Consider the following 45321-nt stretch of genomic DNA (forward strand, 5'->3'; position numbering starts at 1 on the left):
AACGGCGCTCCCGGACGACCTATCGTCCGACCGTGACCCCGGAGGGGAGCACCCATGTCGATACGTTCACGGGTACCACCTCCTCGTTCTCTCGCCTCGGGGCACCATGGAGCAGCCTCGGCGCTAAACCGCAGCACATCCGAACGGAGACCGGTGCTGAGAGCCGCCCTCATCGGACCGGGATCAACGTCGCCGGCCCCCCGGGGCTGCATGGTCGGCCCTCGTTCGGCCGACAGCGCGAGCGGCGCCTCGCTCGTTGTGCGGGCGTGGAGGACGAGCGGATGGTTGTGGGCCATGGTGGCCAGGCGGCGCGCCCGGTGCGTGCAGTCGGCTGGCCGTACGGGGAGGGGCAGCTGCGCCGCGCGCTGAGGTTCCGCGTCGAGACCGCTTTGGCCTGGCGCCTGGGAGTGATGCCCAGGACGTCAGCGTGGCCCGAACGGGAGAGCCCCGGCGGGACCAGGCGATGCGACGGCTGGTGTCGGCTCGTAGGCTGCGGCCATGACCGAGATCCAGACCCCGACGCCCCGCGACGCCTTCGAGCTGCTGCTGGCCGGTAACCAGCGCTTCGTCACGGGCACCCCCGAACACCCGAACCAGGACGCCACCCGCCGCGCCGAGATCGCCCCGGCCCAGCAGCCCTTCGCCGTGCTGTTCGGGTGTTCCGACTCCCGGCTGGCCGCCGAGATCATCTTCGACCGCGGCCTGGGCGACCTGTTCGTGGTGCGCACCGCAGGCCACGTCATGGGTGCGGAAGTGCTGGGCAGTGTCGAGTACGGCGTGGACGTGCTGGGCTGTCCTCTGGTGGTGGTGCTCGGTCACGACTCGTGCGGCGCGGTCGGCGCGGCGTGTGCCGCGCTGGAGGACGGCATGGCGCCGGCCGGGTATGTCCGGGACGTCGTCGAGCGGGTGACGCCCAGCGTGCTGGCGGCGCGGGCCGCCGGACGGGTTGAGCCGGAGGAGATCCTCGCCGAGCACATACGGCACACCGTCGACCTGCTGTTGGACCGCTCCCGGGTGCTCGCCGAGAAGGTTGCCGCCGGCCAGGCCGCCGTGGTGGGCCTGTGCTACCGCCTGGCCGACGGTAGTGCGCAGCTCGTCGCGGCCCGCGGCCTTGATGCGGCAGTCCCCACCGCATCCTGACCGCCCCGGCCGTAGCTGCGCATCATGATGTGCCGCAGCCAGAGGACACCCTTGTACGTGGAGAGCACCCCTAGATGGCTCACGGGGCCGACCGCGCGCCCAGCATCGTTCCCCGCGCCGACTTGGCGCGGGCCGCGGGCTGTGAGGTGTGCCGGGGATGGGGAACGGTCGTTACCGACGACTGGCGGCACGAGCTGTGCCCGGCCTGCCAGACCGGTGAGCGCCCGGCCGAATCCGCCCGGCATCCGCGTCCGGGAGCCGTGAGGGCACGCCAACTATCCCTGGGGGGCCTGGTCAGGATGGTTGCTTCCAGGGGAGGCACGACCTTGCGCGGGGTCGGACGCGCATCCGGTGGGCGCTTTGGCAGGAACATCGAACGGCGCCGATGCCGGTCACTCAAGAGGGCCGAGGCCCTGCGGCGCGGCGGAGCCGGTTGGCGATCGTGAGTCCCAGCCCCTCCTCCCTCGGCAAGGACGCGACGATGAGGTCGCACCCGTGCTGGTCGAGCTCGCGCAGGAACCCGTACAGCCCGCGCGCGTAGGCGGCCATCGAACCGGGGACCGCCACCACGGCGTGCGCCTTCACCGGAGCGTCGGCGAAGGAGGGGGGAAGAAAGACACCCACCTGGTGCCCCCGTTCCTGCGCGAGCTCCGCTTCGGCGACGACCTTCTCGGGCTCGACGAGGACGACCCGCGCCCGCGGCGCGTAGTGGGACGGATGCTGGCCCGGCACCCGGACAGGACTCGTCGAGTGCACCGCGAGCGAGCTGCCCAGCACCGCTTCGAGGTCCTCGCGCGTCACCCCGCCGGGCCGAAGGACGCTCGGGATCTTGCCCGTGGCGTCGACGATGGTCGACTCGACGCCGACCTGGCAGGGGCCGCCGTCCAGCACGAAGTCCACGGCATCACCCAGCTCCGCTCGGACGTGGTCGGCCGTTGTGGGGCTGACCGAGCCGAAGCGGTTGGCGGACGGGGCCGCCACACCGCCGCCGAAGGCCGAGAGCAGCGCGAGTGCCACGGGGTGGTCGGGCACCCGCACGGCCACCGTCTCCAGTCCACCCGTCGCCTCCAGGGGGACCCGGCGACCGCGCCGCAGGACCAGCGTCAGCGGCCCCGGCCAGAAGCGTTCGGCCAACAGACGGGCCTCTGCGGGCACGTCCTTCACCCAGTCGCCCAGGTGCTCCGCGCCGCCGATGTGGACGATCAGCGGATGGGAGGGCGGGCGCCCCTTGACCTGATAGATGCGCCCGACGGCAGCGGGATCCTCGGCGTTGGCGCCCAGACCGTAGACGGTTTCGGTCGGGAAGGCCACCAGACCCCCGGCGCGCAGCACACCGGCCGCCTTCTCGATGTCACTGGTTCTTGCCGTCACGTCTGGCATTCCTCTCGCTGTGCGGCGTCAGCGTCCGTGTCCTGGAGCTCTTGGCGGGCAATGAGCTCCAGGAGGGCACCGATGGACAGGCTGGCCTCCGCCGGATGCCGGAACAGCCCATCGCGGTTGACGAGGTACCGGGTGCGCCGGCCGACCCGTTGTCTGCGCAGATAACCGGCCTCTTCGAGATCGGTCACGATGCGCTGAGCGGAGCGCTCGGTGATCTGGCAGGCGGTAGCGACCTGGGTCAACCGTGCGTGGGGATCCCGGGCGATCGCGGCAAGCACCTGCGCATGGTTGGTCAGGAACGTCCACCGGCGGTCCTGTTGATCTGTGGCGTCAGCAGCCATCCCCGCCCCGTTCCCCGCTTAATGGGCGATGAAGAATACCGGAAATCATCGTCACCTATTTTGGCAGAGACAAGCGTGATCGGAGTGTCCTCCGGGCTGGATGTGTGTCCTTGCCGGGTGTACGTGTCGTAGACCTGGTGCGGCACAACGTTGTGCACCTGTTTCGGCGGCTCCGCGTCTTGCTCTCCCGAGCGGTCCTGGGCTGCATCCTCTCCGGTGAACCGGCCGGCTGGGGCGGCTCCGGGCATCAGGTACCGACATGCCCGGAGCCTGTCTCGGTCCACAACCGCGAGCAGCTCACCCACCTCGTGGCGCAGTCCCAGCGGGATCGGCCTGATCAGCGAGACGGACTCGGAACTGCTGAGGCGTTCACTGGCCGAGCCCGAGACCTCGGTACGGGTACTGCAGCTCCCGGCTGCCGAGATCACCTCGGTCGACGGCGGCGCAGATGCTGACGAGATCCTGTGACTGGGTGCCGACAGCGACCGCACACGGCTCCTGGTCCGCGAGCACAGTACCGTCCTCAGCTCGGTCCACGCCCGTGACGCCCTGGTGGCACGCGCCCAGCGACGGACCACCAGCGCCCGCTCCCTGGCCCGCCCGGTGCCCGAACTGACCGAGGACACCACGGTCGCCGACGCCATCGACCTGCTGTGTCGGCGCCGCGCCTCGCTCGCCGTGGTCCGCGACGGCTCGGGCCGCCTCACCGGCATGGTGAGCCAGGACGAGCTGCTGGCCCGCGCTACCTGCAACCGCAGGCGGTATAACTGCCCTGGAGTCGAGGGCCCCGGCTTGCCCGGGGCTCTCGCGCACGTCAGGGAGTCGCATGCCGTCTGCTCACTGCCGCGCGTACAGCGTCAGTGAGCACCGCTGACGACCGATCCTGGTCTTCGTCAGACCTCCACAAGCCCCAGTTGCCGCAGCAAGCCGAGGTCGTCCCAGTTCCACCAGCTCTCGGCGATCTTGCCGCTCTGGCAGCGGAACGTGGCGTGCCTGGTTCCGGCGACATCCCGGTTGGTGGGCTCTGTCCCCTGGTAGATGCCGGTGTGTCGGCCCTGGAAGGTGATCCGGCAGGTCACTAGGTCGCCCTCGGCGATCACGCTCTCCAGAGTGAGCCGGGGGTTGAAGGCGTCCAGGATCTCGCCGTTCTCCCGCTTGGCCTGGGCGAGGTCCACGTCGTAGGAGGAGAGGGAGGGGTCGTGCTCCCGGTAGTTGTCGGTGCACAGCTCGTCGGCCAGGTCGAGATTCTTGGCGTTGATGACCTCGTCGAAGAAGCGGCGGACGATCATCTTGTTGAGCTGTTCGTCCCGTACGACGTCGAGGTCCGTAAAGGAAGGCGTCTCGTCGCAGGCGGCGACCAGTTCTTCGAAGATGCGGTTGGTTTCGGGGAGGTTGGAGTTCTTCATGGCCTCTTCGTAGGACGGGAACTCCACGATCTCGACGACATGGGTGGAGTCCGAGCGGTCCCGCCCGACGATCGAGTGCGTGGCGGTCCGCTTGCCCTGGGTCGCCTCGACCCAGTTGTCCATCAGCCGGTTGAGTTGGTCGATGTTGCTGGTCTTGCAGTCGATGAGCTGGACGAAGGTCATGAGCCCCTCCCGTGCGATGAGCGACGGGCATGAATGAATTGGGCGATTTCAGGCTATATCGGGGCTTCTGTCCTTGCTCCTTCTGTCGCTCCAGCTGCTGAGTCATCGGGGCAGGTGCTCGATGTGGTGGACCGCCTGGTCGAGGAGTTGGGCGACGTGGTCGTCGAACAGGCGGTAGATGATCCGGCGGCCGTCCCGTTGCCCGGTGACCAGCCCCAATGCGCGCAGCAGCCGCAGCTGGTGGGAGACGGAGGACTGCTCCATGCCGACGGTGGCGGCGAGTTCGGTCACCGAGTACGGGGTTCGTCGCAGCGTGGTGAGGATCAGCAGGCGTGAGGGCGTGGTGAGAGCCTGGAGCGTGGCGGCGACGGAGGCCGTGGTGGCCGCGTCGAGGCGGGCGGACGAGCTGCAGCTTCAGCGCGGCCGGCGGCGCTGTACGACGTCGCCGAAGTACGGATTGAGCGTGCGGTTGGGTGCGTCGTGGGAACACGCATCGCCGCAGCGGTAGCGGCAAGTCAGCGCCGAACAGGCGGTGTTGGGATGAGGGCTGGGGAGGACGGGCAGGTCGGCGGTCCGGGTGATGCTGTCGCTGGTCTGTTCGGGCACGGCTGCCTCCATGCAATCAGGGAATCGGGGCCCAGGTCGCCCGGATATACCCGTACTTCGCAGGTCACCGATTCGGATGATCTGGTCGCCGCCCCACAGCAGATAGTCCGGAGGGCATCTCCTGCGGGCTCCTGGCAGAGGATCAGATGGCCAGCGCCACCACCCCCACCACCGCGAACGCGACACCGGCTAGCAGCACAGAGCCCGTCAGCAGAATGAGTACCGCACCGAGAACGAGCCATCCCGTCGTACGGCGACCGACCATGGCGGTATCGGGGTCCACGGGGTCGTACGTGATCTCGGCCCGCTCGGCTCCCCCGTCCGAGCTCTTGCATTCACGCCGTACGCCGTGACCGTCGACGTACGCGTAGTAGTGCTGCTTGCCACCCTCGTGCCAGTGGGTCCCCTGTAGCTCTCCCTCCACGGTGATCCCCCGGGTACGCAGCACCCAGGGTTCCTGGAACACCTGCCACCCGGCTTGCACGCCCCCTATCCCGCCGGCGATCAGGAGGGGGGCCACCGCCCAGAAGACCACCGGGACCATCCCGGGAAAAGCGCCCTTCACCAGCAGCAGGACGAGCACCAGCACGTATCCGCCTCCGAGGCCCCACCAGAGCAGACGGAGTCGATTCGGTGCCACCCGCTCCATCGGCTTCTCGGTCACCAGCGCCGCCCCGTTGGGCCGCGGCTCGTCGGCGTCCCGTACGGGCAGTGCACGGCGGACGGCCTGCGCGAACTCGTGCACGGCGGGGGCACTGCGGCACCTGAGGTGGTAGGCCACGGGCTTGTCGCCCGTCAGTACGACGGTCAGCTGTCGGCCCTTGGCACAGTGAACGTCGACTCGTTCTATCGCCGTCACCGGTATCCGGCGCCGCACGCCGTCCGTCTCCAGCAGCACCGCCCCGTCCTTCAGCCGGGCGGAGGCACGGCGTCTGCCGTGCAGCACCAGCGAGGACGTCTCTGTCGAGGTCATGCGGGCACATTAAGCGAGCTTGGGACCGGAGGGGACGGTACGGCCGTATGACCAAGCAGGGGTGTCTGGGCCGCTGCTTCGAAGATCGCCGATTCAGGGCTGTGACTGGCGCGGGTTCGGGTGACTTCGATGCCGAGGAGTTCAAGGAGGTGGAGCTGGACGCCCCGGGTGATCTGCACCATCGGCGGGTCGGTGACCGTGCCGATGCGCAAGGTGAGTTCACCGAGGTGGTAAAGGATCATCCGGCTGGTGGGGCGGACGCGGCGGTTGTCCGGGTAGAGGCCGGCCATGGTCTGCTGGGGGCCGAGAGCCTGCCTGACCTGGCGCTCGATCAGGCTGAACACGAGCAGGGCCAGGCAGATCACCTGGATCAGGGCTGCGACGCGGTGGTTGTGCTGGACGAACACCGGGGTGACCGCGAGCGGGCCCTTGAAGTCGTGGTAGCGCCGTTCGACCGTGCCGTGGCCTTTGTAGTGGATCAGGACCTGCGCGGGACCGGCCGTGGTGCGGGGGATGCCGGCCAGCAGCGCGTACCAGCCGTCGGCCGCGGCCTCGGTCTCCAGCGCCTCCTGGTCGAAGTGCCAGTGCAGGCGGGGGCCGTCGGCCTCGGTGATGTGCCAGCGCAGGCAGGAGACCACGCGGCGCCTGGCGGCGATCACCCCGACCCGGGCAGCGATCTTCTCGCGGGTCTTGTAGTGCCGCCCGCCCGCCGCAGCGACGAGCTTGTCCAGCTCCGCGCTCGCCTTGGCCAGCCGGTTGGCCCGGGCTGCCTGCTGGCCCTTGGCATGGGCCGCGGAATGCACCAAGACCCGCCGCACCCTCAGCACCGGGTCGCGCTTGCGCGGCCCGGCCAGGGTGTGGACGTCCTCCAGCACCCGGTAGACCTCCCGCTGGCCGGCCGGCTTGCCGGCGTCCCCGTCAGGCACCCAGTCCACCACCTGGGCCCGGGCGAGATCGAGCGCGGCGTAGACCTCGTCCTTGACCTGCGCGGCCGGGACCGGCGCAATGAACTCCACCCCGGCCTCAGCAGCGCGGCGACGTTCCGGTAGGACACCAGCTTGGAGTCCGCGACCATCAAGAACTTCTGCTCACCTGCCAGCTGGGACAGATCCCGCATCACCCCGACGACCTGACTGACCTCGGCCGCGCCGCCACCGAAGACACGGGCACGGACGGGGACGCCGCCGTCGGCCGACACCGCGATCCCGGCCTGGACCTGCTTGAGGCCCACCCGCCGGTCCTTGGGATGCCCGTAGCCGATGAGCGGGTACTGCTCGTCCTGGTCCTGCTCGGGGTAGGCGCCGTGGACAGACATACTGGTCATGTCCCAGTGCAGCCGCGCGGTGTCGATACCGAACTCGGCGATCGCCCGCGCGCCGACGGTACCCGCGAGCTTCTCCAGATGCGGGGCGATCGCGTCCAGGGCCCGGGCCAGACGGTCGTCGTTGAGCAGACCGCCTCGATCCCAAAGACCTCCTCCACCGCCCAGGTGCGCGCCCAGTCGCCGACCCGCACCAGCGGCGCGGGCGAAGTCAGCCGGTTCGCCACCATTGCCGCGATCACCTGCCCATGCGTCAGGTGCGCACTCGCACCGCCCGGGCAGATCTCGTCGACGATCCCCGCCACATCCAGCCGGCCCAGAAACTCGGCAGCGACAGGCAGAGCGCCCAGACGCTTCTCCACCACGGACGTCACCGCGCACTCGAAGCGCTGACGCTGGGACCGTGGCCGCGGGGACCGGGAAGTCATCGACACACCCGGACCAACGCCACACCACCAGCCCCGGACACCATCCAGACAACAGGATCATCCGAATCAACGACCTGCGAAGTACGGGGATATAGGCGGTCGTCGATGCGTGACGCCAGGCGCAGCACACCACGAGGGATGTGGCTGAGCGGTGAACTCCGGCCGAAGACTGCCATCGTGGGGCGTCCAACGCGATCCGGCCACCCCGTTGGCGCCGACTGGCGCACACGCCCCACCTATGCACGCCCTGTTCACATTTCACCGCGTGGCACGGACGAACTCATTCTGGACTCGGTTGGGTCACGACCCCCTTTCATCTCATAGAACCAAGATCGATCTATATAGATGAACGGCTATGGTTCATCGTTCGTCGGCCATCTGTACGCCGGAAGTTCACATAGACTGGATTCGATCCAAGTGTCCCCACGGCGCGCGCTGCGCACCTCATCCACACGGCCGGGAAGCCCCGGCGGACACGAGGATCGAGAGTCACGTGAACATTCCCTTTACCTTGCGCCGGGCCAAGGCCCCCTTGGCCCTGACGGCGGCTGTGATGCTGGCTGTGAGCGCGTGCGGTGGTTCCGACGCGGGCTCGGGCGGTGATGGTGGTGGCGGCGAGCAGTTGTCGGGTTCGGTCAAGGTGGACGGCTCCAGCACCGTGGCGCCGCTGACCACTGCCGCGGCCGAGATCTTCGCCGAGGAGCAGCCCAAGGTCCGGGTCACGGTGGGTACTTCGGGCACCGGCGGCGGCTTCGAGAAGTTCTGCAACGGCGAGACCGATATCTCCGACGCCTCCCGTCCGATCAAGGACGAGGAGAAGGCGGCCTGCGAGAAGAAGGGCATCACCTACGAGGAGTTCCAGGTCGCCAATGACGCCCTGACCGTCGTGGTGAACAAGGACGCCGACTGGGTCGACTGCCTGACCACCGAGCAGTTGAAGAAGATCTGGGAACCCGGTTCCAAGGTGAACAACTGGAACCAGGTCGACTCGAAGTTCCCGGACGAGCCGCTGAAGCTGTTCGGCGCGGGCACCGACTCCGGCACCTTCGACTACTTCACCGACGCGATCAACGGCGAGGAGGGCGCCTCGCGCACCGACTACTCGCCGACCGAGGACGACAACGTCACCGTGCAGGGCGTCGCGGGTTCCAAGGGCGGGCTGGGCTACTTCGGTTACTCGTACTTCGAGGAGAACACCGACAAGCTGAAGGCGCTGCAGATCGACGGCGGCGAGGGGTGCGTGGCGCCGGGCGTCGAGACCGCGCAGACCGGCGAGTACACACCGCTGTCGCGACCGCTGTTCATCTACCCCAGCGCCAAGGCGCTCCAGCGGGACGAGGTGCTCGCGTTCGTCGAGTTCTACGTCGAGAACCACAAGGCCATCGCCGAGGACGCGAAGTTCATTCCGCTCAACTCCGAGCAGGAGACCGAGCTCAAGGCCGCTCTCGACAAGCTGAAGGAATCGGCGCAGTGACCTCGCCGACTCATCTGGCCCCCGCAGGGACCGGGCCACGGTCCCTGCGGCGGGCCCGCCCGCGTTATGGCGAACGGGCCATCCAGGGGCTGCTGCTGACGGCCGCCCTGGTGTCCGTCGCCACGACGGTCGGCATCGTGGTCTCGCTGATCCCGCCCACCGTCGAGTTCTTCGAGCGGGTGAGCTTTGCCGACTTCCTCGGCACCGAGTGGACGGCGCTGTTCAGCTCGCCCCAGTACGGCGTCCTGCCACTGCTGAGCGCCACCATGCTGATCACCGTGATCGCGCTGGTCGTGGCCGTCCCGGTCGGCCTCGGGGCCGCGATCTATCTGAGCGAGTACGCGAACCGGCGCGTCCGAGCGGCACTGAAACCCGCGCTGGAGGTACTGGCGGGTGTGCCGACGGTCGTCTACGGCTTCTTCGCGCTCAGCTTCGTCACTCCGCGGCTGCGGGAGTGGTGGCCGGGCGGGACGGGCCCGGACTTCCAGAACGCGCTGGCGGCGGGCCTGGTCATGGGCGTCATGATCATCCCGACGATCGCCTCGCTGTCGGAGGACGCGATGTCCGCCGTACCGGACGCGCTGCGGGATGGGGCGTACGCACTCGGCTCGGGCCGACGCACCGTGTCGGTCCGCGTCGTCGTCCCCGCCGCCTTGTCCGGCATCGTCGCCGCCTGCGTGCTGGGCATCTCCCGGGCCGTCGGCGAGACGATGATCGTGGCGATCGCGTCCGGCAACCAGGCCGTGCTCAGCTGGAATCCGCTGGCGGCGATGCAGACCATGACGGGCTTCATCGCCCAGGCCGGGTCGGGCGACGTCCCGGTGGCGTCCTTCGAGTACAAGACCATCTTCGCCGTCGGCGCCCTGCTGTTCGTCATCACCTTCGTGATGAACGTGATCAGTATCCGTCTGGTGCGCAAGTACCGGGAGGTGTACGAATGACCGTCATCCGGGTCACCGAACCACCCGCCCCGGCAGCGCCCCGCAAGCTCGCCGGACCGCGCTTCCGGCCGGGGGAGACCGCCTTCCGTGCCCTGCTGTTGTGCTGCCTGGGTGTCGGGATCGTCTTCCTCGGCGTGCTCATCACCTACGTACTCGTCGAGGCGTGGCCGCGGCTGGACTCCCGCCTGTGGCAGAACTTCCCCTCCATCCGCCGCCCCGAGAACGCAGGCGCCCAGTCCGCGATCTTCGGCACGATCTGGGTGATCTCCTTCACCGCGCTGTTCTGCCTGCCCACCGGCATCATGGCGGCGATCTACCTGGAGGAGTACGCGGATCCGAACCGCTGGTACAACCGGCTGATCGAGCTGAACATCCAGAACCTGGCCGCGGTGCCCTCGATCATCTACGGCATCCTCGGCCTCGGCCTCCTCGCACGCCAACTCGCCCTCGGCACCACAGTGCTGACGGCCTCACTGACACTGTCGCTGCTCGTCCTGCCGGTCGTCATCATCGCCTCGCGCGAGGCGATCCGGGCCGTACCGCAGTCGATCCGGCAGGCGTCGCTGGCACTCGGCGCGACCCGGTGGCAGACCGTCTGGCGGCAGGTCCTGCCCGCGGCCATCCCCGGCATCGCCACCGGCTCGATCCTCGCCCTGTCCCGGGCGATCGGCGAGGCCGCGCCGCTGCTGCTGCTCGGTGCCGTGACGTACGTGGCGTTCAACCCGGAGGGTCTGCAGAGCGCGTACACCGTACTGCCCATCCAGATCTTCGGCTGGATCAGCCAGTCCCGCGAGGAGTTCCACCACCTCGCCGCGGCCGGGATCGTCATCCTCCTGGCCATTCTCCTGATCATGAACGCGGCCGCGATCTGGCTGCGCAACCGCTTCAGCAAGCGTTGGTGACCGCCATGACTGACAACCCCACTCCCGAGCAGCCGGCCAAGATCCGCGACTCCGTACAGGACCAGGAGCCGGAGGGGCACGCGCTGTCCCTCGCGATCGGCGACCGCCGCCGCGGACACCGCGAACCCTCCCTGGACGACCCGGTGTTCCACATCTCCGACCTGGACGTCTGGTACGGCGACCACCAGGCCGTACGGGATGTGACGATGACCATCGGGCGCCGGCAGATCACCGCGATGATCGGCCCGTCCGGGTGTGGCAAGTCCACCGTGATCCGCTGCTTCAACCGCATGAACGACCTGATCCCCGGAGCTCGCGTCACCGGCAAGGTCGCCTACCACGGGGAGAACCTCTACGACCCCGAGGTCGACCCCATCGAGGTGCGCCGCCGTATCGGGATGGTCTTCCAGAAGCCGAACCCGTTCCCCAAGTCGATCTACGACAACATTGCCTACGGGCCGCGGGTGAACGGGATGAAGGGCAACATGGACGACCTCGTCGAGGAGGCGCTGACCGGTGCCGCGCTGTGGGACGAGGTGAAGGACAAGCTCAAGTCCAGTGCGCTGGCGCTCTCCGGCGGGCAGCAGCAGCGGCTGTGCATCGCCCGCGCGATCGCGGTGCGGCCCGAGGTGATCCTGATGGACGAGCCGTGCTCGGCGCTCGACCCGATCGCCACCGCTCGCATCGAGGACCTGATGGCCGAACTGGCGTACGACTTCACCATCGTCATCGTCACGCACAACATGCAGCAGGCCGCCCGTATCTCCGACTACACCGCGTTCTTCACGGCGGACGTCGACGACAAGGGCGTACGGCACGGGCGTCTCGTCGAGTACGACACCACCGAGAAGATCTTCGAGAACCCCGCGGACCAGCGCACCGAGGACTACATCACCGGCCGCTTCGGCTGACCGATGCCGTATCCGATGTCCGCCCCCTTTGCGCGCTACACGTAAAGGAGTACTACGGGTGACACCCGACGCACACCGGCAACCGGAGACCGCGACCGACAGCGGTCCCGGCGGCCCCCACGACGGCAAAGCCCCCGACCTGCTACTGGCCGAGGCCGACCCGCAGATCGCAAACAGAGCCCTGGCCCGCTTCACGGCGTCAGGCATACGGACCCTGATCTGCCACGACGGTGCCGAGGCCCTGCTCCAGGTCGGCGCCCGCGGCCCCAAGGCGGTCCTGCTCGGCGCCCCGCTTCCAGTGGTGGGGGCCGTGCAGGTCACCGAGCTGATCGCGAAGCTCCACCCGGTTCCGGTCATCGTCGGCGCCGGACCAGAAGGCGCGGCGGAGGCGACTGCGGCCCTGGAGGCCGGTGCCGTGGCCTTCGTGGCCCGCCCCTACCGCGCCGAAGAGATCGTCCCGCTGCTCAAGGGCAGCTGTCCTACGGCCGATGCGGCGCAGACACTCGTGGTCGGCGACATCGAGCTCGACATCCCCGGCTTCCACGTCCACGTACGGGGCCGGTCGCTCCAGCTGCCGGTCCGTGAATTCCTGCTGCTGCGCTACCTCATGGAGCGCCCCAACAGGGTCATCAGCCGCCGGGAGTTGACCCAGGCCCTGTGGGGCACGGACGCGCTGGACAGCAACACGCTGACTGTGCACGTCCGGCGGGTCCGCAACAAGCTGCGCGACGAGGTGGGCAGCTGCTGCACCATCGACGCCATCCGCGGCATGGGCTACCGGCTGGAGTGTGGGCCCGGAGACTGCGCCGGAACATCGGTGGTGACGGCCCGGCAGGCGCCGACGACGTAGCGATCGACGACGAAGAGACCGGGGAGACCGTCCCGTGTCGGACATGCCGGAGGACGAGTCCTACATCGACGTGCCCGTCCGGCCGGTCTTCGGCCTGCGCTGGGCCTCCGTCCGCGGACGGCATCACATCCCCACGATCGGCACGCTGGTCCACCGCAAGAGGTGGTACTCGTCGAAGATCCAGGTCCGGTTCTTGCCCACCGGGCAGACGGACTGGCTCGTCTTCACCACCGACTGGACGACCATGGTGGAGATCATCAACGCGGCCACCCTGGCCGAAGCGCGGACTCTCGTCTCGTTCTGCCTGCCGGACGCGGACAAGTAGCGGACAGGTGATCGCCAGGCGGCTGCGCCGTCACTGCTCAGTGGCGGAGGCCGATGGACGGGCACCCATCAGTTCGCGCACCAGCTGCCCGATGCGAGCGTCAAGCGCGTCGCGTACGGAACGGGCGCTCTCAAGGTCCAGGCCGGACAGCTCGGGCAGATCCCAGTCGAGATAGCGGCGGCCGGGCAGCACCGGGCAGGCATCCCCGCAGCCGAGCGTCACCACCACATCGGCCGCATCCACCACCTCGGCGGTCAGCGGCTTGGGGAACTCCTCACCGAGGTCCAGACCCTGCTCGGTCAGCAACCCCCTGACGACTGGGGCGATCTGGTGGCCGGGATCGGATCCTGCGGTCATCACTTCGACCGCGGTGCCTGCCCGGCGGCGCATCAGGGCGGCGGCCAGCTGCGAGCGTCCCGCGTTCTCGGTGCACACGAACAGCACATGCGGGACGGGATGCGGGCACATGCCCGACGCCTTGGCCAGCGCGCGCAGGCGCTGGTCCGCGAAATGCTCCACAAGCACCGGTAGATAGAGGGTGGTGTGGGCCTGCCGGCCCAGCAGCTCCGCGGACTTCTCGACGTACGCCGTGATGGTCTCGCGGGAGAACGAGCGGCCATGGCGCGTGGCCAGCCGCCGCACGATGCGCTCCAGGACCGCGCCGTTGTCCCGCAGGGGCGGAGTGGCAGGACCGAACCGGCTTTGCTCGTCCATGGAGGCCACCTCTTCCTGTTCGCGGCGGAGAACCCTCCCGTCCCCGAATCATAGGCGCCTGTCTATGCCTTGAACAGCGAGACGCGAAAGTGAACCCTGAGTGAACAAGTCGCTGGTGGGGGCATCGATCGCCGGGGGAACGTGTGAGCGATGCTTAGGATTCATAGATGGCTATCTCTACGTATGGCGAAGGGTCGGAGGCGGTGGCTGACGAAGCGGGGAGCTGCACCCCATCCCTGGCCTGTCTGCTGATCGACCGCGACGAGGCCGAGCGGCTCGCCGTCATGCTCAAAGCCATCGCCGACCCCACCCGCCTGCAGCTGTTCCGCCTCATAGAGCGCGCCCCGAGCGGGGAAGCCTGCGTATGTGACCTGACCGAGTGCCTCGGTCTGCGCCAGCCCACCGTGAGCCACCACCTGAAGGTCATGACCGAAGCCGGACTGCTGGACCGCGAGCGCCGGGGGACCTGGGTCTGGTACTCCGTCAACCAGGACGGGCTGCGCCGCGTGCGCAACATACTGGAACCGGCCCCCGCGGCCGCCACAGCCTGAGCGCGAGGCACGCACGGGTCAGAAAGAGCTCAGCATCCGCCGCTGTACGTCGAGATGGTGCTCGCTCATCCACGCCTGCGCCGCGATCTGGACCGCGTCCCACGGGGAGCCGAGCGGCGGGGTGTAGGACAGGTCGAGGTCGCTGACGCCGTCCACCGGCATGCCGTGGAAGAGGGCGGTGGCGTACGTGTCCACGCGCTTGGCGACCTCGGCGGCGCGCCGTCCGACGAGCTGGGCGCCGAGCAGCAGCCCGCTGTCGGTGTCCCCGGTGACGCGGATGGAGACAGGGGTGGCGCCGGGGAAGTACGCCTTGTGGTCGTCGGGGCGGCTGGCGGTGGTCGCCGGGGCCCAGCCGCGACCGACCGCCCGGGCCTCGTGCTCGCGCAGGCCCGTACGGGCGGCGACGAGGTCGAAGACCTTGACCACCTGCGTGCCCAGGCTTCCGGCGAACCAGCGGCGGCCGCCGAGTGCGTTCTCCCCGGCGATCCGGCCCTGCTTGTGCGCTGTGGTGCCCAGCGGCAGCCAGGTCTTGCCGAGCAGGCGGTGATGAGTTTCGACGCAGTCCCCGGCGGCGTACACATCGGGCAGCGAGGTGCGCATGTACTCGTCCACCTCGATCGCGCCCTTCATGCCCAGGCGGGCCCCGGCTGTGGCCGCGAGTGTGGTGTCGGGGCGTACGCCGACGACGACCAGGACGAGATCGGCGCTGCGTGTGAAGGTCCTGCCGTCCGGTCCGGTGGCCTGGACGCGGAGCAGGTCGCCTGTCCGCTCGCGGGTGACGGCCGAGACGGTGGTGCCCGTGAGCACGTCCACGCCATGAGCGGTGAGTTCGGCGTGGATGAGGGCGCCGAGTTCCGAGTCGACGGTCGGCAGGACCTCGGGGAGTGCCTCGATCTGGGTGACGTGGAGGCCGCGGGTGGTCAGGGCTTCGGCCATCTCCAGGCCGATGTAGCCGGCGCCGATCACGACGGCGGACTTGGGGCGGCGCTCGGTGAGGGTTCGCATGACCTCGAAGGCGTCGCCCATGCTGTGCAGCAGATGGACGCCGTCGTCCGGGCCGAGGGCCTCGGGACCGGTCAGACCGTCGATGGGCGGGCGCACGCTCACGGCTCCGGTGCCGACGATCAGGGCGTCGTACGGCAGCTCGTCCGCGCGCCCGTCCGCGTCGCGTACGGCGAGTCTCTTGGCGGCGACGTCGATCCCGGTGGCCAGCGTGTCCGTGTGGACCTGCATGCCGGTGGCCTTGAGGTCGGCGAGCGTGCGGTGGGCCAGGTCGCTCCAGTGGCCGACCTCGCCGGAGACGTAGTACGGGATGCCGCATATGGAGAAGTTCGGGTACGCGTCGGCGACGACGACGGTGACCTGGCTGTCGGGGTCGAGTTCACGGGCGCGCAGGGCGGCGCTGATGCCGGCGTCGCTGCCGCCGACGGCGACGATGCGCTTGCTGACCAACGGGACCTCCGTCAGAGACCTCTGGGGGCAATGGATCGGCGGGAGCGCCTGGGACGCCCCCCCCGGGGAGTGTCAGCTGATGTGGTCGGCGAGTTCGCGTTCCAGTGCCGCCTTGGGCTCGGCGCCCACGATGGTCTGGACGACCTCGCCGCCCTTGTGGACGTGCATCGTCGGGACGGACATCACGCCGTACTTCACCGCGGTGTCCGGGTTCTCGTCGATGTCGAGCTTGACGATCTCGATCTTGTCGCCGTGCTCGGCGGCGATCGCCTGCAGGGCGGGCGCGAGTTGGCGGCACGGGCCGCACCAGGCCGCCCAGAAGTCGACCAGGACCGGCTTGTCGCTGCTCAGGACGTCCTGCTTGAAGGAGTCGTCCGTCACGCTCTTCAGGGCTGCGCCGGCCATGGTGGCCTCCTCGTGATGGGGTTCAGACCGTGGCCGGGGTCTTTTCCGGCTCCGTGGGCGTCTCGTGGGCGAGCGCGGCGAGGTACCGCTCGGCGTCCAGGGCGGCCTGGCAGCCGCTGGCAGCGGCGGTGATGGCCTGCCGGTAGGTGTGGTCGACAACGTCGCCCGCGCCGAACACGCCCGGGATGTTCGTACGGGTCGACGGGGCGTCCACCTTCAGGTAGCCGCTGTCGTCCAACTCCAGCTGCCCCATGACCAGTTCGGTACGGGGGTCGTGGCCGATGGCGATGAACAGGCCGGTCACGTCGAGATCGCGGGTGGCGCCGGTGAAGACGTCGCGGAGCACGACGCCGGAGAGCATGCCGTTTGCTTCCTTGATCTCCGCGATCTCGCTGTCGAAGGCGAAGGAGATCTTGTCGTCGGCGAAGGCGCGGTTCTGCATCACCTGGGAGGCGCGCAGGGTGGAGCGGCGGTGCACGACGGTCACCGAGCGGGCGAAGCGGGTGAGGAAGGTGGCCTCTTCCATCGCGGTGTCGCCGCCGCCGACCACGACGATGTCGCGGTCGCGGAAGAAGAACCCGTCGCACGTCGCGCACCAGGAGACGCCCCGACCGGACAGCTCGTCCTCCTTCGGCAGGCCGAGCTTGCGGTAGCCAGAGCCGGTCGCCACGATCACGGCACGCGCCCGGTACACGGTCCCGGCCGTGTCGGTGACGGTCTTGATGTCGCCGGTCAGGTCGACTTCGACGATGTCGTCGTCGATCATCTCGGCGCCGAATTTCGCGGCCTGGGCCCGCATGTTCTCCATCAGCACCGGCCCGTCGATGCCTTCGGGAAAGCCGGGGAAGTTCTCGACCTCGGTGGTCGTGGTCAGTGCCCCGCCCACGAAGATCGCGCCACCGAAGACCAGCGGCCGAAGCTGGGCGCGGGCGGTGTAGAGGGCGGCGGTGTATCCGGCGGGGCCGGAACCGATGACGATGACGTTCCGGATCCCACTGGTCGCGCTCATGCCGTCTTCTCCGGCGCGATCTCCTCGATCAGACCCTCGATCAGCTTCTTGATCTCGTCGCGGATCGGGCGAACGGCCTCGACGCCCTGACCGGCCGGGTCGTCCAGCTTCCAGTCCAGGTATCGCTTGCCGGGGAAGACCGGGCAGGTGTCGCCGCAGCCCATGGTGATGCAGACGTCGGACTCCTTGACCGCGTCCACGGTCAGGATCTTCGGCGTCTCGGCGGAGATGTCGATGCCGACCTCGCGCATGGCCTCGATCGCGGCCGGGTTGACCTGGTCGGCCGGAGCGGAGCCCGCGGAGCGGACCTCGACGCGGTCCCCGGCCAGGTGGCTCAGCCACGCGGCGGCCATCTGCGAACGGCCGGCATTGTGGACGCAGACGAAAAGCACGGACGGCTTGCCGGAAGTCTCGGCCATGAGGGTCTCTCTTGTCTCGCAAGGGAAAACGGGCACGAATCCCGCTGGAAAAAGCGGGCACGCCTCACATCAGTACCCGGTGGTGTCATTCACCGCTGATGTGACAGTATCAGCCCATGATGACGTCAGTCGACACTGACCTGATCCGGGTGCTGGCCGACCCGATCAGGCTCCAGATCGTGACCCTGCTCGCCAAAGAGACGCTGTGCACCAGCCACCTGGTGGAGGAGACCGGCGCCAAGCAGACCAACCTCTCCAACCACCTGAGAGTCCTTCGCGAGGCCGGGGTCGTCGAGACCGAGCCGTGCGGCCGCTTCACGTACTACAAGCTCCGCGCGGACGTCATCGCCTCTCTCGCCGGTCGGTTCGCCGGCCTGGCCGAGTCCGCCCGTACCGCCGCCGAAAACAAGAGAGCCTGCCCGTGAGCCACGCCGAAGCCCCCGCGACCGCGGAGTCCGCCATCGCCGTACCCGCCGCCGAGCCGGAGCCCGCGCCGCGGGCAGCTGTACCGGGCGCCGCTGCGTCCCGGCCTCCGCTGCTCGCCCGCACTGCCGCCGAACTGGTGGGCACGGCGGCCCTGGTGACCGTCGTGGTCGGCTCCGGCATCCAGGCCACCGAGCTGACCCGGGACGTCGGCGTACAACTGCTGGCCAACTCCCTGGCCACGGTCTTCGGGCTGGGCGTGCTGATCGCCGTGCTCGGTCCGGTCTCCGGGGCGCATTTCAACCCGGTGGTCACGCTGGCCGAGTGGTGGACCGCCAGGCGTGACGGCGGGCTGTCGCTGCGCGAGGTGTCCGCGTACGTCCCCGCCCAGGTCGTCGGCGCCATCGCGGGTGCCGTCCTGGCAGACGCCATGTTCGGCGAACCGCTGGTCGAGTGGTCAACCCACGACCGCTCCGCCGGGCATCTCCTGCTCGGCGAGGTCGTCGCCACGGCCGGCCTGGTCCTGGTGATCTTCGGCCTCACCAGGACCGACCGGCTGCGCTTCGCGCCGGTCGCGGTCGCCTCCTACATCGGTGCCGCGTACTGGTTCACCTCGTCCACGTCCTTCGCGAACCCGGCGGTGACCATCGGGCGCGCCTTCAGTGACACGTTCGCGGGGATCGCGCCGGGTTCGGTCCCCGCGTTCATCGGGGTGCAACTCGTCGGTGCGGTGGTCGGCCTGGCGCTGGTGGGGCTCATCTTCCTGCCCGGCCGAGCCGAAGCCGACGAGTGGACGGCATGACGGAGACGACGACCCAGGTCGTGGTGATCGGCGGCGGCCAGGCCGGGCTCGCCGCCGGATACCACCTGCGCCGCCTCGGCCTGGAATTCGTCATCCTCGACGCTCAGACCGAGCCGGGCGGCGCCTGGCCGTATGCGTGGGACTCGCTGCGGCTGTTCTCCCCGGCCGCGTACTCCTCGCTCCCGGGCCGGCTCATGCCGCCGCAAGTCGGCGAGGAGTATCCGGACGCCGGGCACGTGGTGACGTACCTGCGCGACTACGAGAAGCGGTACGAACTCCCCGTGCAGCGGCCGGTGCATGTGACCGGTGTACACCGCGAAGGCCCACTCCTGCGCGTGGAGACCCGCACGGGAGCGTGGCGCGCCCTGGCGGTGATCAGCGCAACCGGCACCTGGTGGCGCCCCTTCATCCCCGCCATCGCCGGACGCGGCACCTTCCGAGGCATCCAGTTGCACACTGTCGACTACCGCAGGGCCCGGGAGTTCGCGGGACACCGGGCGATCGTGGTCGGCGGCGGCAACTCCGGCGCGCAGATAGCCGCCGACCTCGCGCACGAGGCGGAGCTGACCTGGGTCACCCGGCGCCGGCCGCGCTTCCTCGCCGACGACATCGACGGCCGAGCCCTCTTCGACACCGCCACCGCCCGCCGTCGCGCCCTCGACGAGGGGCGCACCGACACCGGCGGCGTGGCCTCTCTGGGCGACATCGTCGCCGTACCGCCCGTACGGGAAGTCCGGGACCGCGGCCTGCTCAAAGCCGCACCGATGTTCACGCGCCTCACTCCGGATGGCGTCGAATGGGCCGACGGCGCCCGCGCCCAGGCCGACGCGATCATCTGGTGCACCGGCTTCCGCCCCGCTCTCTCCCACCTCGCGCCGCTCCAACTCCGCGGCTCCCGCGGCCACATCGCCACCACCGGCACCCGGGCGATGGGCGAACCGCGCCTGCACCTGCTCGGCTACGGCGACTGGACCGGCCCCGCCTCCGCCACCCTCATCGGCGTCGGCCGCCCCGCCCGCGACGCGGCCCGCGATATCGCCGAACTCGTTGCGGAGAAAGGGTGATTGCCACCCGTAGGGTCGTCAGCGCAGCGTGTTGATGACCTTGCGCACTTCTGTGGCGACGGATTCCGGCAGTGGTGCGTAGTGGATCCGGGACAGCGGCTCCTGACCCTCCTCGCTGGCCGTGTAGGTCAGGAACGATTTCAGGGCGGGCAGTGTCGCGGGCAGGTTGCCCTTTTCACACACGATCTCGTAGCTGATCAGGACGATCGGGTACGTCTCCGGCGCCGACGTCTGGTAGTCGAGGCGCAGGATCATGTCCTTGCCGCGGCCGATGACATCGGCGGTGGCGATGCCGGCGGACGCGGTGGTCGTGGACGCTGCCACCGGCTGGGCCGCTCCCGTGTCGATGCGGACGGTGCTCATGCCGAGCTCGCGCGCGTAGGACAGCTCGAAGTAACCGATCGAACCGACCGTGTAGTTCACCGCCGAGGCGACCGCTTCAGATCCGTCCTCCGCGCTGCCACCTCTTCCATGCCACGCCTTCTCCGCAGGGTGCTGCCAGACGTCGGGTGCGGCGTCAGCGAGATACGCCTGGAAGTTCTGGGTGGTGCCCGAGCCGTCGGACCGGTGCACCGGGTTGATGGCCAGCGGCGGCAGTTCGGCGCCGGGGTTCAGCTTCTGGATGGCGGGGTCGTTCCACCTGGTGATCCGCGAGTCGAAGATCCGTGCCAGGGTCTCCGCGTCCAGCACCAGCTCGTCCACGTCCGGCAAGTTGTAGCCCATCGCGATCGGGCCGCCGACCAGGGGCAGGTTGATGATCCTGCCGCCCGCGCACTGCGCGCCCAGCCCCACGGCGTCCCGCCCCTCGACCGGGGTGTCGGTGCCCCCGAAGGATGTTGCCCCGCGCCGGAACTGGGCGATGCCGCCACCGGAGCCGATGGGGTTGTACCTGAGCAGCACCATCGGGCAGGCCCGCTGGTACTCCTTGCCTGGATCGGCCTGGCCGCCTGGCGCAGCCTGCCTGCCGTGTCGACCACCCACCGCGGTGGCTTCACCACGGCGGAGCGGGCCCGGAGCACCATGCCCCGCCTCAACGCGGACTGCTCAGCGCGCCTCGGCCTGGTCGCGCTGGCGAAGAATCTGCGTCAGCGCCGAACGGACCCCGTCGTTCACGCGGTAGTAGACGACGCGTCCCTCACGCCTGCTCTCCACCAGTCCTATGCTCCGAAGCCGCTTGAGGTGGTGGCTCACGGTGGACTGCGACACTGCGACGTCGCCGATGTCGTGCACCGGGACTTCAGCTCCCCGCTGCGCTGCCAGCTGTATGAGTAGCTGCAGGCGCACCGGGTCGCCCAGTGTTTTGAAGACGCTGGACCACCACGCCATATCGGCCGCGCTCAGCTGAAGGTGCTCCTCGGGACCGGCTGTGGCAGTGTCCTGGGACATCTCTTCTCCTCACCCCAGCGCCGTCCGGCTGGGAAAACCGGGTGAAGGGGCACGGCGCGGTCAGGGGCGGCTCAGCCCTTGGGCTCACCGGCGTGCACTGTCCACTCGGCGTCTGGCGCGGCTCAGGCGGCCGCCGACAGCAGACCGGCCATGCCGGCCAGCACTCCCGGGGCCACCTGGTAGTACACCCAGCTGGCCCGCCGTTCGGAGACCAGCAGCCCGGCTTCGCGGAGTTTGCGCAGGTGATGGCTGACCGTGGGCTGCGAGACGCCGACGTCCTGGATGTCGCAGACACAGGCTTCGCCGCCGGGCTGGGCGGCGATCCGGGAGAACAGCCGCAGGCGGACCGGGTCCGACAGTGCCTTGAACATGGCGGCGATCTTCACGGCGTCCGCGGCGGAGAGTTCCTCCCGCGCCAGCGGCGGGCAGCAGGCCAGTGACGTGGTGACGTCCTGGATATCGGGGACCGAGGCCAACTTCGACATACCTCTATGTTGACACTCATCTAATCACCTGCCAAGAGGAATGCGGAAGGGGGTGGCCCGCCCGCATCTATTTAGATGAGCTTCTATGTTGACGCATGTCGAATCCGGAGGCATGCTGAAGCCACAGCACATCGATAAACATCGAAACCGAGGAGCGTCCCCGTGACTGCGCCCGCCACCCGCGATCTGCCCGTCGTCATCGGAGCCGGCCCCATCGGCCTGGCCGCCGCCGCCCACCTGCTCGAGAGGCAACTGACGCCCCTGGTCCTGGAATCGGGCCCGGCGGCCGCCAGCTCCGTACGGGACTGGTCCCACGTGAGGCTCTTCTCCCCCTGGGGTGAAGTCACCGACCCGGCCGCCGAAAAGCTCCTGGCCCCCACCGGCTGGACGCGCCCCGACGAGACCGCCTACCCCACCGGCGGCGACTGGGTGGAGCAGTACCTGCAGCCGCTTGCCGACACGCTCGGCGACCGCGTCCGCTACGGCGCCACCGTCACCGGCGTCTCCCGCGCCGGCCGCGACCGCATCGTCGACGCCGGCCGCGACAGCCAGCCCTTCGTCGTCCACCTCACCGCGGCCGACGGCCGCGAGGAGCGCCTCTTCGCCGGGGCCGTCATCGATGCCTCCGGCACCTGGACCACCCCCAGGCCGGCCGGCGCCAGCGGACTCGCCGCCCTGGGGGAGAAGGCTGCAGCCGACCGCATCACCTACCGCGTCCCCGACCTCAAGGACCCGGCCGTGCGCGCCCGCTACGCCGGCAAGCGCACCGCCGTCATCGGCTCCGGGGCCTCCGCCTTCACCGCGCTCGCCGCCCTCGCCGACCTGGCCAAGGACGAGACGGCCACGCACGCGGTGTGGATCCTGCGCCGCGGCATCAGCGGCTCCACCTTTGGCGGCGGGGAATCGGACCAGCTTCCCGCCCGCGGCGCCCTGGGCCTGGCCGCGAAGGCCGCCGTCGACCACGGCCACGCCCGGGCCGTCACAGGCTTTCGCGCCGAGGCGATCGACCGCGACGGCGACGGCCGCCTCATCCTGGCCGGCGAGGACGGCCGCCGCCTCGACCCGGTCGACGAAATCATCGTGCTGACCGGCTTCCGCCCCGACCTGTCCTTCCTGTCCGAGATCCGCCTCGGCCTCGACGAACGCCTCCAGGCACCGACCGCGCTGGCCCCGCTGATCGACCCCAACGTCCACTCCTGCGGCACCGTCTACCCGCACGGCGTGAACGAGCTCTCCCATCCGGAACAGGACGTCTACCTGGTCGGCATGAAGTCCTACGGCCGCGCCCCGACCTTCCTCGCCATGACCGGCTACGAGCAGGTCCGCTCCATCACCGCCGCCCTCGCCGGGGACCGCGAAGCCGCCGAACGCGTCGAGCTCATCCTGCCGGAGACCGGCGTGTGCGGGGGAGCAGGCCTGTTCGACGAACCCGACACCACGCAGAACGCCAGCTGCTGCACCCCCGTCCCCGCCGTCCTGCAGATCGGCGCCGCCACCCCGGCTGGCGGCTGCTGACCGCCCATCCGCCACCGCACCGAGGAGGACCTGCCATGTCCCGGCTGCAACTCGCCCTGCGCGTGCCCGACCTTCAGGCGTCCATCGCCTTCTACACCAAGCTCTTCGCCACCGAGCCCGCCAAACTCCGCGATGGCTACGCCAACTTCGTCATCACCGAACCCCCGCTCAAGCTGGTCCTGGTGCAAGGCACCCCCGGCGAGGACACCCGCATGGACCACCTCGGCATCGAGGTCGACACCACCGAAGCCGTCCACGCCGCGACCAGCCGCCTGGCCGCCCAGGGACTGGCCACGACCGAAGAGAACGACACCACCTGCTGCTACGCCCTGCAGGACAAGGTCTGGGTCAGCGGCCCCGGCCAGGAGCCGTGGGAGGTCTACGTCGTCAAGAGCGACGCCGACAGCATGGCCAAAGAGCAGAGCAGCGCCTGCTGCACCCCCGCAGCCAGCCACACCGCCGCAGCAGTCCCGGCAGCCGCGGCACCGGCCGACTCGGGCTGCTGCTAGCCGCCCATGACCGACACCACCACACAGGCCGCAGCCGCCGCCCCCCAGCAGTCGCGGCCCCGCCATGTCCTGCCCGCCCTGTGCGCCACCCAGATCACAAGCTGGGGCGTGGTCTACTACGCCTTCCCCGTCCTGCTGCCCCGCCTGAGCGCCGACACCGGCTGGTCGGCCACCACCGCGACCGCCGCGTTCTCCCTGGCCCTGCTGATCTCCGCGGCCGCCGGCATCCCCGTCGGCCGCATGCTCGACCGCCGCGGCCCGCACACCGTCATGACCGCCGGCTCCATCCTCGCGGTCCTCTCCGTCCTCGCCATCGCCGCCGCTCCCAACCCGGCCGCCTTCACCGCCGCGTGGGCCTGCGCCGGCGTGGCCATGGCCGCCACGTTCTACCAGCCCGCCTTCGCCGCCGTGACCCGCTGGTGGGGGCCCGACCGGGTCCGCGCCCTGACCGTCATCACCCTCGCAGGCGGCCTCGCCTCCACCGTCTTCGCACCGCTGACCGCAGCCCTCGCCCAGCATCTGAGCTGGCGCCTCACCTACACCGTCCTCGCCCTCATCCTCGCCGTGGTCACCATCCCCGCCCACGCCCTCGCACTCCGAGCGCCGTGGCCGCCCGCCCCCGCCCCCAGCGTCGCCACCAGGCCGGCCGACCGGCCGACGACCGCCCGCAGCCGCCCTTTCCTCCTACTGGCCACCGCCTTCACGCTCTCCGCATTCGCCGTCTACGCCGTCGTCATCGGCATCGTCCCGCTGATGATCGAACGCGGCGCCAGCGCCACCACCGCGGCCTGGGCCCTGGGTCTGGGCGGCGCCGGGCAGACCCTCGGCCGCACCCTCTACGCCAGCCTCGCCCGCCGCTCAACCCCCACCCTGCGCACCGTCGTTCTCATCGCAGCCGGCGGCGTCACCACCGCAGCCCTCGGCCTCATCCCCGGCCCCATCCCGCTTCTCGTCGCCCTGGCCGTCGCCGCCGGCATGGTCCGCGGCAACCTCACCCTCCTGCAGGCCACCGCCGTCAGCGACCGCTGGGGCCTTGCCCATTACGGCAGCCTCTCCGGCCTGCTCGCCGCGCCTGCCACCATCGCCGCCGCCCTCGCGCCCTGGGCCGGATCGAGCCTGGCCGACACACTCGGCGGACACAGCCGCCTGTTCACCCTGCTGGCGCTCAGCTCCCTGTTCGCCGCCGCCCTCGCGCTGGCGGCCCGCCCGCCGGACGAACCCGCGCGGATCTAGCGGCCCCGCTGTCGTCCGTAGCCGCCTGCTCGGCCTGAGCAGCGAAGCCGCCTCACGCTGGACTCGAACCTCCGGTGCCCACTCACGAAGTCTCCCTGCGCGCGGCGGGCGCCGCCTACCGCGCGCGCCTTTCCGGCTCGTCCGACGACCTGAGGGCCCTGATCGCACGCTCGTTGATCATGCCAGGAGGCTGCCCCCGCCGGTGTCATTACCAGCGGCGGCTGCACACAATCGAGGGGCAGCCCGGGAAGGACAACACTGACCTGACACCAGGCCAGTACACTCACCCAAACCGCCTCTGAACAGGGAAAACAGCGAAGTGCTGCTGAAGTACTGAGGTACATCGGCAGAATCTGCACTGCCCCAGTTCAAGCCTGACCGATACCGCTTGGAAGAAGTGCTGGGTCGAATCTGTCAAGGTTTGTTTCCCGGCTGCGTAATTGCAGGTCAGCGAGTCAGTGCTGCGCGCGACATGGGCGTGAGCGTCCGGGACCTCGAACAGGCCGACGGTCAAGCACGGGGCAGGCTCTCCACGACACACCGACGTCAGTTCGACACGTCGATCCAGATCACTCGAAGGGTGGAGAGATCCACTGAGCGGGCTTGGCCACACAACTGATCAAGGGTGGCCATTTCCCAAGATGCTCATCGCGCTGACCCACTCGTGGCGCGAAGGGCGTGTCGCCGGCCGATATCCGATTCCGGCCCTCCTGGCCGACCTACTACTGGTCGCTGACGACGCCAGCCTGGTCCGGAAGGCGTTGATCATCGCCGGTATGCGGATGCTCTCCGACCACGCCGGCGTCGTCGTCGAACCGTCGGCCGCGCTCGGCATCGCAGCGATCCTCGAAGACCGTGACCGCTTCGCTCGTTGATGTCGGCGAGCGCGACGGCGGCCGCCGAGGCAGCGAAGGCGCGGGCGGTGGCCAGCCCCATGTCGGAGCCGGCACCAGTATCGAAGGCGACTTGGCCCGTGAAGCCGTACGCGGGGTTCATGAAGGTTGCTCCCACCGAAGCTGTACGGACGAGGAGTTCAGCGCGCGGTCCTCGCCGGTGCGTCGGCGGCCTGCTGCGGATCGCCGGCGTCGGTGGTGTTCTGGGCGATGATCCGCGAAGGGGTGGCGGTGGCGCTGAGGGCGAGGGCGATCAGCGGCAGCAGGGTGAGTGCGGCGAAGACCGCGCCGACCAGGGCCGGACCCGTCAGCCCGAGCGAGGAGTCCAGGGCCTGGCCCGCGAGGGCGGAACCCGCGGCGATGCCGGTGTTGTACGCGGAGGTGGTCAGCGCCGAGGTGAGGGTGGGCGCGTCCCCGGCGAAGCGGACGGCGAGGGAGGTGACGACCGGGTTGACGGTGAACCCGGTCAGCGCCATCAGGAAGACGAGGACGACCGCGGCCACCGGGCTGTTCGAGGCCGGAATCAGGATCAGCAGGGTCAGGGCGGTGGCCGCCGCCGCGGTGATCGTCGTGGTCATCGGGCGGCGGTCCCCCAGACGGCCGCCGATGGCGGTGCCGCCCAGCGCACCGATACCGAAGGCGATCATCACCAGCGGCACCGAGCCGGCGGGGATGCCCGCCCGGTCGGTCAGCAGTGGCGTGATGTACGTGTACGTCGCCAGGACCCCGCCCATGATCAGCACGGCCGCGGCGAGCGCCAGCCACAGCCGTCCCTGCCCAAGAGCCCGCACCTCGGCCCGCACCGACACCTCGGCCCGCTGCTCGGTACGGGGGATGAACCGGCCGACGAACGCGGCGGCCAGGGCGGCGAGGACGGCGAGCGCCCAGAACGGGCCACGCCAGCCGGTGTACTGGCCGACGAACGAGCCGATCGGCACACCGACGACGTTGGCCAGGGTGAGGCCGCCCATCATCACGCCGACCGCGCGCGTGGCGTTGCCCGGGCCTGCCGCGGCGGTGGCGATGACGAAGCCGACGGCCCAGAACGCCCCGGTGGCCAGCGCGGTCACCACACGGGCCGCGAGCACGATGGTGAAGGAGGTGCTGAGCGCGGCGACGACGTGCCCGAGTGCGAAGACGGTCAGTGCGCCGATGAGGGTGTGGCGCTGGGGTAGGCGCAGGGTGGCCATGGCCATCGTGGGCCCGCCGACGATCATGCCGACGGCGAACGCGGTGATCAGCAGACCGGCGTGCGCGATGCTCACCTTCAGATCGGCGGCCATCTCGGGCAGCAGTCCGGCGATGACGAATTCGGTGGTGCCCATCAGGAACGTGCCAGCGGCGAGCACCCATACGACGAAGGGCAGTCGGCTGGCGGTGGTTCCGGTGGCCGACGACATGCGAAAACTTCTTTCCGTACGAGGAGGGGTGGGCGAGGTCAGGAGGCCGCTTCGATGGTGATGCGGTCGGCCCCGGACAACTGGCCGGCGTCGGCGTCGATGTGGCCGAGGATCAGCAGGTCGGAGGAGGCGGAGGGGCCGTCCTCGTAGAAGAGGGCGAGGTTGCCCCACGGTGCGTAGTAGGCGATGTCCCCGACCTTGGCCGCGGCCGGCTCGGGCGCGTCGTCGGTGGTCAGCCTGCGCGGCGGGTAGGCGATCCGCTCGGTTCCGTGGAAGTCCTCCAGGTCCAGGGTGAGCGGGAGCAGGGAGGCCAGGTCGCGGGCGGCGGGGCTGTCGTTCAACATGGCCTCGACCGGCTGTCCGTCGAGGGTGACGCGGATGTCCATCGGGGTGCTCCTGTCTGAACCGGACGGGCCGGCGGATGCCGAGGTCTGCGGCTGCTCCGACGCCGATGTCGGCGTGGCGGAGGTGGGGGTGGATGAGGGGTTCCGCTGGGATGAGTCGTCGTTGGAGCAGGCGGTCATGGCCAGCAGCAGAGCGCCTGTGGTGGCGGCGCTGGCCAGGGCCCGGCGTAGGGGGAAGGTCATGGTGGCCGTCCGTCGGTCAGTCGGGCATGGGCTCGGCGTAGTGCCTGAAGCCGTCGCGGTCGGTGTGCAGGGCGTACAGGCGCTCGGCCAGCACCTCGGGGCTGGAGTGCGCGGAGTCGGGACGGATCGCCCCCGGGACGATCAGCTGCGTGACGTGGATGCTCTCCGAGGCGAGCGCGGTATGGAGCATCGCCGCGTAGGCGCTCTCACCGGCGAACGCGACCGAGGTGCCGGCCACGCTGAGCTTCGGGCGCACGGCGCTGCCGCCGTTGACGAACAGCAGGGTGCCCCGGCCCAGCTCCCGCATGCCGGGCAGAACCGCGTTCACGCAGGTGAGAGGGCCCTTCACGGAGAACGCCAGCGGAGCCTCCAGGTCGGCGGCGCTGGTCTCCAGGACCGGCTTCATGAAGTCGGCCCGCGGCACCGGGCTGTACTGAAGGATCTCGACGGTTCCCAGCTCCTCGGCCGCCGTGCGCAGGGCGGTGGTCAGCGAGTCGGGGTCGAGGACATCGGCGGGGTAGCCGCGTGCCTGGACCCCCTCGCCGTCCAGCGCCGCCACCAGCTCGTCGAGACGATCGGCGTTGCGGGCGAGGAGTGCGACGCTGTGGCCGGCCTTGCCGAAGCGGCGGGCGGCGGCCAGGCCCAGACCGGGGCCTGCGCCGACCAGTGCGAACGTGGTCATCGTGAGTCCTTGGGCGTAGAGAGGTACTTGATGAGGAAGGGCGTGGCAGGCCGCAGCGGCTCAGGGGGTGAGTGAGGTCGACGGCCCTGCTCGGGTTCAGCCGGTGGCCGGGGCTGCGGCGTACTCCTCGTCGGTGACGGGGTTCAGCCAGTGCACGACGTCGTGGTCGTCGTCGCCCTCGTTGATGGCGAGGTGGACCATCAGCCGGTTCGGCGCGGCGCCGTGCCAGTGCTCCTCGTCGGCCTCGAACAGGACGCGGTCGCCGGGCCGGATGACTTCCACCGGTCCGCCCCGGCGCTGGCACAGGCCGATGCCCTCGGTGACGAAGACGGTCTGGCCCAGCGGGTGGCGGTGCCAGTGGGTACGGGCGCCGGGCATGAAATGAACCAGGGACGCGGTGACCCGGGACGGGGTGGGCGCCGCAGCGACGGCGTCGATGTAGACGTCGCCGGTGAACCAGTCGGCCGGCCCTTTGACGGTGTCGATCGAGCTGCGAGTGATCTGCATGATCGCTCCATGTGCGGTAGGGGGGCAGGGGAAGGGCGGCGGACGCCGAGCCGGGTGAGGCGCTCCGTCTTCCCCGCGCTCGTGACCAGGAGGAGAAGCACCGCGCCTCTCAGGCAACCCGCTCCTCACGCGCGTAGCGAGTCCCTGACAAAGGGTGTACTGGCAGTGCATCCTTATGGCCGCGTGCGGGACGTACCGTCGAAGACATGGACAACCGTGAGGAGGTCCGCGAGTTCCTCACCTCGCGGCGCGCAAAGATCAGTCCCGACCAGGCCGGACTGCCGTCCGGTACCCGGCGCCGGGTACCGGGACTACGCCGCAGTGAGGTCGCGGCGCTGGCCGATATGAGCGTTGAGTACTACTCGAAGCTGGAGCGCGGCAACCTCGCCGGAGTCTCCCCGGCCGTCCTGGAAGCCCTGGCCCGCGCCTTGCAGCTCGATGACGCCGAACGCGCCCACCTGGTGAACCTGGCCCAGGCCGCCGACGGCTCCGACGCCCTCACCCGGCCTCGCCGCCGACGTACCAAGGACCAGTGGAAGCCGCACCGCAGCCTGCAATGGACACTCGACGCCGTCACCGCCGGGCCCGCGTTCGTCCGCAACGGCCGGATGGACATCCTCGCCGCCAACCAGCTCTTCCGCGCCTTCTACACCGACCTCTACGCCACGCCCGGCAACCAGCAGAACCTGGCCCGCTTCACCTTCCTCGACCCCGCCGCCCGCCGCTTCTACCCGGACTGGAACGCCTTCGCCGACGTCTCCGTCGCCATCCTGCGCACCGAAGCCGGCCGCAACCCCCGCGACAAGGACCTGCACGACCTGGTCGGCGAGCTGTGCACCCGCAGTGACGAGTTCCGCACCCGGTGGGGTGCGCACAACGTCCGCCACCACGGCACCGGCACCAAGCACTTCCACCACCATGCTGTCGGTGACCTCACCCTCGCCTTCGAGGGCCTGGAAATGGCCGCCGCCCCCGGCCTCACCCTCACCATCTACACCGCCGAACCCGGCTCACCCTCCGAGGAGGGACTGCGTCTCCTCGCCACCTGGGCCGCCACCCAGGAAGCCGCCCTGGACACGGAACGGTCCGCAGTCGGCGGCGTGGCGCCTTTCGGGGCCCACCGGCAGACCGGGCCTATCGCAGGGTGACGTCGGTGCGTTGCGCGTAGGCGTCGAGCAACTCGTCCTGCGCGCGGGTGTCGCGGACCGAGGAATGGATGTCGTCCTCCGGTTCGCGGTGGAAGAAGAATCCGCCGGATCCTCGGCTCGCGGGCTCGCTGCCCTCGGCCAGCCAGACCTGGGTCATATAGCCGGCACGGAGGTTGTCGGGGGCGTACGGGCCGTTGGCGAACCCCATCAGGGTCGGCACCCAGCCCGGGGCCACCGCGTTGACGCGGACCCCGGGCCGACGCCGGGCGACGGCCATCGCAAGCGTCAGGATCTGGAGTTTGCTGTCGTCGTAAGTGACGTCGGTGCCGCCCTCACGCAGCTCGCCGAGCTTGAGGTCGCCACCCAGGTGCAGGTCGGAGGTGAGGTAGATCGACTGCTGGGGAGCATCGACCAGGCTCGTCAGGAGGTACGGAGACAGGGAGTTGACGTTCAGGATCTCCGCGTTCGTCACGCCGTACTCCCCGGCGTTGTGGATGATGACGTCGAACGCTCCCAGCTTGTTGATCCGGGCGGCGAGTCTCCTCGTCTCGTCCAGGTTCGACAGGTCCCCGGTGACGACGGTCTCCAGCCCCGGGAGGTCTCGCCGTACGTCTGCCGCGCGCTGGTCGTTGCGTGCGTGGGCGACGACGCGGTGTCCTCGTGCGAGGAGGTGGGCGGCGGTGAGCTGGCCGAGACCGCCGGTGGAGCCGGTGACCAGGATGCGCCTGGTGTCCTTTTCGGGGAGCGGGCCGATGTTCTCCTGGATGTGACGCAGTTCGTCGGCGACTTCCTGTGTGTTGTAGTCCCCGACCCCGAACCTGCCACCCTTGCCTGCCGTACGGCCGCTTTCGCTCGGTGCGTCGCCGGTTTCCCGCGTTGTGGAACACGCGGCAAGGGTCCCCACACCCAGTGCGGCAGCGGAGAGGAGGAGGGTGCGTCGGGTCATGTCGGTCATGCCAGGTGCTGCTTTCTCTTCTGGGGAGGCGCTGACACGCCAGGGCCAGCGCGGAAGCCCGGCGTACGGTGAGCCCGAGCATGAGAGCGGCCGCCCTGTCTGCCCACGTGCTCTTCCGCACAGGAAGCCAACACCCTGGGGGCCCGGTGAGGGAGGCCCGGTTGATGGGGGTACTGCCGGGGTCTCCCTCAGCCGCCCCGATGCTCACGTAGCGTGGCGGCGTGTCACTGATCGCCAGCGTCGGCGCAGACCGGCCCGGCCGGATGCGCGCCGGGACCGCGATGCGTACCGAGGGCGTCGCCGAGCAGCTTTGGCTCAGGTCAGTGGCCGAAGTTCGCGCCGAAGACCCCCGCTGAAGGGTGCCCTGTCAGTACACCCCACGACAGAGATTCCCTCTTCCCTGCGAGAGGAGGTTCGCTGAATGCCGAACACCCCAAGCCCTCTGGAAGGATCGACTCGGCATGCGCTTCATCACGATCGCGGCACTGCTGGCTGGCACCGGCATTCGTCGCGTCAGGCTGGCGACGGCGTCCCTGGTCTCCGCGACGATGCTCATCTTGTTCTCGGCGGGTGCCGCTCAGGCGCATCACGGGTTCGACGACTTCGACACCGACCGCCCCTACTACATAGCGGGCACCGTCTCGCAGGTCCGCTGGGGCGAGCCACACTCCTACTTCACCGTGACCATCGACAGAGATCTCCCCGCTGACACGCCCGAGCGCGATCTGCCTGACGGACTGCAGGACGCCGCCGACAGCGACCCGATCGACGCCGCACCGTCCTACAGCGGTTCTCACGACGAGCTGGAGGTCACGATCGCGCCGCCGAGCTTCACGGGGATGTGGGGTCTCGACCGCGAACTGGAGGACGGCGAGCGGATCGAGGCCGTCGGCTACGTCGGCAGGAGTCACGACGACGAGTTCCGTCCGGTCGTGTTCTGGGTCGAGGACGGGAAGCCTGTCAACCAGGTGCTCAACGAGGAGCTGCCGGCGACGCCGCTGCCGGTCCCGTATCCGGAGGGCGACGCACCGGCCGCTGACGCCGACCAGGAGTCCCCGTCCGCCTCAGCGGACTCCGACGACACGTCCCCGATCGCGGTGTGGGCCACGGTCGGTGGCGTACTGGTCGCGGTCGTCGCAGGTGGAGCCTTCTACCTGCGCGCCCGCTCGCGCCGGGCGTGACGGCGCTCGTCATGGACAGTGTCTTCTCCTGGCTGGAGGACAGCTGGTTCGCCGAGGCCGTCCGGGGCACGGCCTACCTGTATCCGATGCTCGAAAGCGTCCACATCATCGGCATCGCTCTCCTCGTCGGCCCGGCCGCGGCCTTCGACCTTCGGCTGCTGGGGCTCGGCCGGCGGGCGCTGCGGGTGACGACCGCGGCCAACTACCTCCTTCGCCTGTCACACCTCGGCTTCGTGATCGCGGCAGTCACCGGCGCGGCCATGTTCCTGCCCGGCGCGAGCCTCATCGCCGACCGTGGCAGTGCTCCGTGGAAGTTCGGCCTCATCCTGCTCGCAGGTCTGAACATCCTGATCTTCCATCGGCGGACCTACCGCAGCGTGGCCGACTGGGACTCGGACCAGCCGACGCCCGTCGCCGCCCGCCTCGCTGCGGTCGTCTCCCTCACCTCGTGGTCAGGTGTCACGATCGCCGGGAGACTCCTGGCCTACACCTGACCTCCACAACTGCCTCCGCTCAACCAAGGGGTGCTGGGCCCGGCGGCGTAGATCACCAAAACAGGCCGGGCCCAACCTCCACCGACACGCCCTGCCGCGTGGCGCGTGCTGTGTCGATCACTTCGGCGGCGCGACGACGGCCATGATCGCCTCGGCCCCTTCCGGCGCCTTCCTCGCTGAGGTGATCGACTGCGACGGCGTGTTCATTGCTGTCAACGTCCTGCCGGTGATCGCGGTTCTGGTCCAGTCGGTTCACCCTGCCCTCGAAGGGATCCCCGCCCCTGCCGAGGGCTTGGTGGATCAGAAGTCCTGGCCCGACAACAGCGCGGTCTTCTCATCGAGGCTCGGCTCAGGGGTGCCGTCGTCGTGGCTGGTTGCCGTGGTGCGCGTTCTTCGGGGGAGCCGGAGTGCAGGAGCAGGTGGTGATCGACAGCCGCTACGCCCTCGACCGCGACCTCTTCCCGAACCGGATCATCCTGGGTACCGAGACCTTCCCCACCCGCATCGACCGCACCTGGCAGCTGGTGGAGCAATACAGCCACGTGATCGGCGACTTCACCGGACCGGCTGGGACTACCTGGGCGAGGTAGGCATCGGCCACCCCCAGTACGTGCCCCCGGAGACCTCCCATCGTCATGGGCGCCCCGTTCTCCGACCTCCTCGCGGGCTGCGGTGACATCGACATCACCGGCCACCGGCGCCCCGCTCCTACTGCCGCGAGATCGTCTTCGGGCTGCGCACCGCCCCCTACATCGCCGTCCAGCACCCCGAGACCCACGGCAGGACCTTCATCGGCACCCCCTACGCCTACGCCCACGATGACGCCCGGGTCGCCTTCAAGGTCGCATCTGAGTGCGCGGAGGAGGCCGGCGACTGGTGGCTGCGGGCAAAGACGTTCTCCTTCCTGTCCCGTCAGGCGAGTTGGCTCGGCGATCCGGATGAGGGACTGACGTACGCGGAGAAGGGCCTCGTCCGTTCGGACCGGCTCACCCCGACCATCCAAGCCATGCTGCACAGCGCTCGCGCTCGCGCCTTCGGGAAGATGCACGACGTACAGGGCACCTTGACCGCAGTCGGTGCAGCTGACGATGCCTTCGCCCACTCGAACCCGGCGGAGGATCCGCCATGGATGGGCTACTACGACGAGGCGCAGCACCACGGCGACACGGCGCATGCGCTCTGGGACCTGGCCATGCATGCCGACCAGGACCCCGGACGGGCAGCGCAGCGATTCACGACGGCGGTCGCTGGACACAGCGACGACTACGCCCGCTCGCGCGCGATCTCGGCGACGAAGCTGGCGTCGTTGGTCATGGCGATGGGAGACCCGATGCAGGCCATCCACATTGGCCACAAGGCTCTCAACGACGTCGGACAGCTCACCTCGCGCAGGGCAGCCGACGACCTCAAGGAACTCCGCCGACTCGCCGGGCAGCACCGCACGCTGGAAGAGGCGGCGCACCTGCGCCAGCGGATCACGGCTACCTTGCAGGCATGACGATCTCGGCTGTCCCCGACCGCGCAGTCCTTGCAGAAGCCTGCGCCCACGCAGGCTTCGACTCCGCCGGCGCGGAGCCGATCCGTATCGCCGAGAACGAGATATGGCGCCTGCCTGGCGAGGTGATCGTCCGCATCGCGCGCGCCGGTCAGTGGAAGGCCGCGGTCCGGGAAGTTCTCGTCGCGCGATGGCTCGCCGACAACGGGGTGTCGGCCGTCCGTGCGCTGCCGGTCGAGCAGCCTGTAGAGGCGGCAGGCCGGCCCGTGACGTTCTGGGTCGAGCTTCCGCCGCATGGGATCGGCACCGTCATGGACGTCGTGGCACTGCTGAGGCAGCTCCACCCGCTACCGGTGCCTGACCTGCCGCTCGACCGACTCGACCCGTTTGTCCGGGTCGCCGAGCGGATCGAGGCGGCCATGTCCCTGTCGGAGGACGATCGCGCCTGGCTGCGAGACCGGCATGCGGAGCTCCGCGAGCAGTGGGAGCGTCGGCCTAAGGGCCTGCCCGAGTGTGTCGTGCACGGAGACGCATGGGTCGGCAACGTCGCGCGCACGCCGGACGGGGCGGTACTGCTCGACTTCGAGCGGGCCTCCGTCGGGCCACCGGAGTGGGATCTCGTCTCTACGGCGGTCAAGATGACGACGACCGGCGCGGTCACTCAGGCCGAGTACGCCGAGTTTTGCGAGGCGTACGGAACGGACGTCACCAAGTGGGAGGGGTACGAGCTCCTCGCCGGGGCTAGCGAGTTGCGCATGACGACGTACGCGGCCCAGCACGCGGCCACGCGCCCCGAGTGGCAGGCGGAGGCTCAGTACCGTGTGGACTGCTTGCGTGGCCGTGCAGGACCGCGCCCGTGGCACTGGAAAGGGATCATGTAGTGCCTGCGCTCAGCTTCCACTCCTTCCGCGTGGAGCGCACCCACAGCCCGTGGTCCGGCACAACGTCCCGCCCGGCGGCGACCAACTCGGCCAGGCACTCGCGGACCTCGGCGACCACCGGCGCCTCCAACGCGAAGTAGTGACGCTCCGGATAGTCCACGCCGTACCGGCCGTGCACCAGCTCGTCCACGGACAGCCACACCGCCCCGGACGACTCCAGCCGCCGCTTGGCGTACGTGGTCTTGCCCGACCCGGTCAGCCCGACCAGCAGGCCACCCCGCTGACAGCGCGACAGGCCTGCGGAAGAGAAGGGCTGTACCTCTTCCTGAAGGGGCGTCGACGCAGAGCTGCTCAGGGGCCCTGACGAAGCTGTCTGGGAGATGTGGCCGGTGACGTTGGTCGGATAGGAGGCCGATGAGCGGACTGATTGGAGTCAACTCTCCCTGTAAACGGTTCTCTTCGTTCGAGTGGCGGAGTTGCTCGACGAGTCTGAAACATAGGCGCACCTCTGCATTCGCCGACGGCAGACAAGGAAGATCCTCAAAAGGCTGGAACTCGACCCCGGGCCATGTCAACGTACAACACCCCGGAGGTGAGCGGTCTTTTAGACCCTCACGGGTCAGGTAAAGAGGAGGATCTTCTGTCCACGCATGCGCCCCGCTTCGTTCGGCCCACCGCGCCTGCTCTCTTCGAGCTGGGGGCGCGCAATGCGCGGATTGCGCAGGCTACATCGGACCACAGGACGCTCTCATCTGTTGGGCCTGCTTGTGAGCATGCGCTGTTGGCCTGCTCGAAGTGAAGGTAGTGCAGCGGTGGATACCGTCTTGATCGAGCGATCAGCACCATGAGTGATCCGCCGTTTTCGAAGACGGTCCCAAAGTCCCGCGGCGCAACGTAGACCACGATCGCCGGTTAGCCAAACCGGCGATCGTGAAGACCATCGAGATGTTCGTAGCGGCTGTGCTTGGCGGTGGAGCCCAGCGGACGCAGCGATGCGGCAAGCAGATAGAAGGAGGGAGCTGAGCGGCTCCCGCCGGCGGTGTCTCACCGATCTGTAGCCTCCGCTTCGCTGATCGCGGCGGCACAGACGCTCCATGCCGCCCGGCCGATGGGTGGCCATTCGCTCTTCTGCCGGGGGCGCGAGTGGAGCTCTGCTAACCGTTGCGCTTAACGCTTCTGCCCACTTACTTGAGAAGACTTCGATGACACGTCCCCCTGCACTCAAACTTGCCGAAGTTCTTGCAGAGATCCGCATGAGCCCGTCCGCGTTCTATCGCCTTAGGGCCCGAGGTATGGCTCCTCGGATGATCAAGTTGCCGAATGGAGAACTACGCTGCCGCCGCGCCGACTTGGATGCGTGGTGGGAAGCGTGTGAAAGGGATACGCCTGAATGGCGATGAGCTACAAGGTCCGCTTCTGGGAGATACGCGAGCGTCCCGACCGTCGCAAGGGATTCGAAGTCCGCTGGACGGTCAACGGCCGAGAGAAGTCTGAGTCCTTCCTTACCAAGGGACTTGCAGAGAGCCGCCGTTCCAAGCTGATGACGGCGGCTCGCGACGGTGAGCCGTTTGATCCCCGAACGGGCCTGCCGGCTTCCGAGCTTCGTGCCCTGAAGCAACGCACCACCTGGTATGTCCTGGCGCGGGAGTACATCGAGCAGCGTTGGGACCGTACCCCGGGCAATACGCGCCGTACACTCGCCGATGCTCTGGCCACCATCACGCCAGCCCTCGTAGAGCCGGGAGCTGTCTACCGGTCTCCGCGAGTACTGCGACGCGCGCTCTATTCGTGGGCGTTCAACAAGAAGGCGTGGGGTTCAGATCCGCAGGATGAATGGAAGGCGGCACTGGACTGGCTGGAACGGTACTCCCTGCCAGTCAGCGAGCTGGAGGAGCCCGACGTACTGCGCCGAGGGCTTGACGCCTTGTGCCGCAAGGCCGACGGGAGCGCCGCAGCCGCCAAGACCGTGAAGCGAAAGAAGGCGGCCGTCAATGAGGTCTTCGGCGTCGCCGTCGAGAAGGGGTACTTCGGGCAGAACCCACTTGCCGGCCTCCGCTGGACCGCGCCCGAAGTGGCCGACGAAGTCGACCCGGAATGTGTGCCGAATCCCGCTCAGGTCGCCCGCCTGCTGGCTGCGGTCAAGGCCCTTCCCGGTCGAGGCCCCCATCTGTACGCCTTCTTCGGTTGCATGTACTACGCCGCGATGCGTCCAGCCGAAGTCATCCACCTGCAGAAGTCTCAATGCCGCCTCCCCGCCACTGGGTGGGGGCTTCTGAACCTGAAGGGTGGCATTGTGATGGCGGCAAGGAGTGGACTGACGACGGTGCCGTCCATGAGATCCACTCGCTGAAGCGGCGCGCGGCCAAGGCCACACGACCGGTTCCGATCCCGCCTGTCCTCGTCCGTATGCTGCGCGAACACATAGAGCGCTTCGGTGTGGCACCGGATGGGCGCGTGTTTCGTAATGCGGCCGGGAACCACATCGACGCCTCGGCGTACGGCATAACGTGGCGTCGAGCACGAGAGGCGGCGCTCACTTTGGACGAGCTTGCCCTTGAACTGGCGCCACGGCCATACGACCTGCGCCACGCAGGCATCTCCTTCTGGCTGGCGTCCGGGGTCGACCCGGCCGAGTGCGCGCGAAGAGCAGGGCAGAGCATCCAGGTTCTCTTCCGCTACTACGCCAAGTTCCTCTCCGAAGCACGTCACCACGCGAACCGTCTCATCGAGGATTCCATGCGGCGGTGGGACGAGCACGATGATGCGGCAGCAGGTGGCTTAGCCCGGGCTTGGCCCGGAAATGCCCCGGAACAGCTGGTCAGAGGTGGGATACCGGTGGGAGGAATCGGGAGTAAGGCCGAATTTCGGCTCGTGGTCTAGTTGCACCCGGAGATGGGCGCCTGACGGGCATTTGCCCTGGTCAGGCGCCCATTTTCTGCGTCTAGAAGAAGCCCAGCTTCTTCGGCGAGTACGACACCAGCAGGTTCTTCGTCTGCTGGTGGTGCATCGTGCGCATGACCTTGACCAGCGCGAATGCGAGGTAGGTAGATCAACTGGCGGACTCTGGCCCGCGTATGGTCCGGATCTTGGTTCGAAGCGAGGGCGGAGGCGGGGCGGGCTGCTCGGGGTGACGGCGACGTGGCGTGGAGTGATCATGAGCAGCACGCAGAACGGGGACATCGCCACGGCACACCACGCCCGTAGGGCGGATGTGGTGGTGATCGGTGCAGGGCTGGCCGGTCTGACCGCGGCGCGGGAGCTGGTGGCGGCGGGCAAGTCGGTGGCCGTGCTGGAGGCCCGTGACTGGGTCGGTGGCCGGCTGCTCAACCACCACCTCGGCGACGGTCAGGTGACCGAGATCGGCGGGCAGTTCGTGGGCCCGACCCAGGACCACATCCTGGCGCTGGCCAAGGAGGCCGGCGTGGCCACGTACCAGGCCGCCGTCCCCGGCGAGACCGTCTACGTGAACGACGGCAAGGCCAAGCGGTTCACCGGGCACACCCCGCCGGACCTGTTCGCGCTGCCGGACATGGGTATCGCCCTGGCCCGCATCTGTCAGGCCGCGGCCAAGGTGGACCCGGCGGCACCGTGGCAGGCCCGACGCCCGTGAACTGGACGGCATGACCTACGAGACCTGGCTGCGCAGGGCCGAGATCACCGGCGACGCCGTCGACATGATCAACCTCTTCCTCAACTCCGCCTACGGCGGCGAAGCCCGCGACGCTTCCGCCCTGTTCAGCCTCTGGTACGTCTCGACGTTCGGCGACGAGACGCACCCCGGCACCATGGAGCGCGGCACCGGCACCACCGGCGGCGCCCAGGACAGCCGGTTCGTCGGCGGCTCGCAGATGGTCGCCCAGCGGCTGGCCGAGGAGCTCGACGGCCGGGTCCATCTGTCGGCGCCGGTGCGGCGCATCAGCCAGGACTCCACCGGTGTCACGGTGGTCTGCGACGTCGGCGACTGGCGGGCCGAGCGGGTGATCGTCGCCGTACCGCCGCTGGTGGCCTCGCGGATCGTGTGGGACCCGCTGCTTCCGGCGCAGCAGGACCAGCTCTTCCAGCGGCTGCCGTTCGGCACCCTCATGAAGTGCGTGGCCGTCTACGACAAGCCGTTCTGGCGCGAGGACGGGCTGTCCGGCATGGGCCTGCTGCGCGGCGGCTCCCCCATCCGCGAGATGTTCGACAACACCCCGCCCGACGGCGGACCGGGCGTCCTCATGGGCTTCCTCGGCGGCAGGGAATGGCGCAAGTGGGCCCACCGCCCGGCAGGCGAGCGCCGCGGAGCCGTCCTGCGCTGCTTCGCCCAGGTCGTCGGGGACCGTGCCTTCGACACCGTCGACTACGTGGAGCAGGACTGGACCGCCGAGCAGTGGACCCAGGGCGGCCCCACCTCCGTCGCCGCCCCCGGCGTGCTCACCGACTTCGGCCAGTGGATGGGCCGCCCCCACGGCCGCGTGCACTGGGCGGGCGCCGAGTTCTCCCCCTACTGGAACGGCTACATGGACGGCGCGGTCCGCTCCGGCCGCCACACCGCCACCGAACTCCTCCACCAGATCTGAGTGCAAGAAGCACCGACAAGCAAGGGAACCCTGCCATGAACCGTTTCGTCGTCGCCGAGACCGCCGTCATCGACGCACCCCTCGGGCGGGTCTGGGACGTCATCTCCCGCACCGGCGGGTACGCCGAGTGGGTCGCCGGAGCCATCGAGGTCACCGACCACCACGGCGTCGCCACCGTCGGCAAGACCTACTCCGAGCGCAACCGCACCCTCGGCCCGCTCAAGACGGACTCGGTCTGGACCGTCAGGGAGATCGAGCCCTTCAAGCGCCGCGTCGACACCGGCACGGGCTTCGCCCCGCTCCAGGACGTCACCAACACCTTCGAGTTCCGGCCGGTTCAGAGCGCCGACGGCCGGGACGCGACGGAGATGCTCTACCAGGTCGAGTACACCATCGGCCTCGGTCCACTGGGCCTGCTCCTCGACTCCATACAGCAGCCCGCGATGCGCGCCGGCATGCGCACCTCCATGGCCAACCTCAACACCCTGCTCCGATCCGAGGACTCGAGCGCCGGCCGACGGTGACGCCGGTCAGCGGTCACCCGCCGCTTGCGGGCCGGGGTCCTCGGAGCCCCTGGCCCGCCCCTTCCCGGAGATCCACCCCTTATCCAGAAAACCGAGGTTCACATCATGTCCACCACCATGCTGGCCGGACGCCTCCACCTGGACACCCGCACCTTCGCGGTCGAAGAGGTCCCCGTTCCCGTCCCCGGTCCCGGAGAGGTGCTGATCGAGGTCAGGGCCGCCGGAGTGTGCCTGTCCGACGTCCACCTGATCGACGGCAGCCTCACCCCTTCCTTCCCCGTCGAGGCGGTGACCGGCTCGGGCGCGGTCACCCTCGGCCACGAGGTCGCGGGCGTCATCCACGCCCTGGGCCCCGGCCTGTTGGGGGACTGGGCCCCCGGCATGCGGGTCGCCCTGCAGGCCGGCCAGGCGTGCGGAGCATGCGCCGACTGCATGCGCCGCTCCCCGTGTCCGCGGCCGCTCACCCGCGGCGTCGACTACGACGGCGGCTAGGCCCAGTACGCCGTCGCCCGGGAGAACACCCTCGCTCCCCTCCCCGACCACCTGCCCTTCGACCAGGCCGCCATCATCCCCGACGCGGTCTCCACCCCGTATGCCGCGATCATCGAAACCGGGGCGGTCCGGCCGGCGCCGCGCCCGTCATCGCCGTCGACCCACTGCCCGAGGCCCGCGAACGGGCCCTCGCCTTCGGCGCCGACCTCGCACTCGACCCCGCCGACCCGGGATTCGCCGAAGCCGTCGGCCGGGCCACCGGCGGCCGCGGCCTCGACGTCGCCTTCGACTTCGCGGGTTTCCCAGCGGTCCGCGAGCAGGCTGCCGCGGTCCTGGGCGCCGGCGGTGTCCTCGTCCTGGCCGGACTCACCCCGGAACCGCTCACCATCACCGACAGCATGTCCTTCAGCTACCGCGGCAACCAGATCCGCGGTCACTACGGCTCCGGACCCGAACACGTGACCCAGCTCATCCGCCTGGCGGCATTCGGCAGGCTCGACCTGGCGCCTTCCATCACCGATCACATTCCACTGGCCGAGGCGGGCGACGCCGTCACCCGGCTGGAGAAGAAGACCGGCAACCCGATCCGCCTCATCCTCACCCCGTGAACCATCGACGACCCCCGGCAGTCGGCCTGCCCGCCTTCGAGGGCCTGGCCCGAACCGAGGAGGCCCCCTTGGACAGTTCACGATCTGCCACCGCGCGGTGCACCCGGCCGGCACGACGGACGGAACCGCTCTGGCTCCGACCACCCGGAGAACGCTTCACAGCCCTGAGTGCCGCCTCGCCAGTCGGCGGCATCGCGCCTACTGGGCCAAGTGCCCAAGGTAGGCGCGAAGCATGCTCTTAAGCTGGTCGAGCAGTCCGGAGTCGCCGGCGGCGTCCGCGCGGAAGGCGTCCTGGGTCACCCGCCGAACAGGGCGTGACGGTTTCCCGGTCATCCGGCTCAGGCGGCACAGGCCATGGCGGTCTTGCGGCGCCGATCAGCATGACCCGCGCCCAGTCGGACGGCGGCCGTCTGAATCTCGAAGGTAGCGTCGGCTTTTCCGAGCCTGACCGGCCGTCAAAGCGCTCGTAGCGTTCATCGACAAGTCCATTAAGGCTTTCGGGGTCGAGAAGATCTGCCGTGCACTGTCCAACTTCGAGGAATAGCTCGGCCGATTTAACCTCCAGCGTTTGCATTCGCGATCGGCGCCGTTCGGCCCGCCGAACACGAGGTCAACCACTACGCTCAACACCAGTCCTGAGTGGGCGGGCTGTCGCCTGGAGGAAACTCACCACTCGGACGATCACTCAGCGAATGGCTACGAACGGGTCCGGTCATCAATTCCCGGCCGGTCGAGCCTTTCTGATGATTGCACGCGTAGTGTGACCGTTCCTTTATCGACTTCCCATACCCAAGTCCGTGTCAGCCTTGCTAGGTTGAAGCCCGCGCCTCCGAGGCGAAGTCGGGCAGGTCCCGCAGTTTCACGGAGGCGGAATTCCCTCTAAGCCTTCACCAAGGCTCTCCTTGGATGCCCAAAAACCGTAACGGCTGAGTCTCGCTGCTTCCAGCCACGCCTCATGCCATGCCTTTTCGGCATCCAAACCCCCCAACACACTGGAAAGCGCACGTGAGTGATGAGATCTCTTCAGCGTTTCGGCCCCCGGCTGACCATCTCTGCCATGACGATCGTGCTGAGCACGCCCGGACTGGCCACCGCCGATGAGGCGACCGGCGACAAGGACACCACGTACTACATCTCGCTCGGCGACTCCCTGACCACCGGCTACCAGCCGGACGTCGACAAGGACACCGACGTCGCCTACGCCGACCAGCTCTACCGCAGCTCAAGCAGCGCACCCCCGGACTGAAGCACATACACCTCGGCTGCACCGCTGAGACCACCGAGTCTCTGATCAACGGCGGAAAGTGCGACTACCCGAACGCCGAGTCCCAACTGGACGCCGCTCTGAAGGCCATGGCCCAGCACCACGGCAAGGTCGCCTACGTGACCCTCAGCGTGGGCGCGAACGACATCCTCCTCAACTGCGTCAGCCCGGCCGGCGCCCTCGACGGGGCGTGCCTGAACAGCCGGAGCGAGACCATGGCGAAGAACCTCGTCCAGATCGCGGGCGCACTCCGCAAGGCGGGCACGGAGAGCACCCAGTTCGTAGGCTCGACGTACCACAACCCGTTCCTGGGGGCCTGGCTGCAGGGCGCCGCGGGGCAGCAGGCCGCCAAGGAGTCGGCACCCCTGGTCAAGGCCGCCAACACGGGGATCACCCAGGTGTACAAGTCCACCGGCTTCAAGGTGGCGGACGTGGCCGGGGCCTTCTCCTCGGACGACTTCACCACCCGGGTCAACGTGCCCGGCGCGGGCGAGGTGCCGGCGAACGTCGCCAAGATCTGCCAGCTGACCTGGGCGTGCACACAGAAGGACCCGCACCCCAACGCCGACGGCCACAAGGTGATCGCAGGCGCCTTCTCGGCGGTGCTTGCCGAGAACGACGCGCCCGGCAGGGGCGCATCCCCGACCCCCAGTGAGCCGGCCACACCTGGTGCGAGCGAGTCCCCGACCCCGAGCGAGTCGGCCACGCCCGGTGCGGGCGAGTCCCCGACCCCGAGCGAGTCGGCCACGCCCGGTGCGGGCGAGTCCGAGACCCCGAGCGAGTCGGCGACCACGCCCGAGCCCGCCACGGACACGGGGGCGAACGACCCGACCCCGAACGGAGATCTCGCCGAGACCGGCGCGTCGAGCAGCACTCCTGTCCTCGCGGGTGCCGGTCTCACCGTCGTGGCGGTCGGCGCCGCCGCGATCTACTTCGCGCGCAGGCGTCGTACGGGGGAAGGAAACTGACGTACAGTCAGTAGATCGAAACTTGAGCAGCAGGCCGCTCGCGGTGTCGCGGGCGGCCTGTTCGGCTCGGCCAGGGGCGTGTTCGTGAGCTGCGCAATGCGATCGCAGTGATGGCGGGACCGGGCGAGGCGGCCTGGGCGGCGTCTCCCACCGCGTTCGGGCCACTGAGCCTCGACCACGTCGTCGGCGACCGGACGGGTCTGTTGCGCGGTCTGGAGGTGCCCCCGGGGACGGGCCTGACGGGCAAGGTCCACCGTGGCGGAGGCCTGGACTGGGGGCGCAGCCCGCCATCGCCAAGGACGCGCCGGGGCCGATCGCCACCAACGCCGACGGCAGCGTGCTGCTGTGGTCCTTCGGCACCGAGAACCCCGGATACCGCTCGGCCGACAACGGCGCCACCTGGTCCGAGGTCGCCTCCTTCCCGAAGGGTGCCGCCCCGATCGCGGATCCCGTCGACCCGACCCGCTTCTACGCCTTCGACACCACGACCGGCACGGTGTTCGCCAGCACCGACAGTGGCCGGACCTTCACCGCGCGGGCCACCGGCCTGAGCACGGGCGACAGCGAGTTCCAGCTGACGGCTGCTCCGGGCCGCACCGGCGACCTGTGGCTCAGCCTCAAAGGGAACGGCCTCTACCGCTCGACCGACGCAGGCGCGACCTTCGCCGAGGTCAGCAGCTGCCACGCCGCACACACCCTGGGCTTCGGCAAGGCCGCCAGGGGCGCTTCCTACCCGGCGATCTACATGGTCGGTGCCGTCGACAGCTTCAACGCCGTCTACCGCTCCGACGACGAGGCGAAGACCTGGACGCGGATCAACGACGACCAGCACCAGTGGGGCTGGACCGGAGCCGCCATCACCGGTGACCCGCGCGTGTACGGCCGGGTCTACGTCTCCACCAACGGACGCGGAGTGCAGTACGGGGAGCCCGCCTGATACCCGACCTGGGCGAAGCTCGAACCTCACCCAGATGCACGGGAGTTCGGCTGGCTGGGCAGGCTCCCGGAGCTGATGCAGGCAGGCGGCATCGGCGTGGTCCTCGCCACCCCACCTCAATCGCCCCGCCCTGGACGGGCCGGCTGCACGTGTTCGGAGAGCCGGATGCCGAGAGGGGCGTCGTCACGCATCACACCCTGGTACGGCCGGGCGGCGATCAGCCCCGCTGATTGAGCAATCACTCGCAGAACAGAGGAAACTGCATGAAAAAGTCTTGGATTCTACCCCTGATCACGCTTGTCGCCACCGTGCTCGGGGGGACAGCGGCAGGTGTGGCCCCTGCCTCCGCCGCCTCCGACACGCCTTTGCGGGTCATGCCGTTGGGCGACTCGATAACCTGGGGCGTGGGAAGCAGTACGGGCAACGGCTACCGGGGGCCGTTGTGGAACCGGCTCGCGGCGGACGGCCATCCGCTGGACTTCGTGGGCACGGTGCGGAACGGTTCGATGTCCGATCCGGACAACGAAGGCCACTCCGGGTACCGCATCGACCAGATCGCCGCGCTCGCCGACGCCTCGCTGACCCGCTACCGGCCCAA

At 69.3% G+C, this 45321-nt stretch carries 49 protein-coding genes and 8 pseudogenes; 34 read left to right on the top strand and 23 right to left on the bottom strand.

Annotation, left to right across the window (positions count from 1 at the left end; translation table 11 throughout):
* The first annotated feature begins 498 nt into the window (after nt 1-498).
* On the top strand, nt 499-1140 hold the full coding sequence (locus ACFVJQ_RS40395; protein ID WP_385790840.1) for a carbonic anhydrase: 642 nt from the start codon (nt 499-501) through the stop codon (nt 1138-1140).
* Between the two features lie 396 nt (nt 1141-1536).
* Here ACFVJQ_RS40395 and ACFVJQ_RS40400 read toward each other — a convergent pair whose 3' ends face one another.
* A complete protein-coding gene (locus ACFVJQ_RS40400; RefSeq protein WP_385790842.1) occupies nt 1537-2520 on the bottom strand; it encodes an L-threonylcarbamoyladenylate synthase in 984 nt (327 codons plus the stop codon).
* Nucleotides 2508-2861 (bottom strand): MarR family transcriptional regulator, encoded by a 354-nt coding sequence (locus ACFVJQ_RS40405; RefSeq protein ID WP_385790844.1) that lies wholly within the window; start codon nt 2859-2861, stop codon nt 2508-2510. The genes ACFVJQ_RS40400 and ACFVJQ_RS40405 overlap by 13 nt, the downstream gene beginning before the upstream one ends.
* Nucleotides 2862-3127: 266 nt before the next feature.
* On the opposite strand from ACFVJQ_RS40405, the pseudogene ACFVJQ_RS40410 reads away from it, so the two are divergent.
* Nucleotides 3128-3628: pseudogene (locus ACFVJQ_RS40410) on the top strand (CBS domain-containing protein); the annotation flags it as partial.
* Between the two features lie 126 nt (nt 3629-3754).
* Here ACFVJQ_RS40410 and ACFVJQ_RS40415 read toward each other — a convergent pair.
* The 6 genes and pseudogenes from ACFVJQ_RS40415 to ACFVJQ_RS40440 form a co-directional block, all read right to left on the bottom strand.
* Nucleotides 3755-4450, bottom strand: coding sequence for an ester cyclase (locus ACFVJQ_RS40415; RefSeq protein WP_385790846.1), 696 nt, complete (start codon nt 4448-4450; stop codon nt 3755-3757).
* A gap of 102 nt (nt 4451-4552) precedes the next feature.
* Nucleotides 4553-4852: pseudogene (locus ACFVJQ_RS40420) on the bottom strand (ArsR/SmtB family transcription factor); the annotation flags it as partial.
* A gap of 12 nt (nt 4853-4864) precedes the next feature.
* A complete protein-coding gene (locus ACFVJQ_RS40425) occupies nt 4865-5056 on the bottom strand; it encodes a hypothetical protein (RefSeq protein ID WP_385790848.1) in 192 nt (63 codons plus the stop codon).
* A gap of 142 nt (nt 5057-5198) precedes the next feature.
* Nucleotides 5199-6029, bottom strand: coding sequence for a hypothetical protein (locus ACFVJQ_RS40430; protein ID WP_385790850.1), 831 nt, complete (start codon nt 6027-6029; stop codon nt 5199-5201).
* Nucleotides 6026-7045, bottom strand: a complete 1020-nt coding sequence (locus ACFVJQ_RS40435) for a hypothetical protein (protein WP_385790852.1) — start codon at nt 7043-7045, stop codon at nt 6026-6028. The genes ACFVJQ_RS40430 and ACFVJQ_RS40435 overlap by 4 nt, the downstream gene beginning before the upstream one ends.
* A gap of 304 nt (nt 7046-7349) precedes the next feature.
* Entirely contained in the window at nt 7350-7715 is a 366-nt protein-coding gene (locus ACFVJQ_RS40440) for a DUF4277 domain-containing protein (protein ID WP_385515670.1), read from the bottom strand.
* 556 nt (nt 7716-8271) lie between these two features.
* On the opposite strand from ACFVJQ_RS40440, the gene ACFVJQ_RS40445 reads away from it, so the two are divergent.
* The 6 genes from ACFVJQ_RS40445 to ACFVJQ_RS40470 are packed head-to-tail and all read left to right on the top strand — an operon-like array spanning nt 8272 to nt 13181.
* Nucleotides 8272-9252, top strand: coding sequence for a PstS family phosphate ABC transporter substrate-binding protein (locus ACFVJQ_RS40445; RefSeq protein WP_385790854.1), 981 nt, complete (start codon nt 8272-8274; stop codon nt 9250-9252).
* On the top strand, nt 9249-10193 hold the full coding sequence (pstC, locus tag ACFVJQ_RS40450) for a phosphate ABC transporter permease subunit PstC (protein WP_385790856.1): 945 nt from the start codon (nt 9249-9251) through the stop codon (nt 10191-10193). The genes ACFVJQ_RS40445 and pstC overlap by 4 nt, the downstream gene beginning before the upstream one ends.
* Complete coding sequence (pstA, locus tag ACFVJQ_RS40455; protein ID WP_385271453.1) at nt 10190-11095, top strand: phosphate ABC transporter permease PstA; 906 nt, start codon at nt 10190-10192, stop codon at nt 11093-11095. The genes pstC and pstA overlap by 4 nt, the downstream gene beginning before the upstream one ends.
* 5 nt (nt 11096-11100) lie before the next feature.
* Nucleotides 11101-12006: a phosphate ABC transporter ATP-binding protein PstB gene (gene pstB, locus ACFVJQ_RS40460; RefSeq protein WP_385790858.1), complete on the top strand. Its 906-nt coding sequence runs from the start codon at nt 11101-11103 to the stop codon at nt 12004-12006.
* Between the two features lie 58 nt (nt 12007-12064).
* Nucleotides 12065-12856: a winged-helix domain-containing protein gene (locus tag ACFVJQ_RS40465; RefSeq protein WP_385790859.1), complete on the top strand. Its 792-nt coding sequence runs from the start codon at nt 12065-12067 to the stop codon at nt 12854-12856.
* A 34-nt stretch (nt 12857-12890) separates the two neighbouring features.
* Nucleotides 12891-13181, top strand: a complete 291-nt coding sequence (locus ACFVJQ_RS40470) for a hypothetical protein (protein ID WP_385790860.1) — start codon at nt 12891-12893, stop codon at nt 13179-13181.
* Between the two features lie 30 nt (nt 13182-13211).
* Here ACFVJQ_RS40470 and ACFVJQ_RS40475 read toward each other — a convergent pair whose 3' ends face one another.
* A complete protein-coding gene (locus ACFVJQ_RS40475; RefSeq protein WP_385790861.1) occupies nt 13212-13895 on the bottom strand; it encodes a low molecular weight phosphatase family protein in 684 nt (227 codons plus the stop codon).
* Nucleotides 13896-14062: 167 nt separating this feature from the next.
* Between ACFVJQ_RS40475 and ACFVJQ_RS40480 the strand changes: the two genes are divergently transcribed.
* On the top strand, nt 14063-14446 hold the full coding sequence (locus tag ACFVJQ_RS40480) for an ArsR/SmtB family transcription factor (protein ID WP_385790862.1): 384 nt from the start codon (nt 14063-14065) through the stop codon (nt 14444-14446).
* An 18-nt stretch (nt 14447-14464) separates the two neighbouring features.
* Here the strand turns inward: ACFVJQ_RS40480 and ACFVJQ_RS40485 are convergent, their stop codons facing one another.
* The 4 genes from ACFVJQ_RS40485 to ACFVJQ_RS40500 form a co-directional block, all read right to left on the bottom strand.
* Complete coding sequence (locus tag ACFVJQ_RS40485) at nt 14465-15898, bottom strand: FAD-dependent oxidoreductase (RefSeq protein ID WP_385790863.1); 1434 nt, start codon at nt 15896-15898, stop codon at nt 14465-14467.
* 72 nt (nt 15899-15970) lie between these two features.
* Entirely contained in the window at nt 15971-16303 is a 333-nt protein-coding gene (gene trxA, locus ACFVJQ_RS40490) for a thioredoxin (RefSeq protein ID WP_385515924.1), read from the bottom strand.
* Between the two features lie 22 nt (nt 16304-16325).
* Nucleotides 16326-17312 (bottom strand): thioredoxin-disulfide reductase, encoded by a 987-nt coding sequence (gene trxB / locus ACFVJQ_RS40495; RefSeq protein WP_385515925.1) that lies wholly within the window; start codon nt 17310-17312, stop codon nt 16326-16328.
* Entirely contained in the window at nt 17309-17731 is a 423-nt protein-coding gene (locus ACFVJQ_RS40500; RefSeq protein ID WP_385271479.1) for an arsenate reductase ArsC, read from the bottom strand. Before ACFVJQ_RS40500 ends, trxB begins: the two co-directional genes overlap by 4 nt.
* Nucleotides 17732-17847: 116 nt before the next feature.
* On the opposite strand from ACFVJQ_RS40500, the gene ACFVJQ_RS40505 reads away from it, so the two are divergent.
* From ACFVJQ_RS40505 to ACFVJQ_RS40515, 3 genes are read left to right on the top strand one after another with little or no spacing between them, the layout of a single operon-like run.
* Nucleotides 17848-18156 carry an ArsR/SmtB family transcription factor gene (locus tag ACFVJQ_RS40505; RefSeq protein ID WP_385271482.1) on the top strand — a complete coding sequence of 103 codons (309 nt, stop codon included), beginning with the start codon at nt 17848-17850 and terminating at the stop codon, nt 18154-18156.
* A complete protein-coding gene (locus tag ACFVJQ_RS40510; protein WP_385515927.1) occupies nt 18153-18956 on the top strand; it encodes an aquaporin in 804 nt (267 codons plus the stop codon). Before ACFVJQ_RS40505 ends, ACFVJQ_RS40510 begins: the two co-directional genes overlap by 4 nt.
* Nucleotides 18953-20020, top strand: a complete 1068-nt coding sequence (locus ACFVJQ_RS40515) for an ArsO family NAD(P)H-dependent flavin-containing monooxygenase (RefSeq protein WP_385790864.1) — start codon at nt 18953-18955, stop codon at nt 20018-20020. The genes ACFVJQ_RS40510 and ACFVJQ_RS40515 overlap by 4 nt, the downstream gene beginning before the upstream one ends.
* Before the next feature lie 18 nt (nt 20021-20038).
* Here the strand turns inward: ACFVJQ_RS40515 and pstS are convergent, their stop codons facing one another.
* The 3 genes from pstS to ACFVJQ_RS40530 all read right to left on the bottom strand — a co-directional run bounded on the left by pstS (nt 20039) and on the right by ACFVJQ_RS40530 (nt 21891).
* On the bottom strand, nt 20039-21001 hold the full coding sequence (pstS, locus tag ACFVJQ_RS40520) for a phosphate ABC transporter substrate-binding protein PstS (protein ID WP_385790865.1): 963 nt from the start codon (nt 20999-21001) through the stop codon (nt 20039-20041).
* A 63-nt stretch (nt 21002-21064) separates the two neighbouring features.
* Complete coding sequence (locus tag ACFVJQ_RS40525) at nt 21065-21406, bottom strand: ArsR/SmtB family transcription factor (RefSeq protein ID WP_385790866.1); 342 nt, start codon at nt 21404-21406, stop codon at nt 21065-21067.
* Nucleotides 21407-21528: 122 nt separating this feature from the next.
* Complete coding sequence (locus ACFVJQ_RS40530) at nt 21529-21891, bottom strand: ArsR/SmtB family transcription factor (RefSeq protein ID WP_385515931.1); 363 nt, start codon at nt 21889-21891, stop codon at nt 21529-21531.
* 162 nt (nt 21892-22053) lie between these two features.
* Here ACFVJQ_RS40530 and ACFVJQ_RS40535 point away from each other — a divergent pair, with 162 nt between their 5' ends.
* From ACFVJQ_RS40535 to ACFVJQ_RS40550, 4 genes and pseudogenes are all read left to right on the top strand, one after another.
* Nucleotides 22054-23406, top strand: a complete 1353-nt coding sequence (locus ACFVJQ_RS40535) for an NAD(P)-binding domain-containing protein (RefSeq protein ID WP_385790867.1) — start codon at nt 22054-22056, stop codon at nt 23404-23406.
* A gap of 35 nt (nt 23407-23441) precedes the next feature.
* Nucleotides 23442-23915 (top strand): ArsI/CadI family heavy metal resistance metalloenzyme, encoded by a 474-nt coding sequence (locus tag ACFVJQ_RS40540; RefSeq protein ID WP_385515933.1) that lies wholly within the window; start codon nt 23442-23444, stop codon nt 23913-23915.
* Between the two features lie 6 nt (nt 23916-23921).
* Complete coding sequence (locus ACFVJQ_RS40545) at nt 23922-25148, top strand: MFS transporter (protein ID WP_385515934.1); 1227 nt, start codon at nt 23922-23924, stop codon at nt 25146-25148.
* A gap of 650 nt (nt 25149-25798) precedes the next feature.
* Nucleotides 25799-26017: pseudogene (locus ACFVJQ_RS40550) on the top strand (threonine dehydratase); the annotation flags it as partial.
* Here the strand turns inward: ACFVJQ_RS40550 and ACFVJQ_RS40555 are convergent.
* The 5 genes and pseudogenes from ACFVJQ_RS40555 to ACFVJQ_RS40575 form a co-directional block, all read right to left on the bottom strand.
* Nucleotides 26010-26144 (bottom strand): annotated as a pseudogene (locus ACFVJQ_RS40555) (oxidoreductase); the annotation flags it as partial. The pseudogenes ACFVJQ_RS40550 and ACFVJQ_RS40555 overlap by 8 nt on opposite strands.
* Before the next feature lie 37 nt (nt 26145-26181).
* Nucleotides 26182-27441: an MFS transporter gene (locus tag ACFVJQ_RS40560; RefSeq protein ID WP_385515935.1), complete on the bottom strand. Its 1260-nt coding sequence runs from the start codon at nt 27439-27441 to the stop codon at nt 26182-26184.
* A gap of 38 nt (nt 27442-27479) precedes the next feature.
* Nucleotides 27480-28028: a cyclophilin-like fold protein gene (locus tag ACFVJQ_RS40565; protein ID WP_385790868.1), complete on the bottom strand. Its 549-nt coding sequence runs from the start codon at nt 28026-28028 to the stop codon at nt 27480-27482.
* 16 nt (nt 28029-28044) lie between these two features.
* The gene (locus ACFVJQ_RS40570) at nt 28045-28710 is read right to left on the bottom strand and encodes an SDR family oxidoreductase (protein WP_385515937.1); all 666 of its coding nucleotides are present in this window, start codon (nt 28708-28710) and stop codon (nt 28045-28047) included.
* 96 nt (nt 28711-28806) lie between these two features.
* Complete coding sequence (locus tag ACFVJQ_RS40575; RefSeq protein ID WP_385515938.1) at nt 28807-29217, bottom strand: cupin domain-containing protein; 411 nt, start codon at nt 29215-29217, stop codon at nt 28807-28809.
* 206 nt (nt 29218-29423) lie between these two features.
* Between ACFVJQ_RS40575 and ACFVJQ_RS40580 the strand changes: the two genes are divergently transcribed.
* A complete protein-coding gene (locus ACFVJQ_RS40580) occupies nt 29424-30365 on the top strand; it encodes a helix-turn-helix transcriptional regulator (protein WP_385515939.1) in 942 nt (313 codons plus the stop codon).
* Here the strand turns inward: ACFVJQ_RS40580 and ACFVJQ_RS40585 are convergent.
* Nucleotides 30352-31320, bottom strand: a complete 969-nt coding sequence (locus ACFVJQ_RS40585) for an SDR family NAD(P)-dependent oxidoreductase (protein ID WP_385515940.1) — start codon at nt 31318-31320, stop codon at nt 30352-30354. The two genes, ACFVJQ_RS40580 and ACFVJQ_RS40585, sit on opposite strands and share 14 nt — an antisense overlap.
* Before the next feature lie 221 nt (nt 31321-31541).
* Between ACFVJQ_RS40585 and ACFVJQ_RS40590 the strand changes: the two genes are divergently transcribed.
* The 6 genes from ACFVJQ_RS40590 (at nt 31542) to ACFVJQ_RS40615 (ending at nt 35371) form a co-directional block, all read left to right on the top strand.
* Nucleotides 31542-31676: a hypothetical protein gene (locus tag ACFVJQ_RS40590; protein WP_385790869.1), complete on the top strand. Its 135-nt coding sequence runs from the start codon at nt 31542-31544 to the stop codon at nt 31674-31676.
* Nucleotides 31677-31781: 105 nt separating this feature from the next.
* Complete coding sequence (locus ACFVJQ_RS40595) at nt 31782-32501, top strand: DUF6152 family protein (protein ID WP_385790870.1); 720 nt, start codon at nt 31782-31784, stop codon at nt 32499-32501.
* 11 nt (nt 32502-32512) lie between these two features.
* Nucleotides 32513-32995, top strand: a complete 483-nt coding sequence (locus tag ACFVJQ_RS40600) for a hypothetical protein (RefSeq protein ID WP_385790871.1) — start codon at nt 32513-32515, stop codon at nt 32993-32995.
* 407 nt (nt 32996-33402) lie between these two features.
* Complete coding sequence (locus ACFVJQ_RS40605; RefSeq protein ID WP_385515944.1) at nt 33403-33585, top strand: hypothetical protein; 183 nt, start codon at nt 33403-33405, stop codon at nt 33583-33585.
* A 416-nt stretch (nt 33586-34001) separates the two neighbouring features.
* On the top strand, nt 34002-34493 hold the full coding sequence (locus ACFVJQ_RS40610; protein ID WP_385515945.1) for a hypothetical protein: 492 nt from the start codon (nt 34002-34004) through the stop codon (nt 34491-34493).
* Entirely contained in the window at nt 34490-35371 is an 882-nt protein-coding gene (locus tag ACFVJQ_RS40615; RefSeq protein ID WP_385790872.1) for a phosphotransferase family protein, read from the top strand. The genes ACFVJQ_RS40610 and ACFVJQ_RS40615 overlap by 4 nt, the downstream gene beginning before the upstream one ends.
* Here the strand turns inward: ACFVJQ_RS40615 and ACFVJQ_RS40620 are convergent.
* Nucleotides 35364-35753, bottom strand: coding sequence for an AAA family ATPase (locus ACFVJQ_RS40620; protein WP_385790874.1), 390 nt, complete (start codon nt 35751-35753; stop codon nt 35364-35366). The two genes, ACFVJQ_RS40615 and ACFVJQ_RS40620, sit on opposite strands and share 8 nt — an antisense overlap.
* An 820-nt stretch (nt 35754-36573) precedes the next feature.
* On the opposite strand from ACFVJQ_RS40620, the gene ACFVJQ_RS40625 reads away from it, so the two are divergent.
* The 11 genes and pseudogenes from ACFVJQ_RS40625 to ACFVJQ_RS40675 form a co-directional block, all read left to right on the top strand.
* A complete protein-coding gene (locus tag ACFVJQ_RS40625) occupies nt 36574-36771 on the top strand; it encodes a helix-turn-helix transcriptional regulator (protein ID WP_385515947.1) in 198 nt (65 codons plus the stop codon).
* Nucleotides 36768-37721, top strand: a complete 954-nt coding sequence (locus ACFVJQ_RS40630) for a hypothetical protein (RefSeq protein WP_385515948.1) — start codon at nt 36768-36770, stop codon at nt 37719-37721. The genes ACFVJQ_RS40625 and ACFVJQ_RS40630 overlap by 4 nt, the downstream gene beginning before the upstream one ends.
* Nucleotides 37722-37777: 56 nt before the next feature.
* Nucleotides 37778-38251, top strand: a complete 474-nt coding sequence (locus ACFVJQ_RS40635; protein WP_385515949.1) for a hypothetical protein — start codon at nt 37778-37780, stop codon at nt 38249-38251.
* A 274-nt stretch (nt 38252-38525) separates the two neighbouring features.
* Nucleotides 38526-38981 (top strand): flavin monoamine oxidase family protein, encoded by a 456-nt coding sequence (locus ACFVJQ_RS40640; protein ID WP_385790873.1) that lies wholly within the window; start codon nt 38526-38528, stop codon nt 38979-38981.
* Between the two features lie 10 nt (nt 38982-38991).
* Nucleotides 38992-39930 carry a flavin monoamine oxidase family protein gene (locus tag ACFVJQ_RS40645; RefSeq protein WP_385515951.1) on the top strand — a complete coding sequence of 313 codons (939 nt, stop codon included), beginning with the start codon at nt 38992-38994 and terminating at the stop codon, nt 39928-39930.
* Between the two features lie 35 nt (nt 39931-39965).
* Complete coding sequence (locus ACFVJQ_RS40650; protein WP_385515952.1) at nt 39966-40454, top strand: SRPBCC family protein; 489 nt, start codon at nt 39966-39968, stop codon at nt 40452-40454.
* Nucleotides 40455-40559: 105 nt separating this feature from the next.
* Nucleotides 40560-41554: pseudogene (locus tag ACFVJQ_RS40655) on the top strand (zinc-binding dehydrogenase).
* A gap of 1057 nt (nt 41555-42611) precedes the next feature.
* Nucleotides 42612-43786: pseudogene (locus tag ACFVJQ_RS40660) on the top strand (GDSL-type esterase/lipase family protein).
* Between the two features lie 202 nt (nt 43787-43988).
* Nucleotides 43989-44723: pseudogene (locus ACFVJQ_RS40665) on the top strand (WD40/YVTN/BNR-like repeat-containing protein); the annotation flags it as partial.
* 54 nt (nt 44724-44777) lie between these two features.
* Nucleotides 44778-44957 carry a hypothetical protein gene (locus tag ACFVJQ_RS40670; RefSeq protein WP_385790875.1) on the top strand — a complete coding sequence of 60 codons (180 nt, stop codon included), beginning with the start codon at nt 44778-44780 and terminating at the stop codon, nt 44955-44957.
* Between the two features lie 29 nt (nt 44958-44986).
* A pseudogene (locus ACFVJQ_RS40675) lies at nt 44987-45321 on the top strand (hypothetical protein); the annotation flags it as partial.

Origin of the sequence: Streptomyces sp. NPDC127197 (genome assembly GCF_042672405.1) — a bacterium.
GTDB lineage: Bacteria > Actinomycetota > Actinomycetes > Streptomycetales > Streptomycetaceae > Streptomyces > Streptomyces flavusporus.

Excerpts from the sequence above, each read along its gene's own strand:
- ACFVJQ_RS40600 (WP_385790871.1), top strand. The coding sequence starts at position 32,513 with ATGGACAGTGTCTTCTCCTGGCTGGAGGACAGCTGGTTCGCCGAGGCC.
- ACFVJQ_RS40570 (WP_385515937.1), bottom strand. The coding sequence starts at position 28,710 with ATGACCACGTTCGCACTGGTCGGCGCAGGCCCCGGTCTGGGCCTGGCC.
- pstA (WP_385271453.1), top strand. The coding sequence starts at position 10,190 with ATGACCGTCATCCGGGTCACCGAACCACCCGCCCCGGCAGCGCCCCGC.
- ACFVJQ_RS40545 (WP_385515934.1), top strand. The coding sequence starts at position 23,922 with ATGACCGACACCACCACACAGGCCGCAGCCGCCGCCCCCCAGCAGTCG.
- ACFVJQ_RS40515 (WP_385790864.1), top strand. The coding sequence starts at position 18,953 with ATGACGGAGACGACGACCCAGGTCGTGGTGATCGGCGGCGGCCAGGCC.
- ACFVJQ_RS40500 (WP_385271479.1), bottom strand. The coding sequence starts at position 17,731 with ATGGCCGAGACTTCCGGCAAGCCGTCCGTGCTTTTCGTCTGCGTCCAC.
- ACFVJQ_RS40650 (WP_385515952.1), top strand. The coding sequence starts at position 39,966 with ATGAACCGTTTCGTCGTCGCCGAGACCGCCGTCATCGACGCACCCCTC.
- ACFVJQ_RS40480 (WP_385790862.1), top strand. The coding sequence starts at position 14,063 with ATGGCTATCTCTACGTATGGCGAAGGGTCGGAGGCGGTGGCTGACGAA.
- ACFVJQ_RS40575 (WP_385515938.1), bottom strand. The coding sequence starts at position 29,217 with ATGCAGATCACTCGCAGCTCGATCGACACCGTCAAAGGGCCGGCCGAC.
- trxB (WP_385515925.1), bottom strand. The coding sequence starts at position 17,312 with ATGAGCGCGACCAGTGGGATCCGGAACGTCATCGTCATCGGTTCCGGC.
- ACFVJQ_RS40530 (WP_385515931.1), bottom strand. The coding sequence starts at position 21,891 with ATGTCGAAGTTGGCCTCGGTCCCCGATATCCAGGACGTCACCACGTCA.
- ACFVJQ_RS40405 (WP_385790844.1), bottom strand. The coding sequence starts at position 2,861 with ATGGCTGCTGACGCCACAGATCAACAGGACCGCCGGTGGACGTTCCTG.
- ACFVJQ_RS40560 (WP_385515935.1), bottom strand. The coding sequence starts at position 27,441 with ATGTCGTCGGCCACCGGAACCACCGCCAGCCGACTGCCCTTCGTCGTA.
- ACFVJQ_RS40645 (WP_385515951.1), top strand. The coding sequence starts at position 38,992 with ATGACCTACGAGACCTGGCTGCGCAGGGCCGAGATCACCGGCGACGCC.
- ACFVJQ_RS40595 (WP_385790870.1), top strand. The coding sequence starts at position 31,782 with ATGCGCTTCATCACGATCGCGGCACTGCTGGCTGGCACCGGCATTCGT.
- trxA (WP_385515924.1), bottom strand. The coding sequence starts at position 16,303 with ATGGCCGGCGCAGCCCTGAAGAGCGTGACGGACGACTCCTTCAAGCAG.
- ACFVJQ_RS40505 (WP_385271482.1), top strand. The coding sequence starts at position 17,848 with ATGATGACGTCAGTCGACACTGACCTGATCCGGGTGCTGGCCGACCCG.
- pstB (WP_385790858.1), top strand. The coding sequence starts at position 11,101 with ATGACTGACAACCCCACTCCCGAGCAGCCGGCCAAGATCCGCGACTCC.
- ACFVJQ_RS40540 (WP_385515933.1), top strand. The coding sequence starts at position 23,442 with ATGTCCCGGCTGCAACTCGCCCTGCGCGTGCCCGACCTTCAGGCGTCC.
- ACFVJQ_RS40475 (WP_385790861.1), bottom strand. The coding sequence starts at position 13,895 with ATGGACGAGCAAAGCCGGTTCGGTCCTGCCACTCCGCCCCTGCGGGAC.
- ACFVJQ_RS40635 (WP_385515949.1), top strand. The coding sequence starts at position 37,778 with ATGCTGCGCGAACACATAGAGCGCTTCGGTGTGGCACCGGATGGGCGC.
- ACFVJQ_RS40415 (WP_385790846.1), bottom strand. The coding sequence starts at position 4,450 with ATGACCTTCGTCCAGCTCATCGACTGCAAGACCAGCAACATCGACCAA.
- ACFVJQ_RS40585 (WP_385515940.1), bottom strand. The coding sequence starts at position 31,320 with ATGACCGACATGACCCGACGCACCCTCCTCCTCTCCGCTGCCGCACTG.
- ACFVJQ_RS40400 (WP_385790842.1), bottom strand. The coding sequence starts at position 2,520 with ATGCCAGACGTGACGGCAAGAACCAGTGACATCGAGAAGGCGGCCGGT.
- ACFVJQ_RS40615 (WP_385790872.1), top strand. The coding sequence starts at position 34,490 with ATGACGATCTCGGCTGTCCCCGACCGCGCAGTCCTTGCAGAAGCCTGC.
- ACFVJQ_RS40430 (WP_385790850.1), bottom strand. The coding sequence starts at position 6,029 with ATGACCTCGACAGAGACGTCCTCGCTGGTGCTGCACGGCAGACGCCGT.
- ACFVJQ_RS40395 (WP_385790840.1), top strand. The coding sequence starts at position 499 with ATGACCGAGATCCAGACCCCGACGCCCCGCGACGCCTTCGAGCTGCTG.
- ACFVJQ_RS40525 (WP_385790866.1), bottom strand. The coding sequence starts at position 21,406 with ATGTCCCAGGACACTGCCACAGCCGGTCCCGAGGAGCACCTTCAGCTG.
- ACFVJQ_RS40630 (WP_385515948.1), top strand. The coding sequence starts at position 36,768 with ATGAGCTACAAGGTCCGCTTCTGGGAGATACGCGAGCGTCCCGACCGT.
- ACFVJQ_RS40610 (WP_385515945.1), top strand. The coding sequence starts at position 34,002 with ATGCTGCACAGCGCTCGCGCTCGCGCCTTCGGGAAGATGCACGACGTA.
- ACFVJQ_RS40640 (WP_385790873.1), top strand. The coding sequence starts at position 38,526 with ATGAGCAGCACGCAGAACGGGGACATCGCCACGGCACACCACGCCCGT.
- ACFVJQ_RS40580 (WP_385515939.1), top strand. The coding sequence starts at position 29,424 with ATGGACAACCGTGAGGAGGTCCGCGAGTTCCTCACCTCGCGGCGCGCA.
- ACFVJQ_RS40565 (WP_385790868.1), bottom strand. The coding sequence starts at position 28,028 with ATGACCTTCCCCCTACGCCGGGCCCTGGCCAGCGCCGCCACCACAGGC.
- ACFVJQ_RS40625 (WP_385515947.1), top strand. The coding sequence starts at position 36,574 with ATGACACGTCCCCCTGCACTCAAACTTGCCGAAGTTCTTGCAGAGATC.